The sequence below is a fragment of the Reyranella sp. GW821-FHT14A01 genome (genome assembly GCF_058803965.1).
Genome location: NZ_JBXAPM010000023.1, coordinates 1 through 53437 on the forward strand (window position 1 = coordinate 1; position 53437 = coordinate 53437).

Here is a 53437-nt window from a genome sequence, read left to right on the forward strand (position 1 = left end):
TGCTTCGCACCCCACGAATGCGCCGCCTACATCAAAAACGCCGGCTACGCTTCGATATGAGACGGAAAGACTCTAGCAGCCCCATGGGGCGGCGCTGCCGTTGCTTTCGAAGTCGGCGTGCAGATACACCGAATGGACAATAAGTGCCGACGGCCAAAGGAAATGGCCGGAAGGACGGCTGGACCGACATCCAGCCATCTGTGGCCTGCTATTCAGACGGTTCGCGCAGGAGGAGCAAGTCGCAAAGGCGTCCGGCTGTCCAGGATTCGCCATTGCGCGGCCCGTTCAAAGAACCGGTCGAGGAGTTTCAGCTTATGCGGAGCAAGGTCAATCGGCCGAGGCGCCCAATCCACAGCATCGAGATTTGCGAAGTCGTGGATTCGGACCAGCTTCGACAAGCTGGAAAAGCGCTCTACATCCGATTGATGAGCTGCGCCGGTGTTGTGCGGATAGAAGATAATGGTTGGGATGCCCATCGCAATTGCCGGCAACGCACAGTGTAAAAGCGTCGTTACGATCAGTGCTGCACGTGTTTCATACAGTTTGAGAAGCTCTTCGGCGCGGCGGACGTTCGCGTCGAAATCTGTCTCACCGGTATAGTGATTGACGTAGGTGACGGGCTTGAGCTCGCTTGGAATCGCGTCGAGTATCCGCTCGTCACGGGATACGGCAAATCGTTCCACCTGCACGCTGGGCCGGCACGTTCGTCGGGGAAAGAGAGTGGTGAGGCAGTTGCTTTCGAAGGCCGGTACTCCACGGGCAGAGAGGAGGTTTGTCGTAAAGCTATCTCGACCCCCGACCTCGCCTGTGTCTTTCAGGAATTGAAGCGATTGATCGGACAGTAAAACGGGCGCCCTTAGCGGCCTGAAATGCAATCCAATCGGAAGGGCGGAATAGGCGGCATGCGGCGGCCAGCCTCCTGTACCTCGCTTGAACCATCCATTGAGAATGAGGCCGATGCTTGCAGGGCCAGATGCGTTGGGCGGTTCTTGGGCTAATCCATTGTCCCGATCAACCCGTTGTGTCGGGACCGCGCCCAATCGACCGAGAAGCCGATCGGCCGAGATAACCTGGATGTGGTCACCGACATTGTCCGTTCCCACTGAAAGAGATGCAAAGGTAGAAACCGGACCAGCCATCCCGGCCTCCTGAGCGGACGCCCTGACCAGCGGGACCGGCTTGCTCAGTAGATGATCGATGAAGTTTCCTTTCTCGCGGTCGGGCTTGAGGCGATAGGAAAGCTTAAAAAGAGGCGCCTCCCAATCCACCGCAGCCTGAACGTCTGCAAGACGGCGATACATGCGTTGCTCAGTCTGGAGAGAGTGCGGCCCGTTGGCACTGAGTCGGGGAACGCGATTCCATGCAGCGGCGAACTCGGCGTCGATCGCCAAGCACTTCCGGAATAGATGGTGGAACCAGAAGTAGTCTTCACTACTCTGGCGCTCGCGCCAGTAGTCCACCGTCTCCTGGAACCAACGCTGCAGAATTGGAGTCCCGGGTTTCGCCGCCAGGAACCACGAAGCGATCGGACGCTTTTTTTTTGCTTTGTCGAATGCGAAGAATCCTTCAGGCTGCATCATCGCCGGAAGCCATTCGTCAAGCGCGCGGTTGCACAGGGTGGTCGCGTCCGACCACACACCTCCGAATTCGTGAAGTAACGTGATTCTGAGCACGTCGGACAAGGAGGCCGCGGTGATGCTTTGCTTCGAAGTATCGATGATCCCGTCCAGGTCAATCAACCGACGTGCTGCGTGCCCATCTAGGCACCGTACGGACCAGCCAGGGTTGTGGTGTTCCCAGCTTGAAATGCACCGCTGGACAAGTGGCGGCGCGTGATCTCGACCCTGAAACCAGCAGGTCCAAACGATCTTATTCATTAGGACTGCAGCCGCTCCCCTGGGCGTAGGACTCGCCCTTGGGGCGCATTGATCAAGCACGACTTCCTTGCGGCGGCGATCGATGCATCGTCGGTGCCGATCTCGACCATTGGAAAGCGACGCACCTTTCGTTCGATCGAATCGCGAATCTGGTCGAAAGGCGCTTCTTCCGGCTGCTGCTTACGGGCTGTGCGCCACGATGCAAACTCCTTCGTGTGAACGTAGAACATGACAAGCACATCCCGATCGCATGTCGAGTCGAAGCCATGGTATGAATTGAAGTGTGGCGCAAAAATGCATACCGAGTTGGGGCGGAAGCGGGCGGCGCGATGGGGCTGCAGCGCGCGATCGTAAAGGATGGTGCCGTTGTGCCCTTCGTCTTCGGGCGCCAGCGGACTCTCAGGGATGTAGAAGACAAACGATAGTACTTTGGGCGGTATATCGACGTGGATCTGCTGGTACCGCCCGGCCTTGGTAAAGAAGTATTCGAACTCGGTGTGGATCTCCATGTCGGAGACAAGTTTCTCGAGTGGTGCCTCATAGAAATGCCGAGCGACCGCGACCTTCACCTGCGGATGCGAAAACACCTCGCGAATGCAAGATGCGACAGGGTGGTCCGACTTGAACAGATTGTAGCGCTTGGTCACGAAAAGCGGGTTGTCCTGATGCCGGTCCTGCACGTTGCTGCCGTATTTGCACGAAAGCATGTGCTCCCGGACTGACGCGTAGAACTCGGCAGGAAAGAAGCGCTCGATATACAAGTGACGAAACGGCTCTTTGCCCGGAACAGCCTCTTGGATGCGGAGCAGCACCTCGTCCTGGCAGGCGTTGACCAAGTGCGCCGCCGACCCGCTACTTTCTCCCGGGTGCCCTGTGCTCCTCTTAGCCATATGCTTTTGATCTTTCTTGGCAGCGATGCCAATGGAAGGGCGGTGCCGGTGAATTCAGCACGGGTGGTACCTCAAAGTACAGTCCTGAGGGTCCACCACTAAAGTCAGCGTGGTGCTGGTACTCGACAGCGTCCCCGGGACTTGAATGATCTGCCGATCGCTTGGTTGCTTTTCCTGCCAACTGTCAACAGATTAGGGTAATTCTGTGGATGGCTTGACTGGACATCGGCAAAGTCCGACTAAGAATAAAGCGATGGGAAGGGTTTGTGGTTCGCACTCTCTTCCGCCATTCTTGTTTGTTTCCCTGGAGTTCAGCCCCCCCGATGCGTACATTGATCGTCGTCGCCATGCTGTCGCTGGCGGCCTGTTCGGTGAACTCTCAGTATTCGGCGCCGTGGACCGTGAAAGCGGTCGACAAGACCTACGAGGCGCGTGACGCTTGCCTCCAGAGGCAGGTCGCCCCCTATGTCGGCGACACGGCGGATGCGTCGAGCATTGGACGGACCATCAGTGCGAACTGCCAGGCCGAGACGAATGCCCTGATCGCCAGCAGTAACCCGCACAACGACCCGGTCGTGACGGCGGCCATCCGCCAGGATTCGGATTTCAGAGCGACCGGCTACGTCCTGAAGGCCCGCGGTCAGAACAACTAGGACGGATAACCAGGACGGGGCCGGAAGAATACAGAGGACGACGTGACGAACGAGGACGCAAAGATCGCACTGGCCAATCTCATGATCCGGAAGGCGGGACTCATCCGCACGATCCGGCATGAGATGAACAAGCAGGGGGTCGTCTATTCGGTTGGCCTCACGGAGATACTCGAGGCGATCGAGCGGGCGAAGAAGAAAGACCAACTCTCGGATCAGTAAGGAGATTGAGACATGCTTCGATCCATTCTGACGACGGCCGCTTCCGTGGCACTCATGATCGGCACGGCCCAGGCCCAGACCCCGGCCGCTCCGGGTACTCCGCAGGCGGCCGGCAAGTCCGGTGCGAATGTCGGCTCGCTCACCTGCAAGGTGGCGGGCGGCATGGGCTTCATCTTCGGCTCGTCGAAGGATCTCGACTGTATCTTCGCGCGCACCGACGGTGTCGGCGAGAAGTACACGGGCGCGATCAAGCGCTACGGCGTCGACATCGGCTTCACCAAGGAATCGCAGATCGTCTGGCTGGTCTTCGCGCCGGGTAACATCGCGCCGGGCGCCCTGCAGGGCGGCTATGCCGGCGCGACGGCGCAGGCCACGGTGGGCGGCGGCGTCGGCGCCAACGTCCTGATCGGCGGCGGCAGCGGCCAGGTCACCCTGCAGCCGGTCAGCGTCGAGGGCAGCGTCGGGCTGAACGTCGCCGCGGGCGTCGCCGAGGTCGAGCTGAAGTACGCCAAGTAGAGAGGCTTGCCGCGGCCCCGCCGGTCGGGTCAACTCTTGGAATGCCGTCTGCCGTAGACTCCCTGATCGCCCGCCTCCAGGCGGATTGCACCGCGGCCGAAGCGGCCGAGCGCAAGGTACGGGCGTCGGTCGACGCCCAGATCAGGGAGGCCGAGCGGGCGCGCACTTTTGCGTGGCGCAGGCTGAGCGCGCTGTCCGACATGGCGAGGGTCGCGGCCCTCGAGCCCGATCACGACGTCGCGGTGGAACGCCAGCTCGTGGCGCTGTTCCGCGACATCGGCTGGATCGAGAACGGGCTTTCGGAACTGGGCGAGGGCGCACGGCCCTTGCTCGACTGGCTGAGGCCGATCGCCGAGGCGCTGCACGCCGAGGCGCATCCACCGGAACCCCAGGACGGCCAGCCGCCCGAACCGCCGGTGATCGCCGATCCGATCGCGGCGTTCCGCGCCTTCGAGGCCTGGTACGAGGCCGAGCGCGGCGAGCCCTTCCTGCAGGTCTTCGATCGCTACATGCCGCCGACGCCCGTGGTCGAATTCTAGGGCGCGCGATGAAGACCGATTTCGAGCACTGGCTTGCGGCGCAGTTCGCCGATACCGGCCCGTTCACGATCTTCATCCTGCTGGTGCGGATCACCGCCGCCAACGCGATCCCGCTGAGGTCGAGCTACGCCCATCTGATCGGCGACGAGATGACGTGGACCGAGATGCGGACCTTGCTCGACGGGGCGCGCACGCCGTGGGACGGCGTCGCTTTCTTCGTCGGCCTCGGCCCCGAGGGCGGGCCGCTGCCCGACCCGGTGGCCGCCCGCAAGTTGAAGGAGGTCGAGGCCGATGTGAAGGCCGATCCCCTGACCCTGAACCGCGGCCTGTTCTTCGACCGCGAGGGACGGCACCTCAGGATCGACGAGACCGCGGCATGAGCGGCGACGGCTCGGTCCGCCGGCCGGCCCGCCGCCTGACCGTCGGCGGCAGCGAGACGCTCGAGGAAACCGTTGCCGAGGAGGTCGCCGTCGCGCTGGTCTACAACGGCGTCAGCCATGCGGTGATGATGGCGACGCCCTGCGATCTCGAGGATTTTGCGCGCGGCTTTTCCCTCACCGAACGGATCGTCGAGCGGCCCTCCGAAATCTACGACATCGAGGTCGAGCCGATCGGGCGCGGCATCGAGGTCAGGCTCGAGATCGCGGCGCAGCGCATGGCGGGTCTCCAGGAACGGCGGCGCAGTCTGGCCGGCCGCACCGGTTGCGGCCTGTGCGGCGTCGACAGCCTGGACGCGGCCTTGCGTGCCGTCGCTTCGGTGTCGAATCCGCAGCCGGTTGCACGGCAATCGATCGAACGGGCGATGGCGGGGCTGCCGGCGCACCAGGAGATCAACCGGATGAACGGCGCCACGCATGCGGCGGGCTGGGCGTCGGCCGATGGCACGCTCGTCGCCGTGCGCGAGGATGTCGGCCGCCACAATGCGCTCGACAAGCTGGCCGGTGCATTGGCGCGAAGCGGCGGCGCCGCGCCGGGCGGCTTCGTGGTCGTGACCAGCCGCTGCTCCTACGAGATGGTCCAGAAGGCGGCTGCGATCGGGGCATCGGCCATCGCGGCGGTTTCCGCTCCGACCTCGCTCGCCATCGAGACGGCGGAGCAGGCGGGGGTCGCGCTGGCGGCCTTCGTGCGCGACGGCCGGCTGACCGCCTACGCTCATGCCGATCGGATCACGGCGTGACTACACCGCGTGTTTTTGGAATCACCGGCTGGAAGAACGCCGGCAAGACGACCTTGACGGAGCGGCTGGTGGCGGAGTTCGTGCGCCGCGGTTGGCGGGTGGCAACCATCAAGCACGCCCATCACGACATCGACATCGACCAGCCGGGCACCGACTCGTATCGCCATCGCGTCGCCGGCGCGGGTGAGGTGGCCGTCGTCGGCGGGCGGCGCTACGCCATCATGTGCGAGACGCCGGAGCCGTCGATTTCGGAGGTGCTGGCGCGGCTCTCGCCCGCGGATCTCGTTCTGATCGAAGGCTACAAGCGCGAGGCGCACCTCAAGATCGAGGTGCGGGCTTCAAGTGAATCCAAGCCCATGGCATCGGAGGATTCCGCCATCGTCGCGATCGCGGTCGATGTCCGGCCGACCGACGGCAAGTTGCCGTGGTTCCATCGCGATGACATTGCTGCCATCGCCGACTTCATCGCCGAGAAAACCGGTTGACGGGAACTCGCCAGTTAGAAGGCGGGGCCGGCGCCGGTGCCCGCCTTCTGACCGGCAAAGGCGCCATCGGCCCGATAGTTCGGCCCCCTGACTCCGAAAGTGCCGACCTGGGTTGAAGGATATCCCTGGCCGACGAACAAACCGTTCATGGTCATCGTGCGGCCGGGGTTGGTGGTCGACGGCATCGTCGCATTGAAGCCGTAGTTGCCGGTGCGGGTCGTGGTACCGCTGTAGGTGCTGTTGTTGAAATTCGCGGTGGTGTTGCCGGTGCCGGTGCTCATCGACCAGGCCTGCGTATAGGTGCCGGTGCCGTATGAAGGGCGGCCGTTGTTTATCACGAGGCCATCCATCCGGCCGGTATAGGTGATCGTCTGCGTCATCTGGCCGGAGTTGGAGAGCACCTTCTCCGGGGTCGGCGCATTCGAAGGCGACGTCTCGAAGGCATTGGTCAGGGCGTTGGTCAGGGTGTTGTTGGGATTCGAATTGCGAGGTCCCGGACCGCTGCCGAAGCGGTCGCCCAGCGTCTTCCCGCTGCCCTGGCCGGAATTGGCGCTCGAGAAACCCGAATTCTGCGCCGATTGATCGGCATTGCCGGACTGACCGCCGCCGCCCTTGCTGCCTTCGAGCTGGCTGAGAAGGGCGGCCAGGCCGCCCGGCGGTACGGCGCCTGCTTTGCCCGGCAGGCCGCCGAACAACGTCGCCACCTGGAAGCCGGGGCGGGTCACGATCTCGAACTTGCCGCCCGCGCCGATCGTCATGCTGATGCCGAAGACGAAGATCGACAGCGTCTCCTTCTGGTCGACATTGAGGATGCTGATGCCGCCGCGGATGCCGATGGTGCTCGACGGCGTCGTGACGGTGATGGCGTTGGTCTTGCTGATCTTGCCGCCGACCAGGCGGAACACGCCCTTGCTGGCATTGATGGCGAGGTCGCCGGTCTTGGTCGAGGGATCGTAGACGAATTTGTCGATGGTGAGCTGGGCGTTCGGGCCCACCGACAGCGAGGTGCCGTCGAGGAACATCAGGTGGGCGCGGTCGTTGGCCGCCGTCGTGATCAGCTCGTTGGCCTGCACGTCGACGCCGACGCGCAGCACGCGCTCGGCTTCGGCGGGCGGCTTGCCGCGCGGATCGCCGTCGGCCGCCGAGGTGACGCCGACCTTGGCACCGGCGGCGACCGGAACGAGGGAGGTGCCGGCGGCGAGAAGCGCGGCGGTCAGCAGGGACAGGCTTGCGGTGGGAAGTCTGGTGGCCACTGTGATCTCCTGAGCGGCGCTAGAAGCGCCAGGTTACTCCGATGAGCGCACTGTTATTCGTGAACGAGTAGTTCGGGATGTCCGCCGACCGAACGAACCGTCCGGCCGAAACCGTAAACATCGTCCGCTGATCGAAGGGGACGGACAGGGTTATATTCAGAATCGTGTCTGTTTGTTGTCTGGTAATGGACGGATCCACGACAGCATCGGGTTGGTCATAGTACCACCACTGCACATTGCCAAACAGGCTGATGCTCCAGGGCAGCTGGCTCTTGAACAGCGGATCGGTGAAGGAGAAGGACATGCCGCCGCCGGCGCCGTAAAGCACGTAGTTCTGCCAGGGCGTGCTGTCGGTCTGGTAACGCTGGAGATTGCCGTTGGCGTACAGCATCAGGGCGTCGTTGACCTGGTACTGGAAGGTCGTGTTGGCGGTATATTCGACACCGGTGAACTGGTTGTTGGTCGGTATATACCAGCTGTTCTGGTACATCTGGCGCCGCCAGGTGAAGTTCGTGGTGTTGCGCAGCTTGTCCGATAGCAGCGAGCCCACTTCGAGGCCCGAGCCGAAGCTGCCGTAATACGGCACGTCGTTGACCCAGATGTAACCCACCGTACCGAACGGCTTCAGGCTGACATCCTCGAAGATGCCCTGGAACGCCTGGAAACGCGGTCCCGAGGTCAGGTCGAGGATGGAGACGTTGGCGGCCTGGATCTGGAACTGCCGGTTGAGGTAGCCCGAGAGCTGGGTCTCGAGCTGGGCGCGGTTGTTCTGCCCGAGATCGTAAGTATGGCGCACGAAGCCCGAGGTGACGGCGCCCCAATCGGCGGTGCCCAACGCCGTCTGATTGAGGTTGGCGGCCTGGCCGAACAGGCGGACGCTCGAGGTCGGCGGGCCGAGATTTGCGTTCGACTGATAACGCATGCCGGCGAAGATCTCGCCGCTGAACCGCGACTTCGTCAGCCGCTTCTCCGACTCCGCCAGGAACTGTTCGGCGCGGCTCTTCACGTCCGGCGGCAGCGAGGCCGACTTCAGCGTCATCTCGAAGTAGCTGCGGGCCACTTCGAAGGAACCCAGCCTGTAATAGAGCACGCCGAGTTCGAGCCGGACGCGCGGCAGGTCCGGATCGACCACGAGCATGCGCTCGAGTGCCGAGATGGCGCCTTCGAGATCGCCGGTCTTGGACGCGATCATCGCAAACTTGAACAGGGTGTCGAGGTCGGAAGGCTTCTGCAGCATCTCCTGGAAGGCCGCGTCGTACTCGGCCTCGTCGGCCGCCGAAACAGTCGACGTCTGCGCCTGGGCTGGGCGTGAGTCCGCCAGGACAGCCCCAACGCTGCCGGCCAGCAGCAGAGCGACTACGCTCACGCACCGTCCGAACTTGCTCACGATGACTTTCTCCCCCGATTCCCGTGGGTTCCGGGAACGTCTCGTCCTGAATCATGAAGCAGGAAGCGTGCTAGATCAACCAACTCCGGATTGTAAGTGCCAAGCCGACCACCGGGTTTGCCTGGGCTGCACGCATCCGCAGGACCATGCGGCGGTACTGGCGATCGCCCAGGGCCGTCATGAAACGTTCCTTGTCCTTGACCATTGCAGACAGCATGCGATCCAGCATGCGGGCATAGGTATCGCCCCAGTTCCGGCTCGACAGGTGAAGGCGGCCGCCCAGCACGGGGTTGTCGGCGGCGCCGTTGCGGCCATGGAGGCGGTAGGAATAGAGCGCCTCGTCGATCAGCAGGGAGCCCGCCACCATCTGCGCCATGACCACGACGTAGAAGTCCATGTGCAGGCGGAAGACCTCGTCATCCTCGGGAAAGACGAGGTTGATCAGCGAGCGCCGGAACATCATCGACGAGGTGCTGACCCAGACCCAGTGCACCACCCGCTTGGTGTAGAGGCGATAAGGCGAGCCGCCTTGCCATTTTGCCGTGCCCTGCGCGACATCGAGTGTCGGCACGCGGGCGGCATCGATCGGCATGAAGGCCTGGTCGCGGTCGGCCCGGGCGCGGTCCTTGCCGAACCAGTACATACCGCCGGCGATCAGTTCGTCCTGTCCGTTGATCAGGCGCGCATTGCAGGCCGTGAAGCCGACCGCATAGGTCTCGTTCAGGTGCGCGGCGAGATGGCGTTCGAGGAAGTCCGGGTTCCACAGATCGTCGGAATCGAGGAAGCAGACGAACATCGCGTTCGTCTCCGCGAGCCCTCGGCGCGTGGCGCCGGTTTGCCCGATGTTCCTGTCGAGGCGGATGTGGCGAAAGCGGGAGTCGCCAAGCTCCTCAAGCGTCTGCTGGACGACCGCGACCGAATCGTCGGTCGAGGCGTCGTCGACGATGACGCACTCGAAGTCGCGCAATGTCTGATGCGCGACCGAACGGATGGCGTCGGCAATGTAGTCTCGGCAATTGTAGCAGGTGACGACGACCGAGATGCGCGGGAGCTTGGCTTCGATCACTTTTCCGGTCCGAGGAAGTCGAAATCGACGCCTTCGTCGGCCTGCAGCACGGTCTTGAAGAAGAGACCCGTGTAGCCGCGTCCGCTGCCGGGATGCGGCGGCGGCGGCGTCCAGGCCTTCTTGCGGGCCGCCAGCGTCTTGGCGTCGACATGCAGTTCCAGCCGGCGCTTCGGGACATCGAGCGTGATCTGGTCGCCGGTCTTCACCAGCGCCAGCGGTCCGCCGACCGCGGCCTCGGGCGCGACATGCAGCACGATGGTGCCGAACGCCGTGCCGCTCATGCGCGCGTCGGAGATGCGGATCATGTCCTTCACGCCGGCGCGCGCGAGCTTCATCGGGATGGGGAAGGAGCCGGCCTCGGGCATGCCGGGCGCCCCCTTGGGGCCGGCATTGCGCAGCACCAGGATGTCGTCGGTTTTCACGTCGAGGTTGGGATCGTCACCGCGCGCGGCGAGATCCTCCAGCGATTCGAACACCACGGCGCGGCCGGTATGGGTCATCAGCGCCGGCGAGGCCGCCGCATGCTTGATGACGGCGCCGCGCGGCGCGAGGTTGCCGCGCAGCACGGCCATGCCGCCGGTCGGCTTGATCGGATTGGCCGGGGTGCGGATCACGGTCTGGCCCGGCACCATCTCGGCGGCATCGATCACCTGCTTGATCGTCTTGCCGGCGACCGTCTTGCACTTCTCGTCGAGATTCTTGCGGATCTCCTTCATCAGGCGCGAATTGCCGCCCGCCCAATGGAAATGCTCCATGTAGTGATCGCCCGACGGCTTCAGGTCGACCAGCACCGGCACGTTGCGGCCGATCTCGTCGAACTCCTCCAGCTCGATCTCGATACCGAGGCGGCGTGCCACGGCAGTGAGATGCACCAGCGCGTTGGTCGAGCCACCGATCGCCTGCAGCACGGTGAGCGCGTTGCGGAAGGCTGATTTGGTCATGATCTCACTGGGCTTCGGCCCCTGCTTGACCGCCATCTCGGCGGCGAGCCGGCCGGTCTGCTCGGCAATACGCAGCCGGTCCGAATGTGTCGCCGGGATCGAGCCGCTGGTCGGCAGGCCCATGCCCAGGGTCTCGACGATACAGCCCATGGTGCTGGCGGTGCCCATGACCATGCAGGTGCCCTTGGTCGGCGCGAGGCGCTCGCTCACCTGCTCGATGTCGGTTTCGGAGAAGGTGCCGGCGCGATACTGGCCCCACAGGCGGCGGCAATCGGTGCAGGCGCCCAGCACCTCGCCCTTGAAATGGCCGACCAGCATCGGTCCCACCGGCAGCACGACGGCCGGCCGGTCGGCGCTGGCCGCGGCCATGAGCTGGGCCGGCAGGGTCTTGTCGCAACCGCCGATCAGCACGACCGAGTCCATCGGCTGGGCACGGATCATCTCCTCGGTGTCCATCGACATGAGGTTGCGCAGGAACATGCTGGTCGGATGGGAGAAGCTCTCGTGGATCGACACGGTCGGGAAGACCATCGGGAGCGCGCCGGCCAGCATGACGCCGCGCTTCACCGCCTCGATCAGGTCCGGCACGTTGCCGTGGCAGGGATTGTAGTCGGAGAAGGTATTGGTGATGCCGACGATCGGCCGGTCGAGCGCGTCGTCGGAATAGCCGCCGGCCTTGATGAAGGCCTTGCGCAGGAACAGCGAGAAGCCGGCGTCGCCGTAGGTGGCGAGGCCCTGGCGTAATCCGGTCTCCTTCTTCGGTGCGGTCTTCGACGTGCGGCGGCGTTTGGCGGATGCCATGTCGGTCTCTCTCCCAGAATCACTGTATTTTGTCAGGCCGACCCATCGTCGACCAGACCGGCGGTGCAGTCTGTCTGCGCCGTGGAGTCGCGACCCGGATCATGACTCCGACCTTGCCTCTGAGGGGCATTAAGACCTCCTCTTGAAGGTGTTGCAAATCCGCACGGCATGAGCGTTGATGGCAACGAGGCTTACACAACCGCGAAATAGTCGAAGGAATGAACATGGCAATGACCATGCTGCAGATGGCCGGCGCGCAACCGACGCCCGCCACCATGGCCGACGGGATCCTGCTGATCGTCGATGCGCAGAGGGAATACACGGATGGACTGCTGCCGCTGACTGGCGTGCAGCCTGCAGTCGATGCGCTGGCCGTGCTGCTGCAGAAGGCGCGCACCGCGGGTGCCCCGATCGTCCATGTGCGCCACCAGTCCAAGGGCAAGGCCTTCAATCCTTCGTCGAGCGGCTACGAGATCGTCAAGGAACTGACGCCGCGCGACGGCGAGACGATCATCGACAAGGGCTTGCCCAATGCCTTCGCGGGAACGGATCTGGCCACCAAGCTCGCCGCGCTTGGCCGCAAGAACCTGATCGTCGGTGGCTTCATGACCCACATGTGCGTTTCGGCGACCGTGCGGGCGGCCACGGATCAGGGCTACATGAGCACCATTGCGGCCGACACCGTGGCAACGCGAGACCTGCCGGACGCCACGGGCGCCGAGACGATCGGCGCGGCGGCCATCAACAAGATCACGCTCGCGGCTCTCTCCGATCGCTTTGCCTGGATCGTGCCCTCAGCTAAGCAGATCGCCTGATCCGCAGATGCCGATCCCCCCAGACAATCAATCCCGCCGGCGTGCAGATGACCGCCGGCGTTCGAAGGGAACGAAGAGCCTAGAGGCTCTTGCCGCTGACGGTGCTGATGGCGGTGATCGCCGCAACGGCGATCAGGGAGGCGATCAGCGTATATTCGATCGCGGTCGCGGCCCTGTCGTCCGCCATCAGGCGGCGAAAAAAAGACAGCATCGAAATCTCCAAAACGAAGAAATGCTGGGGGCCGATCAGGGGCCCGTCTGAATAATTAGTTTAGAAAACAGCCCCAAGATATTGGACCGGCGGCCTGATTCAATGTGAGAATTGTATCAAGTCGATCGTGTCTTAGCCTCGTGTTATCGTCAGGCAAAAGGGAGGCGTGCCATGAAGTCCATCCTGACAATGGCCTGGACGTCGGAAGATCCGTCCGCATTCGATCTGGCGGCAAAGATCGCGCGAAAGTTCGGGGCGCGCCTGATCGGCCTCGAGCCGCCGTCCTACGGCGTCATGAGCATGGCCTGGGCCGACGCCGGCATGGGCGCGCCGATCGGCGGCGGGCTGGCCGAGGATGCCGAGGAGCGCCAGCGGGTGTCGGCGGTCAAGCAGGCCTTCGACGAACGTGCGACCGGCCTTGCCGCCGAATGGCGCTCGGCCGACGACAGCGGCCCGACGGCGATCGGCACGATCGGCCGGGCCTACGATCTCATCGTGCTGCCGCAGCCCGGCGCCCTGCCCAAGATGCCGGAAAGCGTCTTCGAGACGGCGCTGTTCGATTCGGGCCGGCCGGTCCTCGTCGTGCCGCCCGGTTTCAGCGGCATGGTCGGCAATCGCATCCTGTTCGCCTGGAACGGCTCGACCGAGAGTGCGCGCGCGATCTCGCTCGCGATGCCGGTATTGGCCGGCGCCGAGGCGATCGAGGTGCTGAGCGTCGAAGGCGCGATGGTGCCGGGGCCGACGGCCCTGGAGATCGCCGACTCGCTGAAGAGCCATGGCCTGAACGTCACCGGCCAGCATGTGAAGCCGGGCGCGAAGACGGCGGGCCAGACCATCGTCGATCGGGCCCAGGCGCTGGGCGCCGATCTGATCGTGAAGGGTGCCTATACGCAGAGCCGGCTGCGCCAGATGATCTTCGGCGGCGTGACGCGCGATCTCATCCTGACGTCGCCGCTGCCGGTGCTCTTCTCCTACTGATCCAGACAATCCGTCGCCGGTGATCGACCGGCGACCGTGCTAGAAACCGCCGCATGACGGCTGGCTCGCCCGCACACGAAGAATCGCTCTGGGGCCGCACGCTTGTGCTGGTGCTGGCCGTGGTCGTCCTGGTCGCGGGCGCCGCGCTGGCATATGCCCAGCTGCAGGAAGAGCGAAGCGTCCTGGCGCCGCCGACCATCGCGGAGAAGCTCGTCATCCTGCATGCGGAGCGCGCCGAACTGCAGGCGCGTGCCGACAGCCTGGCGCGTCTCGAGCTGCTGTCGTCCTTCCGGGCCGCGAGCCTGCTGTTCGATGCGCTGGCCGCGCGCTACGAGCCCGAACGCGAGCAGTCCTTCGACCGCTTGCCGGCCGCGCGACGGGAGATGTTCGAGAGGCTCGATGCGGTGAATGCCGCGTTGCGCGCCGTGGTCGATCGCCCCGGCGCGGCCGGGTTGGCCGCTGCCGTATCGCAGGCGGCAAGCGGCATTCCGGCGGACCTCGAGCGGCTGGCGTCCGTCGATCTCTCGCCGGTCATTCTCTCCTACACGCCGCTGTTCCTGGCGCCCCCGCGGACACTGCCGGGCGACGATCCCGCGATCGAGATCGAGATTGTGGGCCTGCGCCTGACGGCGGACCGGACGCCGCCGGTGCTGACGGTCGGCTCATGGCGGGGCGAAGCCACGGTTACGCCCGAACGCCTGAGGTTCGCCGTGCCGCGCAGCGCCTTCCCGTCGGACGCCCGGCACGCGCGGTTCGCCGCCGGATCGCTTTTCCTGCGCCATGCGTCGCGCACCGTGGCGTTCCAGCTGCTTTTCACCGCAATTCCGGAGAGGCCGGGGGCGTTTGCGCTCGACCAGAAAGTGCGGTCCTCCGAGCCGGAATCCAACACGCTGGTGTCGCCGGAGATCCTGGCGCGCGCCCCGGCCGGCGAGACGCGGACCGTGCGGCGCTGCTTCGATCCGCCGCCGGGCTGGCGCTTCGACAAGAGCAAGCGGCGCGTCGTCGTCGTCGAGCGACTGGGCTGGATCGACGACATTCCCGACGAGACGATGAACAGCGGCTCGGTCGCCTTCGTCCGCGAGGACAAGCCCAGCCAGATCTGCGTCGCCGTCGTCGCCAAGGCGGCGACGAAGACGGCGAGCACCGCCACGGTCGGCCGCTTCGAGGCGACGCTCGTGCGGGACGTGGCGACGGATCGCGTCGTGCAGAGCGGGGTTCGCGCCCTCGACTGGAGCGAACCGGTACGGGTGCCGCTCGAGTCGGGAATGATCGAGTGGAAGCTCTACATCCGCCTGTTCGACGAGATCGATCGCGAGTTCGAAGGCAAGTTCGACGACGGTCCCCCTTCCTCCGGCTTCGCCTTCCTCCACATCACGATCGACGGCGACAACATGCTGACGCTGCAGGCCGATCTGGAAGCGTTCCGTTAACGTCCGCGCGCCTCGAGGCGCATGCGGCGTTTGCCGGTCTCGTCATTGAGGTCGAGTGTCGTGCCAGCGATCTGAGCCGTTCGGACCGCCGCCAATGCTGCGATGAAGCTCTTCTCGATCGCCGTTTCCGGCGGCGGGCAGGCCATGAGAGTCATGGGACCGGCGACGAAGCGCAGCCCGTCGGGATCGAGAACATAGTCGCCGCCCAATGTGTTGCAGCCGCTCGCGGCGGTGAACTTGCCGTTGTCCTCGAGGCGGAGCATGGGCTGCCGCCGCCATTCCGTGAACGAGGGGCGCGCGCCGTCGAGCTCGACCAGGCGCCATTCCGTGTCGCGCAGCGCCGAGCCGCGCGTCGACAGAGACGGGCAGGCGCCATCACGTTTCACACTGATGAAGCGATCGACCGAGACGGAGTTGTTGCCGTCGAAGCTGCCGATGATCTCGACGTAGAGGCTGGCCTCTCGCGAGGGTGTCATGTTGACCCACGCCTTTTCGAGATCGGGCTCGGCACCGCCCGGCGCCACGCCATAGGTGCGGCCGACCAGGCAGGCGGCGAACAGGCCGCCATCCTGTGCGTCGCGATACATGCCGGAGAGCCGGAATCGTCCGTCGATCGGATCTGGCTTTTCGGCGAGGAGAAGCTCGGTGCCGTTGTCGTCAAGCAGCTTGCCGATGCCAATCTCGCGGAACGCCCGGCGGCTGTTGTCGGCGCCGCGCAGCACCAGCCGCACCCCGCCTTCGACTTCCTGGGCCCACTGGCCGAGATCGAGCAGGGGCTCGGCAGATCCGTCGCGTTTCTCACGGAGCCGGAACGTCCCATCCGGGAACAGGGTGACGGTGAGGTTGCCGCCCGCGAAGGTGCGTGGCGGTTCGCCCGGCCGTCCGACAGCGTGGCAACGCATCGAGCGCCCGGCTGCAGTGAGCGTCGCCTCGCGACCACGGCCGCGCAGCTCGTAGTAGGAATCCGAATAGGCGAAGCCGAGGCCCGATACCTGGCGCCCCAGCTCGATGTCCGGCTGGCCGGGCATGCGCAATGTCGCGAGTTCGCCGTCGTCCGAGTAATGGGCCGCGAAGTCCATGCCGCCGGGGCAGGAGTAGAGGACGTTGCCTTGTGGGACCGGCATGGGAGAGGGCAGGGGTGACGTCGTCGTCGTCGTCGGCCGGTCCGGCGAGGAGACCTGGGCGGCTGCCGGGGCCGCGGCGAGGAGGAGCAAGAGCAGGGCGAGCCGTTTCATGGCGTCGACTCCGGAATGCGTCCGTCGGCGGACAGCAGCACGGCGACCGGTCGGGTCGTCTCGAATTGCGCGAGCACGATCAGCGCCACCACCATGATGGGCACGCAGAGGAACATGCCGACCACGCCCCAGAGCGTACCCCACACGATCAGGGAGACGATGACCACCAGCGGCGAGAGGTTGAGTGAGCGTCCCATGATGGCCGGCTCGATGACATTGGCCGTCACGACCTGGATCGAGCCGAACACCAGCAGCACGATCAGGAACGGCGTGAGATTGTCGAACTGAATCAGGGTGAGCAGGGCCGGCGCGATGATCGCCAGGATCGAGCCCACCGTGGGGATGTAATAGAGGAAAAACACCATGACGGCCCAGAAGCCCGCGAAGTCGACGCCGACCGAGGCCATGACGGCATAGGCCAGCGCCGAGGTGACTGTCGCGAGGGTGGTCTTGATGCGGATGTAGATGCGGATCTCGCGATCGATGCGATCGAGCACGGCGAGCACGCGCGCCTCCTGGCCGTCGCCGTGGAAGATCGCGCCGAGCTTGCGCTTGAAGTGCACCTGCTCGACGAACAGGAAGAGGGTGTAGATCAGGATCAGGCCGGCCACGCTCACCACCGAGGCGGCGGCGGTCGCCACGCTGCCCAGCGTGTCGGCGAGGCTCACGCGGGCGACCAGCTCGGACAAGGTGGGCGCCTGCTCGATACCGGCCATCTGCGCACCCTGCTCGATCAGATGGGTGAGGCGGGCTTCGTAGCTGGGCACCGCCGCCACGACGGCCTGCACGTTGCGTCCGATCGTGCGCCCGACGATCCAGAACAGGCCGCCGATCACCAGGACTGCCAGGACCAGCGCCAGCGGCTGCGGCAGGCGCAGCCTGCCCAGCCGCGGCTGGGCGAAGGTGTCGGCCAGGGAATCGACCATGTACCAAAGGACGATGCCCAGGATGAACGGGAGCAGCAGGCCGCGTCCGGCGACGAGCAGGAAGATCGTCGCGGCGATAACGACGGCCCATAGGGCGGCGCGTTGCAGCGTCATGTCGTCAGTATAGGGGCTGTCGCTTACCGTTGGGAGGCGGCCTGAGCGGCGATGCCGATCTCGGGGCCGATCTCAGGCGCGACCGAGCATCGCGCGGCCGCGCTCGGTCAGCTCGACCCGGCGTTCGCCGGCCTCGCTGCCGCATTGGCGCACCAGCCCGTCGGCGCGTGCGTCTTCCCAAACCGGGAAACGCGGGCAGGAACTCTGCCAGGCGTCCAGCACGTCCTCGCGGCGGCGCGGCCGGGCCGCCACCCACTCGAGGAACTGGATCATGATCAGGTCGGGACTGGCGGACATGACGCCTCCTACTGGAAGCCGCAGGCTTGCGCCGTCACGCCGACGGTCGCCCAGCGCTCGTTCTGACGGAAGCAGCCGTTGGTCCAGATGCCGGTGAAGACCTGGCCGCCAGGGCCGCCGGACTTGGTGCCCCAGCCGCTCGCCTTGTCGTCCAGCCATTCGCCTTCGTAGCGCGCACCGTTGGCCCAGACACGCACGCCGCGCCCCTGCATCTTGCCGTTGACGAAGTCGCCCTCGTAGCGGCCGCCGTCGGCGAACAGGATCGTGCCGCGGCCGGTCCGCTGGTTGTCGCGGAAGTCGCCGATATAGCGGTTGCCGTTGGTCCAGACGTACATGCCGTGTCCCTGGGGCCTGCCCTCGCGGAACTCGGCGATCAGCTTGGCGCCGCTCGGGAAGGTGTAGGTGCCCTTGCCGTCGCGTTCGCCGGCCTTGAACTCGCCTTCGTAGCGGGCCTTGTTGGCATAGGTCAGCTTGCCCTGGCCTTCATAGAGGCCGTCCTTCATCTCGCCTTCATAGCGATCCGTGGGAACGCCGCCCTTCATCCACTGCAGGACGCCCTTGCCCTGCGCCAGATCGTACTCGCAGGCGCCGGACCAACTGATGCCGATATTGGGTTCGGCATTCATCATCACCACGCCGCAGCCGGTCTTCGGGTCCTTGACCTCGTCGCTGGCGGCGGGAGGCTGGCCGGGCGTGGGGGCGGTGGGAAGCTGGCGTGGCTCGGGCACGGTGCCGAGTTCGGGCACCGGCCGCGACGTCTGGGCCGCGACCGGCAGGGCGATCGTTGCGGCCATGAACAGCAGGAAGGGAAAAACCGGACGCCTCATCGGGCGGTGACTCTAGCACCGGCCGCCGGCATCGTCCTTTCCCTCGTCCCGCGTGCTTTTCTGTCCGCCTTTCCTGTCATCCTTGCCGGCATGCTCCTTCTTGTCCGCGGCAATGCCGAGCTGCACCTCGAATGTATGGAGCAGGCCCATCACGACCAGGATCAGGAACGTACCGAGCCCCGCGATCTGCCACAGGCCGAAGCCCGAGGAGAGGCCGACAGCGCCAGCCAGCCACATGCCGGCGCCGGTGGTCAGGCCCTGGACCTCGCCGCGCGTGAACAGGATCGAGCCTGCGGCCAGGAAGGCCACGCCGGCCGTGACCGCCTCGACGGCACGCACCGGATCCACGACCACCTCGCGGCCGTCAAACGCGGTCGAATGGGAAATCTCGACGGTAAGGATTCCGAACGTCGCGGCCGCGACGCAGATCAGGATATGGGTGCGCAACCCGGCCGGCCGTGCCCGCCATTCGCGCTCGAAGCCGATGAGCGCGCCAAGCAGCGCGGCGAACAGGAGCCGCGCTGCAATGACCGGAAACGACAGGAACGTGGGGTGCGCGATCTCTTCGACGAGCGCGCCCATCTTTACGAGGCGTACTTGAACTCGGGCAGGGCCTTCAGCGAGTCCTTGGTCGCGCCCGGCAGCACGATCTTCTTGCCGTTGGTCCTCATCTGCTCGTAGGGGAGGGCGACCAGCTTGTCGCCGACGCCGAGGAAGCCGCCGACCGAGAGGACGACGAACGGGGCCTTGCCGTCGGGGCCGACGATGATCTCGTCGATCTTGCCGACCGTGTCGCCGGCCTCGTTGACGACCGAGGAGCCCAGCACCTTGCTGGCGCGGTAGCCGGTCGAGAGCTTGATCACGTCGACCTTCACGAGCTGGACGGTCTGCGGGGTGCCCTGAGCCAGCACGAGGGCCGGGGCGGCAAGGGCGGTGGCCGCAGCAATTGCGGCCGTAGCGAGAAGCGTGCGCATTGGGAGAAACTCCGTCGAGGGAAGGGACCTCTCAACGGGACGCGTTCGAGAGCGTTCCCTCGTCGACGTCTATGGCGACGTGTGATGCAGCGTCTGATGGGGCGCCGACAGCGAGCGACGCCACAAGATGACGGCGCGACCGCTCAGGTATCCGGCACAAGCCGCGACGGCAGTGGTCGCGCCGACTTCGAGCGTGGGATCGCTCAAGCCAGCCAATGCCGCGGCGAACGCCACGATGACACAGAAGGCCAGCAGGCATGCCGCCAGCAGCCCGTCACGTCCTTGGGGCAGGCGTAGACGGGTATACATGCGGTCGAGTTGCAACGTCAGGTAGGAGGCACGCAGCACGCCGATCGCGATGCCGGCGGCCAGCCCGGTCAGCCACAGGCGCGGCTGGCGGGTCTCGAGGTGTCCCATCGCAAGCAAGAGGACGGCCGTGGCGAGAGCGAACGGTACCGACGCAAACAGCTGGCTTGGCGGCAGGGAGCGGCCGCGCGCCTCGCGCAGCAGGGTGAAGATCGTGGCGCCCGCAAGAGAGGCGACGAGCAGGTGGAGGATATTGAGCTTCAGCACGATATCGAACATAGGCGGCCGAGGCTTACGAACCGCTGACTCGGATGTGACTTTTTGCGCACACCGAGAAATTCAGGGGGTGAAATTGTGGGTCCAGCCGTCCTGGCGTCTGGTATCGACGTTCGTGAACAGGCGTCGTTGATATTGCGAACCGCAGTTGCTCGCGCGAATCGTGAACGCCTGCGGGCTGACACAGACCGGAACGGTCCCCGTCCACTCGCGCCCGCTCGACTTATCCTGTGCATAGACCAGATAGCGGTCGTATTGCAGCGGCCCGGTCCAAAGGAACGTGCAGGCGTTCGGCGGAAGCTTGTACCAGCCTTCGGAAATGACAATGCGGCTGGTGCCGTCGCTTACACCGGTGTCGAGGGCCTTTGCGACCTCGATCTCGCGCCCTGTGAGGTTGCACGCCCGGAAACCCGCTTGGGGCCGCTGCTGTGCGGCGGAACTGCCTGCGCACACCATCAATGCGAGAATTATTGCCGCGAACTTCATGGGCCTCCTGCCGATGGGCGAGTCTGCCTCGCTTGGAGGGAAGTCGCAATCGAGGCGCCGAAGTGAAATATTTCACATGTCGTGAATAAAGATGTTTTCTTAAAGGATTGAAAAATATCGATATTTAGTAAGTCTTATAAAGAAACCTTTATTTGCCGGAGAGCTCACTGTGGCTGGGGCGCCACAGTGGGGGCAACAATGAGTCGAGAGGTGTCTTAGTTTGTGGCGCTGGAGGGGGGCGCTCGGGTACATTGCGCCCCGTTATCGCATCGAATTCTCGCCTCCCCCGTGTGGGCGACGAGGCTGTGTCAAGTTAAGGGAGATATCTGATGAAGAAGGCTCTTCTGGCGGCTGCCGCCATTGTTGCGCTGCCGGTGGCTGCGCAGGCGCAGGCTCCGCAGCCGGGCATCTACATTGGTGCCGAGGGCGGCATCAACTGGCTGACGAACTTCACGGCGAACACGAACATCCCGGCGTTCCCGACGGTGAGCGTGACCCCGCAGCTGGGCTGGATGGCCGGTGGCGTGATCGGCTACGACTTCGTTGGTCCGCGCGTTGAGTTGGAAGGCATCTATCGCTGGAACCCGACGAACGTCGGCGTCCCGGGCACGGCCGTGAACAACCAGGTCGGCCAGCTGGGCATCATGGCGAACCTGCTGTACGACTTCATGCCGGGTTCGGTGATCACCCCGTACATCGGCGCCGGCGCCGGTCTCGGCCTGGTCGACGGCAACACGTCGCTGTCGAGCACGGTGTTCGCCTACCAGGGCATCATCGGTCTCGGCTGGAACGCCGACACGAACTTCCGCGTGAACCTGGACGGCCGCTACTACGGCACGTCGAACCCGACCGTGAACGGCGTGGGTTGGACGAACAACAACTTCAGCATCATGCTGGGCCTGCAGTACAAGTTCGTGGCCGCTCCGGCCGCCCCGCCGCCGCCGCCGCCGGTCGTTGCCCCGCCGTCGTTCATGGTGTTCTTCGACTGGGATCGCTCGAACCTGTCGGCTCAGGCCCTGAACACGATCAAGCAGGCCGCTGGCGCCTACAAGTCGAAGGGTAACGCCCGCATCACGGCGACCGGCCACACCGACACGTCGGGCACCCCGGCCTACAACATGGCGCTGTCGCTGCGTCGTGCGAACGCCGTCAAGGACGCCCTGGTTCGCGAAGGCGTGCCGGCGACCGCGATCGCGGTGGTTGGCCGTGGCGAGCAGGGCCTGCTGGTCCAGACCGGCCCGAACGTCCGCGAGCCGCAGAACCGCCGCGTCGAGATCGTCATCCAGTAAGCTGCCAACGCGCGCTGGAATATCCGAGACAAGGAAGAGGCGGCCCTCACGGGCCGCCTTTTTCTTTGCCGCCCTCGAGGCCGTGGGGCAATCCAGGGCATGCGGCATTGCGTGCCGTTTCGAGATCGAGACTGGCGGCGGCCGGCGCGGGCCTGTAAGGGGCATCGCCCGGACGCATTTTGAATTTTTGCTGTCGGGATGCGATAAACCGGTGGGGAAACTCCGGTAGACGAAAAGGCGGATTCGCTCGGCCATGGCCTCGACGCTCGTTTCTTCCATCCAGATCGCTCCGCGTCTCGACTATTCGATGCTGCGGCGGGTCTCATTCGCCTTCGGGCTGTTCTTCCTCTTCATTTCGCCGGCCTGTCCCGATCCTCTTGCCCTGACCGCCGGCGCCTTCACACCCTGGGTCATCTTGCGGCTGGTGGGCACGCCGACCATGCCCGCGGCACTTGCCTACTATCTTCTGTCCCAATGGCTACAGGTCTTCGCGCGTGCGTGCCTCGCGCTGGTCGACGGCGAGCCCATGGCACAAAGCATCTTCGGACCCTGGGTGCTCAATGCCTACTGGTACATGCTGGCATCGACGGTAGTGCTCGCTTTCGCGTGCAAGGTGATGCTGGGGGGCATCCAACCGCCGACCGAGGAGAACTGGTCCGCCCATCTGTACTGGCGGCCGGTCGACGTATTCATGGTCTATCTCGGATCTCACCTGATCGCTCAGATGGCTGGCCTCACTTTCGGAGGTGTACTCTTCCAGTTCTTCGACGCCATTGCGCGCTTCAAGATCGTGGCGGCGTTCCTCCTGTTCACGTCAGTCATGTCGGTGGGGCGCGGATGGCCCTTCCTGTTCGCCGTGCTCGGGATCGAAATCCTTTCCGGTATGACGGGCTTGCTGGGCGACTTCCGCGGCGTCTTCGTATTCCTCGGTACCGCGGCGCTCGCCGCCCAGATCCGGTGGACACCCAGGACCACCGGCTATGCGTGCCTCACAGTATTCAGTCTGGTGGCATTGGCTCTGTTCTGGACGTCGGTGAAGTTCGAATACCGCGAGATGGCAACGGGCGGTGGGGACTCGCAAGCCCTCCAGGTCTCGCTGTCCGACCGCGTCGGATATATGCTCGGGCGCGTCGCCGACATTGCAAGCATCGATTGGGGATCGGCCTCGAAAGCCCTCCTTGAACGTCTGGCCTATGTCGACATCACCGGACTAGTGATCAATGTCGACCTAGCGAGCGCCGAACAGCAGAATGTGCGTCAGTGGAGCGATGCCTTCAGTCACGTCTTCCAGCCCCGCTTCCTGTTTCCCGAGAAGCAGTCGCTTTCGGACACCGAGGTCTTCATTCGCCTGACCAAGTCCGACGTCATGGAGAACATGCGCGGCGGCACCTCTATCAGCGTCGGCTACATGGCCGAAAACTACGTCGATTTCGGATTCCCGGGCATGCTGGCCGGCGTCTTTGCAATCGGCGTGATCGTGTCGCTGGTGATCCGGTTTTTCTTCTCGTTCGAAGTTCCCTGGATGGTGCGTCAGGGGACGGCTCTCGCTTACGTCTATTCGATTTGTGCCAGCGGCCTCGAAGTCTCGATGCCGAAGCTTCTGGGAAGCTCCATAACCTTCGCCATCGCTTACGGGCTTGCGATGAAGTTCGCCTTTCCGGTGGGCCAGAGATGGCTCGAGAACCGGGCGCGGAGTGCTGCCGACCGCGAAGCCACAATTCGCCGGGTCAAGAACCTGCTCCGCGGCGGAGGGCCTCTCTAGACCCCCCGTACCCGGCAACAGCAGCCATCAACAGCGACTGGCCGCCGGGGTCGCGCGCAACATGGCCCGCGTCATCTCGTTCACGATGCTGGGATGCAGACGCAGGCCGACGACCTTGCCGTCGTCGCCCGTCAAGGCTCCCATCATGCATTCATCCTGCATGTGAAACGCGGCCGAGGTTACGGTGATCTCGGGCGCGCTGCCGGTGCGCGCAGGCAGTTCAGCGCCATTGCGACGCCGCATCTCGGCGACGGTCTTCATGAGCGACGCGATGAAGGCGTTCAATTCTTCGACGCTTGCCACGCAGCTCATCGCGTGGCCGCCATCGTCGATGAACAGCAGCAGGCAGTTCGTGCCATCGACGCTGATGCCGAGATGAAGCTTCTCAAGGGTGCCGGGTGCGGCGGTCGTGTCTTCCATGACGGCCTCCTCTGGATGAAGAGGAAACGTCGCCTGAGGAATGTTGTTCCAGCGATCCGTGGATCAGCGGTGGCGGGCGACGACGCGGGCAAGCGCCTGTGCGGTTCCTTCGAGGGTGCGACCGGCTGCGGCCGGCAAGCCGCCTTCCTCGAAGGCGGCGATGACCGCTTCGTGGACATAGCTCTTGCGGCAAACAGTCGGCGTGTTGGCGAGGTCCTCGGCCGCCGCCGCGATGGCGTCGCGAAGGAGGGTCTTGCGGGCGCGCTCGGTCTCGGCGGGAGGTGCGTCAGACAGGGCCTTCATGACGCCCGCGGAGGCGACGAGGGTGCGGAAGTCCTTGAGCGACACCGTCACGCCGGACACTTCCCGAAGGAAGGCGTTCACGTCGGCGGCCCTCACGGCGTGCAACGTGCCGTCGCGCCCGCGATACTGGAACAGGCGCCGGCCCGGTAGGGTCATGAGGCTTCTGCAGGTGGTGACGAGGGTGCGATCCCGGATCTCGCGCGTCACCATCTTGGCGCCCTTGCCGCGAAAATGGAGTCGCACGATGCCGCCGTCGATCTGCACGTTCGATTTGAGGAGAGTCGTCGCGCCGCGTGTTCCCCGTTCGCGGGCATAGGAGTCGCTGCCGGCCCGCAGCGCCGTCTTCGACACGAGATATACGACGGCCGCCGCTGTCGCCTGGCGCGCATCCGTGTCCTCGGCGCGCAGGAAGCGGCGGACCGCCCGGCTGATCGCAGGCAGCGTCCTGGCGATGTTCTGCAGCTTGCGCGCCTTGAGGCCTTCGCGAACCTGAAGCCAGTTCGGATGGTAGCGATACTGCAGCCGGCCGGCGGCGTCTTCGCCCACCGCCTGGAGGTGCAGCGCACAGTCCGCCGCATAGCGCACGTTCGCATAGGCGGGCGGCATCGCGAGCGATTTCAGGCGCGCAATCGTGGCAGCATCCTTGATCGTCGAGCCTTCGGCATCGACGAAGCGGAAGCCCTTGCCACAGCGTTGGCGACGCAGGACCAGCGTCTCCTGCGTCCCACGCTTCAACCCATTCTCACGCATCAGTCGTTCAGTCGGTGAAATCCGGGACATGCGGCGCCAACGAACGACGGAGAGGATTCGTTGCAGGCAACCCCACGGCCCTCCTGGCCGTTGCAGTTCTGCTGCGGCGCATCGGTCTCGCCGCGGGGAGGAAGTAAGTGGATAGCATCAGCCTGCCAGACAATGCGGCACCCCCGTCGGTGCTTGGCCATGGGGCGCGGGTGCTGCCTGCCGTGACCGTCGACACCTACAACGAGGAACTCCGGGACGAGGAGGGCTTCGTGGGCGACCGTGCCAGCGGACGTGCCTTCCGCGCGATCCTCGACGATTGGCGCGAACGCGTCGGGGCGTCGCTGGACGAGGATCCTTTCGGCGATACGCCGACGGGCGAGATCCCGAAGTCAAAGCTAGACAAGGTGCTGGCCGGAACCGACACGGTCGCGGCAGGACTGGTTCATACCGCCATCGAAGAATTCGCCCATGAACTGGCCACCGTGGTGCGGCGCTTCCTGCGACTCGAAGGCTGGCGAGGAACCGAGCGTATCGTGATCGGTGGCGGCTTGAGTTCCAGCCATCTCGGTCGACTCGCGATGGGACGCGCCCAGGTCCTGCTTGCCGGCGAAGGGACCGCCATAGAGCTGATCCCCATCGGCAATCATCCGGATGAAGCCGGCCTCATCGGCGCGGTACAGCTCGCACCGACCTGGGTGCTGGCGGGCCATGACGCGATCATTGCCGCCGATATCGGCGGAACGAACCTGAGGGTCGGCATCGTCGAGCTCAGGATGAAGAAGGGCGATGTTTCCAATGCTGCCGTCTGGAAGATGCAGCATTGGCATCATCGCGATGACAAGCCGACCCGCGACCAGGCCGTCGCGCGGCTGGCCGAAATGACGGCAAGCCTGATCGAGCGCGCAGCCGCGGCAAAACTCAAGCTGGCCCCGTTCATGGGCATCGGCTGTCCCGGTCTCATCGACGAGCAGGGCGCAATCCTGAATGGCGGGCAGAACCTTCCCGGCAACTGGCAGGAGGACGGGTTCAATCTCATCTCCGCCCTGGCGGGGCGCCTGCCGCGCGTGGACGGTCATGAGCCGGCGCTTATGATCCACAACGATGCCGTGGTGCAGGGGCTGAGCGAAGTTCCCCAAATGAAGGACGTGGAACGCTGGGGCGTGCTGACGATCGGGACCGGCCTGGGCAACGCGCGCTTCACCAATCGCCCGCCAGAATGAAGCGCTTCAGGTGATTTCGGCAATCACGCGCTGCGTCTTCTCGCGCAAGGCGCCGACGCATTCGCAGGCGCCGCGCTCGAGCCCCGCGCGGTCGAGAATCGCGATCTTGCCGCGCTGGTAGCGGATCAGGCCGGCCTGCTGAAGCCCGTAGGCGATCAGGCTCACGGTTGGACGTCTCACGGCGAGCATCTGGGCGAGGAAATCGTGGGTCAGGCGAATCACGTCGTCATCGATGCGATCGCGAACCTGGACGATCCAGCGGCACAACCGCCGATCCGCCGTGTGCAGGGCGTTGCAGGCCGCCGTCTGCTGCATTTGAGCCATCATCAGCTCGCTGCTCAGCAGGGCCACCTTGCGCAGGAGAGGGCTCTGGCCGACGGCGGTCCGGAAATCGGCCGCCGGCATGCGCCACGCCGTCCCGTCGATCTGGACGATGGCCCGGGTACCGGCCTTGTGTGCACCCAGTGCGGATAGCGCTCCGAGGATGGCCTCACGACCCAGAGTTGCCGTTTCGATCGCCGCCCCGTCCTGCATCATGGCCACCAGCGAAACCATGCCGCTTTCGAGGAAGTAGACATGTTCGATCCGCTGTTCCGGCTCCTGCAGAACCAACCCCTGGGGCAGCCGCTGGAAGGAGAGATACGGCCTCAACCGCGCTTGCTCGGCGGCCGGCAGGGCTGACAGGAAAAGATTCTTCGGCTCGAAGACAGACGTCACTACAGTCGTTTCCTCGTTCGCCGGGGCACTGCGGTGACTGTCACGAGCAGCCTGTTGATCGGCCTTGGAACGTTCTCGACTGTACGCACGTGTCGGTTTGCCGGTCTGTTCCGTAACGAACGAAGAAAGAGGCGCGGACCGTGTCGACATAAAACGATCCCGGCTCAGAACGGCAAAGCCCGGCCATGAGGCATGCGCCGCCCCAACCGGTCACGCTTCACGGGGCCCTCGCTTTCGGCGGTTCGCAACTTGGTCTCTTCCTCGGTCACCGCGGCCTCTGCATGGCGGCGGCCCAAAGGGGTCAGGCGCGGACCGTTGGGACCATCATGCAAAAGCCCCAGCAATTCGAGACGCAATCGGTGCGCCGACGGAAGCTTTACGGTTTGGCCGACGGAGAGCGCTCTCAGAAGGCGTTGTTCCTCGGCGCTGATCCGCACCTGTGCGGTCGGCATATCTCGCGGCTCCCTGATCCCAGTGGACACGACCGGCCATCTTAAAGCCGGCAGGTCGTGCAACGGGGTCCTGGAACAGGGGTTCCGGCTGGGGGCCTTTTTGTAGATTTCTGCTTGCGATCGGTCCACGACAGCAGCGACAAGACAGCCTGAAGCGAGGAGGTGTCTGGCGAACCCACCGTAGTGCCTGGGGGGAGGGGCGCCGGAAGTCCTTGAGCCGGTAGACGGCGGGAACGGCGGCTCTGGTGTCGGGTTCACGGAATCGCTAGCGAGCTGTGGTTACCGTTCGTAAGTACGACGATCCCGAGCAGTGCCAGATCGATCAGTCGGCCGGATCGGCAGGCCGCCAAGCGGATCATGGCTAACGGGAACCACGTGAAGCTTTGCCCGGTGCTGGGAAGCTCGAGTAGGCGAGCGCGTTGGGTTCGGCATGGTCCATCAGGAGAGCAAGCTTTGGCAGCTTGGGCCGGAGCTAGTCGCGACAGGACGCCCTTGCACGCTCCTTGTCAGCACAGAATCGCTAAGTCACTCTTCCCCTATATACGCAGCGGGCTTGAGCCCTAGTTGTTGGTAGTCTTGAAGCGTCACATGGCATCATACGCTTGTCTAGAAGTGCGCGTTCGATCGTAGTGACGGGTTGTCTCATCGTTTGGCGACTACGTGTTGATCTGAAGGTCCGGATACTGATGAAGCTTTTCGTTGATACGATTCATGAATCGGATTGGGCTCGCGCACGATGGCTGGACATTGCCGAAAACTGGCAGCGTGCAGGCCATTTCCAGCTGGTTGGCGGGGGCCGTGAGGCAGATGCAGTATTGATCACGTTGGCCGACTGTAGGTCGAGCTATCCCGAGATCATTGAAAACATCGCTCGTTCCGGAGCCTATGCGGAATATCCGGAGAAGTGCTTCGTGTTCGACACCCAGGATTCGCCGATCGGGCTTTATCCAGGCCTGTATTCCTCCTTGAGGCGATACCTTTTCAGCGCCCGCCGCCATCGTACCGGCTGCTACATGCAGTCGTTCAACGAGTATATCTGCGCCGACGGCGACCTTAAGACCAATATTCGCTGGCTCTTCAGTTTTCAGGGAAATCTGACATCTGCTGTCCGAGGTCGACTTTTTGCAGCGAACTATGGTCGCGACGACGTGCTCATTGAGAGGACGGAGCCCTTTTGGGAGAACACCGGCGCCGCGCAGCAGATCGGGTTCAAGCAGCAATATGCGTTGAACGTCAGGCAAAGCCGGTTCGTTCTCTGCCCGCGTGGAGTCGGCGTATCATCCTATCGCTTGTTCGAAGTTATGCAGAGTGGACGCGTTCCGGTAATTCTTTCAGATCAATGGGTGCCATCGTCCTGGGTTGACTGGGAAAGCTGCTCGCTTCGTGTGCATGAGCGACACATCGCTTCCTTGCCTGAAATTTGTCTCGAGGCGCTGCCGCGTTGGGAAACCATGGCGCATCGAGCCCAACAACAGTGGGAATGCTGGTTTAGTCCCAGCGGCATGGGCGCTCTCGTGCATAGGTCGATCGACGATATACGGCGGGCTCGGCGGCTACCGGAGGTGGCGTACCGGCTTGGCTGGCCAGTGCGGCGGAGCGCGGTTGCCGTTCGGCAAACGGCAATAAGCACGATTTCAAGGTTACGTTCGCGCTGAGGCTGAAGCCATTCCGCAAGTCGCTGAGGAGAGGAAGGAAGTCTCGGCGACACAGCCACTCGTGTGTATTTATTGACTGGCGGCACTTTGCTGCAAAGGGAGCAAGATGCTGTGCCGACGCCATGCACTTTAACTCCCTTAGATGTTCGCGCTAGAAATTGCCAGCTCGATATGTCCTAGTACTCCAGTTGGTTCAATTGCCCATTCTAACCTACCAGAAACTGTGCGTTCTTCTTCTCTTCGCCGCATTGTTGTTGCTTGGCGTCGCTATTCATCGCGACTATGGATTTTCGTTCGACGAAGGCGCCCAGCGTATAATTGGCGCGGTGACGATAAGGTATTTGATAGAGCAATTCGCGCCGTCACAACTCACTCCCGCCCTGGCGGCCTTGCCACCGCTCGATCAGTTTAGGGACAAGGATTACGGGGTTGCCTTCGAGGTGCCTGCGTTAATTCTTGAGGCGGTGCTGGGGCTAACCGACAAAAGGGACGTTTTTTTTCTCCGCCACTTGCTCACTTTCCTGGTCAGCCTGGGTGGAGCTTTTGCCGTCTATAGTCTCGCGTACCGCCGTTTCGCCAGCCGCGGCCTTGGGGCATTGGCCGTCGCGTTCCTCATACTATCACCACGGCTCTTTGCTGACTCCTTCTACAATTCCAAAGATGCAGTGTTCATGGCTGCAGTCGCCATCGCCATGAACACGATGATTGCGTTTGTGTTGAGGCCGCGACCAGTGACCGCGATACTTCATGCATTCGCAACGGCCTTTGCCATTGATATTCGGATCGCGGGTATTTTGCTTCTTGCAGTGACGTTTATCCTCCTCACTGCACGAGCGGTTAAGCGAGAAGAAACTTGGCGAGGTTGTGTCTCCGGCTTGGCCATCTACACGCTTGCTGCGGCGCTGTTCACTATCCTGATGTGGCCTTGGCTTTGGGCGGATCCGCTCGGTCGCTTCGCGCAAGCGGTCGCTTCGATGTCAAAGTTCTCTAGATGGGATGGTCCCGTCCTGTACAGGGGCGACTTCGTTCGCAGCACCGAGCTTCCTTGGCACTATGCTCCAGTATGGATACTGATCACGACGCCGCTGCTTTATCTCGTCGCGTTTATTGTCGGCGTAGTAGCAACCTGCCGGCGACTCGTGAAGGCGCGGCTCGGTCTCTGGAGGAGCGACGCAGAGCTTCAGGATCTGGTGTTTCTGGGCTTGGCCGTGGCACCCGTAGCGGGCGCCATACTTTCACGCGCAGTATTGTATGATGGCTGGCGACACCTCTACTTCATCTATCCGGCATTTTTGTTGGTCGCGGTTAGAGGATGGCAGGTGTTGGCAAACGGCGCCGTGCTGCCGCATTTTCAACGAGGGGCTGTCGTCTTGGGGACTGCCGCATCCCTCACGCTGACGGCAGCATGGATGTGGCGAGCGCATCCTTATCAAAACGTCTACTTCAACTTGCTTGCTGGATCTAATCTGCGCACCCAGTACGAACTCGACTATTGGGGATTGAGCACGCGGCGTGGTCTAGAATATGTGCTGAGCCGAGATCAGTGCGATCCGATCTATGTCAAGGCAGGCAGCTTCCTGACACTCGACACAAGCACATATCTGCTGTCGCCGAGGGATCGTGAGCGGGTGCGAATAACAACCGACAACTCGGTGCCGCATTATCTGTTCACCAACTATCGTATGGAAAAGGATAAGGACGACCACAAGTACTTGGCCCAATATGAGCCCTACTATCAGATCAAGGTCGACGGTGAGGTGATCCTCTCGGTGTTCAAGAGCAAGGCGGCCGTCAACGAGACGGGGCACCAGCGAGGATGTCCAAAATGACAAAGGGGGTGGTTCGTGCCCAAGTTCATTTTCCATCGACTGGTCGAGAAAAAAGGTAGCTCCTCGCTGGGCGTACTTGCAGATCCTCACGAAGTCGGCGAGATGGCCGCGAGCGGATCGTGGGTTTGGTAGAAGAAGCGTTTGGCCGCTTCCTGTCAGGCAACTGTCCACACGCCTAGGACGGGCCGACCTCCGCCGCTTTGATCTGTAGGGCCAGATACTTCGAGTACATCCGGCACTGGGCGAAGGAGCCGCCCTGAAACCACAATCCGGGCTGCGCCGTCGGTATCCACATGTTGCGCAATTCCTGAGTGCGGTCGTCGAAGCCCCAGACGGGCCCGACCTTGCGGGCGATCTCCGGCCCGAAAAGCTGCTCGACCAGATGATCCTGGCCCTTGTAGCCGGTCGCCAACACGATGAGATCGGAGAGGCGTTCGCTCCCGTCCTTCATCGCAAGCCCGGTCGCGGTGAACGCGGCGATGTCGGCATACTGGATCAAGCCGATCTCGCCCTTCGCCACGAGGTCGGAGGCGCCGACGTTGAAATAATAGCCGCCGCCGCGGCCCCGGTATTTGAGGGGCCAGCCCGTGCCGTCCTCGCCGAACTCCAGCCGGAAACCCACGCGCTCCAGGGCTTCGAGCAGCGGCGCGTCATGCGCCCGCGCCTGGTCGGTGAGAATACGATGGGCCTTCTTCATCACCCGCAGCGGCGCCGACACGTTGATCAGGTCGCGGTCCTCGAGCGTCGGGCCCTTGCCGTAGTAGATGCCGTCATAAAGCTGTGCGCCGGGCTCGACGTTGACGATCAGCGTGGGACTGCGCTGCACGAGGGTGACGCGGGCGCCGTTGCCGTGCAGGTCCTGCGCGATGTCGTGCGCGCTGGTGCCGGTGCCGAAGACATGGACGGGCCGGTCCTTCCATTCCGCGCCGCTTGCGAACTTGCTCGAATGGACGACCGTGCCCTTGAAGCGATCGAGGGTGGGAATGTCGGGAATGTTCGGCGTGCCGCTCACGCTGGTCGCCATCACGATGTGGCGCGGATGCAGCGTGCGATGGACGCCGTCGGCCACGTTCATGTCGAGTTCGGCCGTCCACCGCCTCGCGCCGGGATCCCAGGTCGCCCCCTTGAAGTTCGTGCCGGTCCAGAAGTCGATTTCCATGGTCTCGACATAGGCTTCGAGCCAGTTCGCGATCTTGTCCTTGGGAATGTATTTCGGCCAGGTCTTGGGAAAGGGCAGGTAGGGGAAGTGATTGGAATGCTTCTGGTTGTGCAGCTTCAGCCCGTGATAGCGCTTGCGCCAGTTGTCGCCGACCCGCGCCATGCGATCGACGACCAGTGCCTCGACGCCCAGGGCCTTGAGGCGCGCCGCCGCCGTGATGCCGGCATGGCCGCCGCCCACGATCAGGACCGCGGGGTCGCGATCGGCATAGCGTGAGGCCTCTCGCCGGCGATCGAGCCAGTTGGGCCCATGGAAGTCGCGCTCGAACGCCGGCTCCTCGGCCTTCTCCAGGATCGTCTCTTCCTCGTGGCCGCGCAGCGATTCCAGCGAGGTCATCAGCGTCCATGCCATGGCGAGGCCGGCGCGGCAGTCGCTGCGCTTCAGCCGCACGATGCCCGCGCCGGTGCCCATCGCGGTCGTGAAGACCAGGATGGCCTCGACGCAGGCCTCGCCGGCACGCTCCACGTCGCGGGGCGGATAACGCTCGGGGTCGATCGCGAAGCCTTGGGCGCCGCTGGCAGCCGCTCCTTCGATCAGCCGCCGGGCGACTTCCGTGCGATCGCTCACGGTTTCGATGGTGTCGGTCAGCGCAACGATATCGCGCCAGTCGGCGTCCGGCCGAAACAGCGCTCCAAGTCTGTCGGCGTCGCGGGCCTCGAGGGCTGATTTCAGGTCGGCGAGCCAGTCGCTGACGATGTGTTTCGCATCACGGTTCAATTCGGCATCCATGCATCGACCCTGTCGAATCGGGTCCGCCAAGACAACAGAGAAGGAAGCGTATTCGTTTGGAACGGAATCGAATGGAAGGGCGTTCATCCAGTCGAGAATGGCCTTTTGCCTTTGGGCCATTCCTCTCCCCAAAGGACTGGCGCCCCGTTTCCGCAAGGAAACGGGGCTTTTTTGCACCCGCCGACCGATCGTGTGAAAATGGCCGCAGCTCTGGGGAGAGCGGGGGACGTCATGTCACTATCACGGGTCGCGCGCGCCTTTTGCGTCGTGCTGGCAAGCCTTGCTCTGATCGCGGGTGTGATCTCGCCTGCCGTCGCGCAGCAATGGACGGAGGTGAAGGAGGGCGGCTTCAAGATCGATATGCCCGGGCCGCCCGAATTCTCCGTTCAGGAGGTGACGGTCAACGGCACCGGCGAGGTCGTCGACCAGACCGAGCGGACCGTCACCCTGGGCGCCACCGAATACTTCTTCTCCCACACGGCCTACCGGAAGATGCCCCCGGATCTCACGCCGGCGCAGATGCTGCTGAACAGCCGGGACGGCCGGCCGGGCCACCTGCTCTCCGACCGCCCGCTCACCGTTTCCGGTGCCCCGGCCCGCGACTATGTCCATGAGGAGGAGGGCTGGATCCTGGCGACCCGCGCGGTCTATGCCGGCGATACGCTCTATCAGCTCATCGTCGTCGGAAGGGCCGGCGTCCAGACGGCGCCGGCCACGCGCCGCTTCTTCGAGTCCTTCAGCCTGTCGCCGCGCCAGCCCTGAACGGGCGAGCTTTCCCCGCTCTCCACCGATTCATCCCCTGTTTCGCGCGGACGGCGTGCAACCTTTTCAGGCGCCACCGCGGTTGGCACGGTGCAGGCGGATCGTGAGGAGCAGGGCCCGGCCCAGTATGGCGCCCGCGCAGAGCATGGCGACGAGGGCCGCTCCCAGGCGTAAAATTTCCAGGCCGGGGCTGTTGAAGAAGGCACCCACCCATTCGATGGCCACGGCAACACCCACGACGACGGCCACCCAGAGGAGCAGGAGCTTGGCGGCGTGCGAGAGATTGACCTGCGGCCGATACATGTCGTGCTGGATACCGATCGTCATGCCGCGCGCGGAGCCGACCACGAACCCGGCAGCAAGTGCTGCACCGAATATCCACGGCGGTTGGCGTTCGGCGAACTGGAGGAGCGAGAGGACGCAGCCCACGAACAGGGCGAGGAAGGCAGGAGCGAAGAGGCGCCAGATGGAAATGTAGCGCCGGCGCACCTCGCGAAGGGAAAGATAGATGCAACCTCCGGCCGCGGCCGCCAGCAACAGATGGACGAGGGTGAGATTGTGAATCACGCGATAAGCTTACACGACGTTTATTTCGTTAAAATGCGCTCGGCCGGCCTTGGGCTGGCGTAACGCCTGTCCCGCCATTCTGTTCCTCAATGGGGCGGTATCGGGGCGCCCGCGTCCCGGTTACAAAGGTGTGCAGGCATTGCGGCGACATCATCGATAAATGACATCCCGTCCGGATCATTCATCCACAGGCGTCTGGCCGGCCGCGATCCATCTCGCGCTGCTCGCCTCGATCATTGCCCTGCCGCTGCTGGCTTTGCTGGGCGTGCTGCTGTACCGGACCGTCAGCGCCGAACGTCAGCAGATCGAGCAGCGGCTGGTCCAGGTGGCGGAGGATCTGGTCGCCGATCTCGATCGCGACATAGACCGCCATTTCACGATTTTGCAGACGCTTATCAGTTCACGCTCGCTGGCCGGCGAGGACTATGCCGGCTTCCATGCCCGCGCGACGCTCAGCCTCCGCGACAAGGGAGGCGTCGTCCTGATCGATCCGCAGGGACACCAGCTCGTGAACACGTACCTGCCGTTTGGACAGGCGCCGCGTCTCACCGGCAACCCGGACATGCTCGACACGATCCGGCGTACGCATCAGCCCGTCGTCTCCAACCTCTTCACCAGCCTCGCCTCACGTGAAGTCGTCTTCGGCATCGCCATCCCGATCCTCGAAGGCGACCAGCTGCGGTATGTGCTGAGCCTCAGCCTGCGGCCGTCGGCGCTGCAGCCGTTGCTTGCGGGGCAGGGGTTGCCGCCGCAATGGAACACCACGATCTGGGACGGCAACGGCCTCGTCATCGCTCATTCAAAGGATGATGGCCGCCTGATCGGCACGCGGATCCCCTTGCGATTGCGCGACGAGGCTCGTGTGCTCAAGGCCTACGAAACGACGAGCCTCGATGGCACCGAGGTCCTGCACGCCTTTGCTCGCAGCAGGTTCTCCGGCTGGGGGGTGGGCGTGAACGCGCCCGTGGGAACCATTCAGGCGCAGATCCTGCAATCGCTCTGGCTGTGGGGCGGCACCATCGTGGCTGTCGCCCTCCTCGTGCTGGGGCTTGCGATCCTGTTCGGCCGGCAGCTCACCCGGCCGCTAGCGGCGGCAACGGCGGCGGCGCGCGCGCTCGGCCGCGAGGAGCCGTTCGAGGTCCGCCCGTCGCGGGTGGTGGAGATCAACGCGGTGAACGAGGCGCTGGGCGTGGCGCGCGATGAACTGGCCTCGCGAACGGCGGCCCTGCGCCGAAGCGAACAGCAGCTCCGCTCGGCCGCCGACGCCGCGCAGTTCGGTGCCCATGAATATGACGTGGCGGCTGATCGCGTGATCCGCTCGCCGCAGCTTCGGCGCATCCTCGGCGCGGACGAATCGGACACGGCTCCGCCTTTCGAATCGGGTCTCGCCTTCGTCCATCCCGAGGACCGCGAGGATGTCGGCCGGCGCAAGCGGCTCATCATTACCGGCGAGCAGGGCCCGTATCAGCTCGAATACCGTATTCGCCGGCCTGACGGCGCCGTGCGCTGGGTCATGGACCGGGGGCAGGCCACGGCCGATCCCGCAACCGGCAAGATCGTGCGTGTCGTGGGCGTCCTGCTCGACATCACGGATCTCAAGGACGCCGAGCAGCGCCAGCGCCTGCTGTTCGACGAGCTGAACCATCGCGTCAAGAACACGCTGGCGATCGTGCAGTCGCTGGCGCAGCAGACGCTGCGCACGCGCAGCGACCCCAAGGAATTCGCGCGCGCCTTCGAGGACCGGTTGGGATCGCTCGCGCGGGCCCACAATCTCCTGACGCGCGAATCCTGGACCGGCGCGTCGCTGCGCGACATCGTCGACGCCGCCATGGCGCCCTTCGCCGACGGCGGGCGGGTCATCGAGGTCACGGGCGACCCGGTGATCATTCCCGCCGGCGCCACCATCACGCTCAGCATGATGCTGCACGAGCTCGCCGCCAACTCCGCCAAGTACGGTGCCCTGGCGGCGGCCGACGGCCGGCTGTCGATCGGCTGGCGGGTCGGCAACGATCTTGTGGCGGCCGAGATCGATCTCGTGTGGGAGGAGAGCGGGGGCGCCACCGTCGTCGCTCCGGCGAGCACGGGTTTCGGCTCGAGGCTCCTGAAGGCGAGTGCGCGGCAGCTCGACGCCCGGCTCGAGATGGACTTCGCACCGTCGGGGCTGCGCTGCCGGCTGCAATTCACAGTGCCGCGTGCGGGAGCGTGATTCCGGCAAGCGGAGTCGAAGTTCCGAAAAACCGCCATTTTGTGCGTGTTGCCTCGCTGCGGGAGACGTGGTTTCTTCCGCGCAGTTCGGGGAGTGAAACGAACGAAAATGGGAGCTTCATTATGAATCGACGTCAGTTTCTTGCCGCCGGCTCGGCCGCGGGCGCCTTCGGTCTGGTCGGCGGGTCGCTGCCGGCCTTGGCCCAGACCCAGTTCTCGATCGCCACGGGCACCACGGGCGCCGTCTACTATCCGCTGGGCGGCGCCATGGCGAACATCCTGAGCAAGAAGGTCCCGGGCTGGGCGGTCACCGCCGAGGCGACGGCCGGCTCGGTCGCCAACATGCACATGATTCGCGACGGCAAGGCGCAGATGGCGCTGACCCAGTGCGATACCGCCTATGACGGCATCAAGGGTCTCGACAAGTTCGTCGGCAAGCCGGTCGAGTCGCGCACCCTGGCCGTGGTCTACCCGAACCTGGTGCACTTCGTGACCATGGAAGGCACGGGCATCAACAAGCTGTCCGACATCAAGGGCAAGCGCATCTCGACCAGCGCCCCGGTCAGCGGCTCGGAAGTCACCGCGCTGCGCATCATCGAGGAGCTCGGCCTCAAGCTCAGCGACATCAAGCGCGAGCGCCTGTCGCCGGCCGAGAGCACGAACGCCATGAAGGACGGCAAGCTCGACGGCTACTTCTTCAACGGTGGCCCGCCGGTCGCGGCGATCACCGATCTTGCCGCCACCCAGGGCATCAAGATCAAGCTGATCTCGACGGCCGAGCTCGTGCCGGCGCTGAACAAGAAGTACGGTCCCGTCTTCGCCGCCAGCCAGATTCCGGCCAAGGCCTATCCGAACCAAGACGCGGCGGTGCCCGTGATCGCCATCTGGAACATCCTCGTCGTGCCGGCGTCGATGACGGACGATCAGGCCTACACCATTACCAAGACCCTGTGGGACAATCAGGCCGACCTGGTCGCCACGCACAAGGCCGCGATCGACATGACGCCGGAGAACCAGAAGGCAGCCAATTCGTCGGTGCCGTTCCATCCCGGCGCTGTGAAGTTCTTCACTGAAAAGGGCATCAAGCTCTCGTAATCGACAAGAAGCCGAGCGGGGCCCTCCCACCAGGAGGGCCCCGTTTCCATTGGAAGTGGGAAATACGATGACGGTCCAGGCCGAACTGCTGAGCGACGAGGAAAAGCGCAAGATCGAGGAGCTCGTCGAGCAGGAAGAGGGCGGCGTCCACAAGTTCGTGGGCTGGTGGGGCAAGGTCCTCACCTTCATTGCCTTCACCATGACCATCTTCCACCTCTACGCCGCGGCCTCGACCGTCGACACGCAGTCGCTGCGCGAGATCCATGTCGCCTACGCGCTGGCGCTGGTCTTCCTGCTGTTCCCGGCGGCGAAGAGCTGGCGCAACCGGGTCGCCCCCTGGGACATTGCGGCTGCCGTCCTGTCGGTCGCCGTCATCTGGTACATGATGACGGGCGGCAGCTGGACGGACTTTGCCGAGTCCGACAACTTCCTCGACCGCTACGTTTCGCCGACCCAGACCGACCTGGTGATCGGCGGTCTCCTGATCCTGCTGGTGCTGGAATCGACGCGCCGCGCGACCGGCTGGATCATGCCGATCCTGTCGATGGTGTTCTTCGCCTATGCGCTGTGGGGCAACTACCTGCCGTCACCGTGGAAGCACAAGGGCTATCCGCTGTCCGACATGATCGCCGAAGAATACATGACCCTGAACGGCATCTTCGGCTCGGCCATCGACGTGTCGGCCACGCTGATCATCCTGTTCACGATCTTCGGCGCCATCCTGCAGGCCTCGGGCGCCGGTCAGTTCTTCATCGATTTCTCGCTGCGTGCCATGAAGGGCCAGCCCAATGCGGCCGGCCGCGCGGTCGTGCTGTCGTCGTTCCTGCTGGGCGGCCCGTCGGGCTCCGGCGTTGCCACCACCGTGACCATCGGCACCGTTGCCTGGCCGATCATGAAGGAGGCGGGATACGGCAAGTCGGCGGCCGGCGGCCTGTTGGCGGCGGGCGGCCTGGGCGCCATCCTGTCGCCGCCGGTGCTGGGCGCCGCGGCCTTCCTGATCGCCGAGTACCTGAAGATGTCGTACCTCGACATCGTCCGGATGGCGCTGATCCCGACCTGCCTCTACTACTTCGGCCTGCTGATGATGACCGAGATCGACTCGCGCAAGTACGGGCTGCGCGCCGTCGATCCCACCGTCGATCTCACCATGTCCCAGCTGCTGACGCGCTACGGCTTCCACTTCACGTCGCTGATCTCGGTCGTCGTGCTGATGGTGTGGGGCTTCTCGGCGACCTATGCCGTCTTCTGGTCGATCCTGCTCGCCATCCTGGTGAGCTACCTGCGCGCCGACACGGCGTTGTGGCCCAGCCGGCTCTTCAAGGCCCTGGCGGACGGCTCGATCCAGGCGTTGGGCGTCGCCGCCACCTGCGCCTGCGCCGGCTTGATCGTCGGCGTCATCACCAAGACCGGCCTCGCACTCAAGTTCTCGTCGATCGTGATCGACCTGGCCGGCGGCTCGGTCTTCTGGACGGCGATGTACACGGCGCTGATCGTCTGGGTGGTCGGCCTCGCTGTGCCGGTGACCGCGTCCTACATCATGTGCGCCGTCATCGCGGCGCCGGCGCTGATCAAGCTCGGCATCCCGGACTATGCCGCGCACATGTTCATCTTCTACTACGCGGTGCTCTCGGAAGTGTCGCCGCCGACCGCACTGGCGCCGTTCGCCGCCGCCACGATCACGCGCGCCGATCCCTACGTGACGACGTTGCAGAGCTGGAAGTACGCGCTGCCGGCCTTCCTGGTGCCGTTCATCTTCGTGCTCGACCCGATCGGCATCGGCCTGCTGCTCGAGACGCCGAAGAACATGAGCTGGCTCTGGATCCCCTGGGTCACCCTGGGCGCGACGGGCGGCATCGTGGCGCTGGCGGTGGCGGCGCAGGGCCATCTATGGCGGCCCCTCAACGTCGGCACCCGCGTGATCTGCGGCCTGGCCGGCATCGCGCTCACTTTCCCGGGGGTGATCGACGACTGGGTGGGCGGCCTTGTCGCCGCGCGCCTGATCGGGCTGGCGATCCTGGTGGCGGTCATCACCTACGAATACAAACAGCCCAGGCGGGCGGCGGCGGCGACGGGCTGAGCTTCGCTCAGCCCTACTGGAAGATGACGCGGGCTTCGCGGCCCAGCATCTGGGGAATGGTCTGCGGGTCGTCGGGCTTGATCTCGACCTCGACCAGGCGTGCATTGGATTCGCCGAGGTCGGCCTCCGACCGCTTGGTGCGCTTCACCGTCAACGGCGTGCGCGTGATCGTGCCGACATGGATGGTCCGGCTGCCCTGGAAGGTGAACTCGACCTTGCCGCCCGGCTTCACGGCGCGCAGATGGATCTCGTCGACGTCGGCGAAGATGCGGATCTGGTTGAGATCGACGATCTTGGTGATGCCACGGAACGAGATGCGCTCGCCCTGGCGGGTGTAGATATCGACCACCACGCCGTCGAGCGGCGAGCGCACCAGGGCCAGCTCGCGCTCCATCTTGGCTTCGTCGAGCTTGGCTTCGAAGATGGCGATGTTGGCCTCGGTCTGCGCGAGGTCGGCCCTGAGCACTTCCTTCTGGAATTTGAGCTTGGCTTCCTCGCGCTCCAGCGTCTGCTGGGCAAGGTTGGACTGGAGCTGCTTCTGGTCGGGCGGCACGCTCGACCGGGAGAGTTCGAGGTCCTTCAGCCGGTTCTCTTCCGATGCCGACTTCACCGATATTTCCTGCAGGGCGATTTCGGCCGTCCGATAGCCCGAGACCATCGACTCGCGCTGCCGGCGCGCCTTGGCGATCTCCGATTCGATCCGGCGCACTTCGACATCCGCCGCGGCGTAGTTGTTCAGAACCGCGATCACCTCGTCGCGCTTGACCGCCTGGCCGTTCTTGACGCGCAGCTCGGTCAGGACGGAGCCGCCGGCCGGGTCGCCGGCGATGACGGCCGTGCCCGCCGGCGCCTCGGTGTAGCCGCGCGAAATCAGCGGCCCGTTCACCTCAGACCGGTTCTGGGCGCTGCCGATCTGTAAGTCGGGCAAGCCGAAAACCACGGTCAGGGCGACAACGGCAACTGCCGCCGCGACCCATGCAACTTTATTGCTTTGCGCCATTTCGGACCGTTTTCATCACCTATGGAGAAGGGCCCGTATCCCCATGGACGTCAAGGAGTAAGCGCTGGTGCTGCCGGACAGGATTGAACTGTCGACCTCCCCCTTACCAAGGGCAGCGCGGGGCGTGTCATATCAAAGACTTACGGGTTTGCCCACTCATTTGCCCACCTAAATGGGCCAAAAATCCGGCATGTCCCTGTGGTCACCGGATTCGACCACCCACACATAGTATTCCCGCCCCAGGAGCCGACGGGCTTCACCGTCCATGATGAAAATTCCTTCGATATCGCTCTCGCCTCTGGCCGGGCGGCTCAGCATGAAGCGGGACACGCCGACTTGGAGGGAGGTGAAGCCGACGAGCTGGCGAGGGATCGGTGATCCGAGATAGACGGGCGACCATCCACTCGGATGCCATAGCTGTTCGTCATCGTCGTCAGAACCGGTCAGGTCCATCATGACAGTCGTTCTCCCGCCTGGCGCCGGTGAAGCTCCATGAGAGCGTCGTAGAATTCCCGTCGGCCGAATTGTCGCATCCGGTCCAGTTCCGGAAGCGAGAATTGGCGGCCGAGCGGATAGTCTTTCATGAGTTCCGGCCGGTTCAATTCGAACCACTTCAGGAAGATGTTGGCTTCGACACCGATCGGAGCGCCCATCCTGTTCAGCCCGACCAGGGTGAAGAGGATGTGAAGCTCGTTGATCTCGGGATTGAACTCGGCCGAGGCATCGGGATCCCGATTGGCATGCTTGAAAAAATTGGCCTTCTCTCTCAGCTTGGCGCGCCAGAGAGGCAAACCTTCCTCCGTGATGTTGTCGCTGTCGAACAGGAGATCGCTGAGCCCCGCATTCTTGTAGAGGGTGTGGACGATTTCATGGGCCGCCGCGATCAGCGTGTGCACGGCGACCGGGTTGTCTTGCCGCGACCACAGGAAGATGGCGGCACGAACCTGATCGAGAGCTGCCTGGAGCTTGGAGACGGTTATCTTTCCGTCCGGTGTGAACACCGCTGCAGGTCGACCTGTCATGCGCTTCTCTTGAGGGGGAGTACGTTGGCCGGCAGTTCGGCCGTCGCTGAAATCTCGAAATCCCTAGCCACCATCTCGCGATGGTCGCCGCCCCGGGCTTCCCTGGCCCGCCGCTGATCGAGCTCGGTCAGCTTCTTCCGGCTCGGCCGGACATAGCGCCGCACGCTGTTCACGCTGGCCGACCCCATGGCGCCCATGAGGTTCAACAGGCCTGCCTCCGATTCATTCATTTCCGTGCCGAGCGCGTGCCGGAACTGGTGCGGCGTCGTCCCGAGGCCGAGGCTCCGGGTCAGCGGCGTGAACCACTTGTAGACCCCCGATCGCGACCGCCACGGGAACACATGGTCGCCCTCGCAGGGCGCCAGATTGGCGAACAGCGCCACGACGGTGGGCGACAAAGGCAGCCAGATCACCTTGTTCCGGCGCTTGCCGATCGTCAGGCGCACGCGACATCCTGGCAGGTCGAGGTCGCGGGCCCGCTTCAGGGCGAGTGCGTCGGAAATCCGCGAGCCGCGCAGGCGCAGGAACTCGATCAGGGCGACCTTGTAGGGCGCATTGCGGTCGACCAGGGCATGCGCCCCGGCACGATAGGTGCCGGTGCGGTCGACGTTGGCGACGAGCAGGTCGACCTGCAGGGGCGTCACCGCGACGTTCTCGTCTTCCTCTTCCTGGAAGCGCCGGATCAGCGGGTCGCCGCACCACTTGATCTCGTAGGCGTAGTGCAGCACCGCCGAGTAGGGCGTGATGACCTCCCGATTCCAGGTGTCGGGCTTGCAGCCGGGTTTGCTGGCGGCCGCGAAGGTCGCCGCCTGGTCGGTGGTCAGCTTGGCCACATCGATGGGCCCGATCTGCGGGCAGGCGATCAGCTTCTCGATCCTCTCCCATTCCACCGGCTTCGGCAGGCGGATGCGCCGGTAGGCCTTCGCCGCGGCTTCGAACGAATGGTCCGGCCTGTCGTCTACCGGCGGGGATTCGGGTTCGGGATCAGGGGCACGACGGTTGGCGTCGTCAAGAAGTCGGCGGGCAACGCGGTCAGCAGCTCGCTCAGTAGCGACGGCCGGCGGGAGCCGGCCCTCGATCGTCCGGCCATGGAGGTCCCGGCCGCGGACGTGCCAGCCGTCCCGGCCCCGGTATTCGCCGGGGTGGTAGACCTTGATCCAGCCTTGCCCTGACTTCCTTGGCACCCGATCCCCCCTCGATACAGCGCCCAGATATCGGCGCCGGTGAATTGCTGCCCCCGCCGGTTCCCGCTCGGCCGGACCTGCGGCAGCCTGGCCAGCCGCCGGCGCAGCTTCTCGTCCGACCATCCCAAGGATGCCCGGACCTCCGCCCGCGAGTAAAGCCGTGTCAGCTCCTCGCGGGAAGGGAGGCGGGTGACGGCCTCGCTCACAGCAACCTCTTCATCCCGCCGGCCGGCCCGCGCTCCGACTCCGGGATCTCGACCGGCGCAGCGTTGCGCGGCGAGGCTTCGAACTCGGCGGCGGCCGGGCTGTTGGCGAGGGCGACGATCAGCTTCGCGTCGGCCAGCGCCTGCTCGAGGCCGCGGCCGCCGACGATGGCGTTGACCGACAGGGCGGCGACCTTGTTGCCGTGCGCGTCGTTGATGCGGACGTAATAAACGTTCTCGGTCAGCGGCTGGCGCACGACCTGCAGTGTCCAGGGACGGGGCGACGCCTTCATGCGGCGCCCCATCCACGGTGCAGAACGGATGGCGGTGGTGAAACGCGGTCACTCATGCGTCGATGTTCCCGCGCTCGACAGTGAAGGTGAGGGCGACGATCCAGGGATTGCGCTCCCACGCGCCGGGGCCGTTGATGACGTCCCAGAGAGAGGCGTAGCTGCCGATGGCGCTGCGGAACCACTCAGCGGGATCCCAAACGTCACCCAGCGAATAGTCCCGATATGCCGGGCCATTGCCGAAAGCGTTGTCGACGCGGTCGATGCCCTCGGCGATGGCATCCGTCGAGCTACAGGCCTGAAGCCGCTCGACCCGCACGTCCGTCACGGTGAGCGTCAGTCTCGACGCCCAGCGCGGCATGTGGATGCCGGGCTTCGGCTTCGTCCAGTCACCGTCGCTAGGATTGCCGTCGGCCCAGTACCAGATCGGCTCGCCGGCGCTCCACTCGCCCGGCGACATGGTGGCCTGGTCGGCAGGGCCGCTGAATGTCTCGCGGACGTAGAGCCGATCGCCCTTGCGGAAGCGCACCGGCGCCTTCTGACGGCCGCCGCATTCCGGATTGTCCGACACGAAGTGCCAGACGCCATCGATCTCCTTCGCCTCCCACACGTCCGGCATGGGATCGAGCATCGTGCCGAGCTTCAGGATGCGCCGCGTCTGCCGTTTCCCGGTGCCGGGCCGCTCGACTTCGCGGATCAGGGCTTTGATCATGGACGCGCTGAAGAGGATGGGGAGGTCAGCCATTCGGGAACTCCCGCCACTCTCGGCCGTCGAGCTCCGCGCCTGCGGCCTTCTTGCCGACACGGTAGGTCGTGCAGGGGTGCTTCTTGTCGAAGTCCGCCCGGATCGCATCGCCGCGCCGGGCGCCGTCGGGCCAGGCGAGGTCGGACATGAGGTGGTGCGTGCCGTCGTTACCGATCGCGTGGCATTCCGCCTTTCGCGTCGAATCGACCGGGCCCCACTCGCCCCACTGCTTGAAGAAGAACGGCACGCCGGCCGTCTGGCACTGGTCGCGCAGCGCGCGGAACCAGTCGGGATGGGACGGGCGGGCAGAGCGGCCGCTCTCGCCGCCGGCGATGACCCAGTCGAGTTTCGGTTTGCCGGTGACGGTTTGAGAGTTGATCGACCCGGCGCCCTGGTACCAGGTCTCGCCAGCGAGAGCGTCGTGCACCGGTCCGAAATCTTCCTTGATGTAGAACAGCTTGATATCGCCCAGCATCGGCTCGATCGAGACGAAGCGCTTCGCCGCCGGCGTCGCCAGCAGGTCCGGGATGCGCTCGTCGGCGCGGATCTGGTCCTCGGCCGAGACGCCGAGCCAGACATTCGGGAGGGCCACTTCACCAGCTTGGCGCGATACAGCGCGCGATGCTCTTCCGTCGTGATTGGCAGAAGCCAGGCTCATGTGCGGCGGCCAAGGCCTCGAGGTGGTGATCTGGATGTCGGGCGCTGAAATACGCCCGCATCCGCGCTGCCCGCTTCGTCAGCACCTGGAACGTGTGCTGCGGCGCCAGCGCCATGACGGCGAAGACCTTGTCGATCCACGCGTCGGGCACGCCCTCGTGGAACAGGTCGCCATGAGCGCAGACGAAGATCCGGCGCGGCCGCTTCCACTGCAGCGGCTGGCTCAGCCACTCCGCGTTGAGGCGGGTCTTGCCGTTCCACACGGGGCCGGCCTTGCCGGGCTTGGTCAGGCCCTCCCGGCTGGGCAGGTGCCGCAGCCGCGTGCCGGCGAGCTTCATCGCGTAGCAGTTCTTGCACCCCGGCGACACGACGCTGCATCCCGTGACCGGATTCCAGGTGGCGTCCGTCCATTCTATGGTCGAGTGCTCAGCCATGTGAGCACTCGACCATGGTGGGCGGCAGGGCCTGCAGCAGACGCGCCTGTGAAGGCGCGGGAGCGAAGGCCCGGGAGCCCACACGGTGCAGAACGGATGGCGGTGGTGCGGTGCGCACGTCAGAACGCCTTGCCGCCCGCGGCCTTACGGGCCTCGATCTTGTGATCGGCCCGCGTCGCGTTGAACGCCATCTTCTCGACGAGAGCGCCGGCCAGGTCGAGGTTGAGTGCGCCGGCGAGATCGAAGATGCGAATCATCGCATCGGCCAGTTCCACCTCGAGGCCCTTGCGGTGAGGCAACTTGTCGTCGTTGAGGTTCTTCCGATGGGCTTCAAGGCCCTCGGAGATCTCGCTGTGGATCAGGCAGAGCAGCTCGCCGACATTACGATCCTTGCGCTCGCCCGTGGTGAGATCGGTCCACCATCCAGCTTCGACCTGCGCGCCGTGACACCATGCGGTGGCCGCCTTGATGCCGTTGCGCGTGAACACTTCGAGTTCTGACGGGTTATTGTTGAAGTCCATCTATCGTCCCTCCTGAAGTCCCTGATCCGCCGCCGCGACGGCCCCGTCCCCGACCGACCACGTATCCGCCTGGCCGCGCGTGGCGATCCGCTCGATGCCCGTGGTCGCCACGTCGGCCGGGCGCCAGATGCAGCCGCAGCCGCCGCAGCGATGGCTGCGGTGCGGCGGGTTGGTCCAGTCGTTCTCCGGTTCCGGCCTGTCGACGTGCTGCCGCCCGCAGGCGGGGCAGAACAGCAGCATTGGCAACGGCTCCCGCGCCTCGGCGATCGTCTGCCAGTGGCGTTTTTCGAGGAGCACGCTGGTGTGAACGCGCTCGTCGATCATCGATCGCGCGGTGCGGGAGCCGTTGTCCGACATGGTCGTTACCGCGCCGCCGGCGCGACGCCGCGCAGGGGCGTCAAATCGGTCTTCTCGCCGACCTCCTTCAGCGCCTGCTCGAACACATGCTCGAACACGCGCTCCGGCTGGTGCATCTGCACCATCCAGAGGATCTTGCCGCCCGAGGCGCGATAGCGCAGGTGCACGGCGATCAGGATGGGCTCGCTGTGGGCGATCACCGGGATGGCGATCAGGAAGGCATTGTGCGGCTTGACCCGGTCGACTCCCTCGCCGTTGGTCTCGGCGAACTCGACCAGGTGCTCGCCGGTGTCGCGGTCGACCTTCACGGCGGCGCGGGCATCGACGTGGATCTCGATGCCCCGCGTCAGTTTCACGATCTCCTGCGGGGTGGCCAACCGCTTGCCGAGCATCATCACCAGCTTGCGGATCTCGGGATCCTCGCTGTTGAACCGCTCCGTCCCGTCGCCGTCGATCGAGTAGGGCGGCGGCATCACGTCGGCGATGCGCTCCTCGAAGAAGGCGGCGAACTCGGCCGCACCCATCGGCTCGGTGCCGGCCTCGAGCCAGGCCTTCCATTCGCGCGACAGCGGGAAGGCGTATTCACTGCGGTGACGGCCGAAGCGCGCCTTCTTATCCGGCGCCTCCGCACCGGCCTCGTCGTGGTCGATGACGGCCACCAGCTTCGGCGCGGTCATGTCGTCCTGGGCGAACACGACGGAATGCTCGTCCTTGTGGCGGTTGGTCCATGCGATGAAGGAGGCGAGGTCGGTGAGCTGGGTGGTGCCGGCGCGCAGCTCGGGACGCTGGCGATAGGTGTCGAGCATCGACTTCAGGTTCTGCAGGGACAGGCCCTTCGGGACGGCAACGATCTTGCCGTCGATGACGGCGCGGGGCGTGGCGGTGTCCTGGAGTTTGTCGACGAAGGCGGAGAGATCCATGAGACGGTCTTTCGTTGGGAGAGAGGGAGGGGGTACGCGGTGACGACTAGTCGACGATCGGCTGGCCGGTATCGACGACCTGGCCGCGGATCGGCTTCACCACTTCGGTGAAGGGGAACTTCTGCTGGCGCGGATTCTCCTGCACCAGGCCGTTGCCGGCGGTGGCCCACATGATGTCGGTGCCGGCCGGCGCCTTCGGCTTCTTGATCTCGTGGTTGATCGTGACCTCGTAGACGCCCTTCGCGCGCTTGAGGTCGATGGTGATCTTGAGCTGGCCCTTCGAGGTGCGGATGCTGTGATCCTGCTCGAGCTGCTCCATGGCGGCGACGATGTCCTGCAGCGCGTCGCGCAGGGACTCGGAGGTCTCGCCGTTGTTGTGGCGGCCGATGAACTGCAGGAAGGTCGGCCGCTCGCGCGCGGCGATGCTGGTGTCGGACAAGGGTTGCTCCTGATGGATGAGGGACACGGGGACTCCTGGGGTGAAGCGGTGGTGGGCGCACGCGATGCGTGAGCGGGCGGGTGGGCCTATGCGTCCGCCTGCGCCTGTGAAGGCGCAATCTCGGCGCGCAGCCTGTCGAGCACCGCGTGCGGGAACATCGCCTGCATGACGGTGAGGATGAGGCGGCGCAGGCGCGGATTGCGGGTGCCGTCCCAGATCGTGTTGAGCCGCACGGCGCCGGCCACGGGATCGAGCGCCTGGCCTTCGAACAGGTGGCGCAGGTGCCAGACCTCCTCGGTCGCCTGCTGCAGGTCGAGGACACGGGGATAGAAGCTCATGCGCTCACCTTTCGGTCGGGGAACATCTGGCCGCTGGCCTGGGCGAGCGGGTCGGGGCCGCTGCCGCGCCACGGCAGCCGGTTGAATTCCTCGGTGTCGAACTCGCGACGCCCGTCCTCGGTGCGCAGCAGGAACCGGTGCGCTGCGCGATAGGTGCCGTCCGGCCGCTGGACCGTGATCTTGTCCCGGGTGGTGCGGTTGACGAGGGTCACGGCCAGTTCCCTGGCGTGCGGGCCGCTGCGGAGAGGGAGGAGGAGGGCTCTCATGTCGAACCGTCCGACGGGTCGGCAGGGGCGGCGCCGCTTTCAGGCGGTGGTGAAGCCACACCCTTCGGCGCATCCGGCATCTCGATCCGCGTCCAGTGCGTGTGATAGCCCGGCCAACCGCCGACCATGATCTGCATCACGTTGTCGGCGCCGAACGTGGCGGCGGTGATCTCCACGGTGTGACCGAGGTGGAGCGGCGACCCGACATAGGGCGGCTCGTCGATCGGGAACTTCCACCACAGGACGGGCCCGTCCTCTTCGGACCATTCGCTGAGCGGCCGCGCGAGGCGCTTCAGCTGGCCGGCTTCGACCAGGCGCTGCGTCTGGTCGCGCAGCTCGCAGACCATCTCGGCCAGCGATTCCTTCGTCTCGCCTTCCAGCAAGGCGGTGTAGAGCGCGCTCACAGCTGACCCCCGGTGAGCTGCACGAAATACGCCTCCGGCAGGGTCGGCGGCGTGGGCTTCGATCCCGGCGTCGGCGCGCTCGGCCGGCCGACGAAGAACGCCAGGTCGGCGTCCTTCTCGAAGCGGGCGACGACCTTGCCGCGCTCGGTCTCGACGACGTGCGGCAGCTCGTGCGTGGGATCGAAGCGCAGGAAGAACTGGCCCATCGTGGCGTGCAGGGCGATGCGGCGCGGCTCGGCGTCGGCGGCGACGGGCACGCTGCTCAACCTTTGGGCGCCCGCGCGCTCGCTGTGCTGTGCGCTCATCAGGCCACCATCTTCGCGACGGCGGAGACGCGCAGCGCTTCGCGGAACAGGTCGGCGATCTCGGCCTCGGAGAAGCCGCCGCCGATGAGATCGTCGCGGGTGACCTGGCCGGCGGCGGCGTAGGTCTCGCTGATCAGCTTGGCCATCCGCGCGCGGGTGCGGGTGCGCGGCTCGGGCTTCGGCAGGGTCATGAAGGGCTGCAGCGCGCTGGCGATGCCGGGCGTGACCAGCACGGCCTGGTGGCCGAGGCCGGCGATGAAGGCCTGCAACTTGGCCGGCCGGTCGCGCAGCCGTTCGGCGTGGCTGCGAATGCGAGCGGCGAAGACGTCGTCCCGCTCCGAGGGGCGGGACGGGGTGTCGGGGGTGACGTTGCTGTCGTTGCCGATGAGTTCGTCGAGCATGGCGGCTCCGAGGTTTGCCGCCCGTCGCACGGGGGATCATGCGACGGGCGGCGCCTAGAACCGGGAGGCGGTATCCGGCCAAGGCCCGATCTCCCGGCGTCCCCTCACTACGAGCGGACGACGCGACTATGACGAAACGTCACGACACGGTCAATACAAAATGTCACGCATGGGATCGCGCGCCGGTCCGTGCCTGTCCCAATTTTCAAGAAGTGGGTTCGTTAACGACGCTGTGCTGCGCGCCATTCCCATGCTGGGAGGCACTTGTAGCGATGGACTCCCAAGTCCTGAAGCTTAGCGAGTGCTTCATCGTCTACGTAGTCGCGGCTGTATCGAGTAAAGGAATGCGCCATGCCGAGCCGCACCATCGCTTTGCCAAGATCGCGGCCGTCCACCGAGCAAATTGCAACGATGCGGCCGTAGCGGTCGGTCGTCTTCGCCAAGCAAGATACGGTGCCGCTGTCGACGAGCGTCTGCAGGGTGCGCGTCGCTGCCTTTCCTGCAGAAAACTCGCCGCAGGTTTGCTTGCCTTCGGGCGCGTCGATGCCCCACAGGCGGTAAGTTGTGCCGTTCACCTTCAGGGTGTCGCCATCAGAGACGATGGTCTGGGCTGACGCCGATTGGATCACGAAGAAAAAGAGGAGGAGGGCAGCGCCCCTCATCATCAAGAGCGTCGCTGATCCAGCGCTCTCTCGGTTTCGTCGATTTTGTTCCAGTGCATGGGGGCGCTTGCGACCGAATAACTCTCGATCGGCTGGATCTCGCCACAGTGCTTGCACTTCCTAGCCTCGCTCAATATCCATTCAGCGCATGCCGCGCATTTCTTTTGTCCTGTATGCGGGTCAGGTTTGCCTGCGCTGCAGTGCGGGCAAGTGATTGAATCGACTCTTCGAGGTCGGTTGCACGAATGGCAGAGGATGAAGTCACCACCAGATCGTGCAGGGGTGCTTGACGTTGCGGGTAAGGCAACAGCCAGCAGCAGGCCGATGAGGGGGCTTAGTAGAAGGGAAACAAAGAAGAAGCCGATGCCGCTGCGGCCTCTCTGACTGGCAACCCAACCGACAAGCGCGGACAGTGGGATCCAAAGAAACAGCAACTCGATCACGGCTTTTTCTCCTAAAACCGCGTGAAGCCAAGGATGACGCGGCCGTTGATGTGCGCCTCGTCGACCGTGCGCTCATAGGTGTCGTATTTCGGGTTGTCGCTTTTGATGCGCAGTGTCGGTGGATTGCTGCCGGGTATCAGTTCGATGCGCTTGATGACAAGGCCCATGCCGTCCCAGACATAGAAGATGCCAGGGGGCGTGGGTGTTCGGTCCTGGATGTGCACCATGACCTTCTGGCCGGGATACAGCGTGGGGAACATGGAATCACCGCGGACCTCGGCGATGATCACCTCTCCGGCATTGGCGCCGAAGGCCTGACGGAAGCCTGAGGCAGGGAAACTGTACTGGCCCGTCATGGCGTGCGACGCGCCTTCCTGTGTGATCAGGAATTGGCCGTCGGCACCTTGGCCGGCGAGAGCATGCACTTCGAGCTCCGGCACCGTTACTGAACTGGTGTCATCAAAACTTAGCTGCCTGGACTTGAGCGGTCGGTCCTCAGGCTCCACACCCTTCGGCGGCGTCCCGCTCCCGTCTAGGAGCCATTCGAGCGAAGCGCCCGTTTTCTTTCCGGCCTTCCAGTAGAGAAGCCCCGCGGCCTTGGGGATGGAATCGCGCGCGACGTGCTGGCGCATCGATGTCTCGGAGACGCCGGCGTGGCGCGCGAACTCCGAAAGAGACTCATAGCCTGCGGCTTCCTGGAGGGCGCGAAGGCGATCTGCTGGTCCGTGCATGTCACAAAGTGTAACGGATTGTGTGTGACAAAAGGTGTTGACGATACCTATGACAAAAAGTAACGTCGGCACCTATGCAGAGCTGTTCCGAACTCATCGACCGTTTCGGTGGCGCGGCGAAGATGTCGCCCGAAATCGACGTGCCGGCGAACACGATCCGGCAATGGGCCGCGCGCGAAAGCATTCCATCGTGGAGCTGGGCGGCCATTGTTGAGGCTGGTCGGAAGCATTCGATCGAGGGTGTGACCCTCGAAGCGTTGGCGGAGATGGCGGCGCGATCTCGACCGATGAAAGCGAGCGCGGCATGAACAGGAGCGCGTACCTTCTGGCTGCCGCGGTTGCCGTGGTCGGCGCGGGTGCCGGCACGGTCATCGTGCCGTCTCGTCGCATCGCCGATGCATTGCCGCCCGGTTCGCAGGAGAAGCTCGACGCCCGGCGCCGCGAGGCCGAGCGTTGGCGCGAGGAAGAGCGGCGTCGCGAACGGGCGCGGGTGAACCTTCTCCCGCACGGCAGCGCGCGGGAGGCTCGTCGCCGTCGACGGCAGATCGAGCGCGGCCAGTTGAAGGCCGAGAACGGGTTGGCGCGATGAATGCCGCCGTCCTCATCGAAGCCGGTCGCCCGCGCCGGAGTTGGGAAGGCTCCGGCGCGAGCAGCACCCAGAGGGCGGTGCCCTCCGGGTCCGGCGTGCACGCAACGCAACGCGACAACAAGCTCAACAAGTCCATGGGTCGGGACGCTACGCGGTCGCCCGTTGCCGGTCTTGTCCGACGTGCGGCGCGGTGGCGGACAGCAGGCGGGGTGTCGTCATGATGAAGCCGCGCGCGCTGGGCTCGCTCGAGGATGCGGTGTCGCTGGCGATCGGCCTGCTGACCTCCGACGGCATCTCGAAGGCGCTGGGTGTCAGCTCGTCGATGGTGGTGAAGTGGTCGGATCCCGACAACCAGGCCAACCGCATCGGCCTGCACCAGGCGATCGCCCTCGAGGCGCTGCTGATCCAGTCCGGCCACGCGCCGCTGTTCGGCGAGCTGTTCACGCGGATGCTGCCGTCGCCGCCGGCCCCGGTCGAGGAGGCGCCCGATCCCCTGCGCGAGGCGATGCGCGCCACCAAGGCGGCGGCCGACCTGATGGAGCGGGTCGACCGGTCGATGATCGACGGCATCGTCGACCGCCACGAGCTCGGCAAGATCGAACAGGCGACGCACGCGCTGCAGCGCCAGCTCGCGCGCCTGCGCCGGGTCGTGCGCAAGGCGATGGAAACGCCGTCGCGAGGGCGCGGCGCATGACGATCACGAGATGCACAGAGGGGCGCGAGCCGCACGAGCCATGGGTAGCCGGACACGGTCTGCAAGCCGTCCGGCGTTTCGAAGCCCCGCTTGCAGGTGTGAGCCCCACCATGACGAGACATGACCCTGGCCGGGATACCGGGGGCGCAAGCCCTCGGCGTGCTCGCCGTCGCGCAAGCGATGTGCCGGTCGGGGTCGTGGTCTCGTCGCTGCGGACGGCGACAGCGGGCGGCAGGGCCTGCAGCAAACGCGCCTGTGAAGGCGCGGCAGCGAAGGCCCGGTAGCCCGCACGGTTGCCGGGAAGACACGAACCACAAGAGCGGGGGCTCTTCATGTCTGGACTGGATGACGTCGGCGTCGAGCGGCGCCGGCAGGTTGCCGACGAAGGTTTCAGCGCGACGCGCGACGATGGCTACACCAACGGCCAGCTCGCGCGGGCCGCGGCGGCCTATGCCGGATTCGCCGGCCTGTCCGACGAGCGGCGGGCCAGCTATCCAGGCGCGCCATCGCCCTGGCCGTGGGCGCTCGAATGGTGGAAACCCAAGGACCGGCGCGCCGATCTCGTGCGGGCCGGGGCATTGATCGTCGCCGACATCGACCGGCTCGATCGGGTGGCAGCCTTCGCGAAGACCCGGCCACGCCTCGTCATTCTCGAAAGTCCGTATGCCGGCGAGGTGGCGGCGAACACCCTCTATGCCCGCCGTTGCCTGCGCGATTCGCTCACGCGCGGCGAGGCGCCGATCGCGTCGCATCTGCTCTACACACAGCACGGGGTGCTGAACGATGGCGACCCGGCGGAGCGTCGGCTCGGCATCGAGGCCGGTCTGGCCTGGCGCTACGTCGCCGAGGCAAGCGTCGTCTATGTCGACCGCGGCATCTCGGCGGGCATGAATCAGGGCATCGCGGCGGCTACGGCGGCCGGCCTGCCGGTCGAGTTCCGCGAGATCGGAGCGGCGGACCCGTTGGTTGCGGAGCGATTGGCGAGGATCTCGTGAGCATCGCCGCCAGTCGCCGAGGAATGTCCTACGCGGTGAAGAGCCGTGAAGTCGCGGGCGGTGAGTTCCGCCCGTTCGCCGTGGCCAATTGCGCGCGCTGCAATGTCGAGCATGCC

65 protein-coding genes (1 of these 65 cut by a window edge) are annotated in these 53437 nt (G+C 64.9%); 24 read left to right on the plus strand and 41 right to left on the minus strand.

The annotated features are described in order from the left end of the window. Positions 1-212 precede the first annotated feature (212 nt). Positions 213-1877, minus strand: coding sequence for a capsular polysaccharide synthesis protein (locus tag AC1ROX_RS28875; protein WP_493131872.1), 1665 nt, complete (start codon positions 1875-1877; stop codon positions 213-215). Then, positions 1877-2713 (minus strand): hypothetical protein, encoded by an 837-nt coding sequence (locus AC1ROX_RS28880; RefSeq protein ID WP_493131874.1) that lies wholly within the window; start codon positions 2711-2713, stop codon positions 1877-1879. The genes AC1ROX_RS28875 and AC1ROX_RS28880 overlap by 1 nt, the downstream gene beginning before the upstream one ends. A gap of 377 nt (positions 2714-3090) precedes the next feature. Here AC1ROX_RS28880 and AC1ROX_RS28885 point away from each other — a divergent pair, with 377 nt between their 5' ends. From AC1ROX_RS28885 to mobB, 7 genes are read left to right on the plus strand one after another with little or no spacing between them, the layout of a single operon-like run. After that, positions 3091-3420 (plus strand): hypothetical protein, encoded by a 330-nt coding sequence (locus AC1ROX_RS28885; protein ID WP_493131876.1) that lies wholly within the window; start codon positions 3091-3093, stop codon positions 3418-3420. Positions 3421-3462: 42 nt separating this feature from the next. After that, positions 3463-3639, plus strand: coding sequence for a hypothetical protein (locus tag AC1ROX_RS28890; RefSeq protein ID WP_493131878.1), 177 nt, complete (start codon positions 3463-3465; stop codon positions 3637-3639). A gap of 12 nt (positions 3640-3651) precedes the next feature. Next, entirely contained in the window at positions 3652-4155 is a 504-nt protein-coding gene (locus AC1ROX_RS28895; protein ID WP_493131880.1) for a DUF992 domain-containing protein, read from the plus strand. A gap of 41 nt (positions 4156-4196) precedes the next feature. Continuing rightward, a complete protein-coding gene (locus AC1ROX_RS28900; RefSeq protein ID WP_493131882.1) occupies positions 4197-4694 on the plus strand; it encodes a hypothetical protein in 498 nt (165 codons plus the stop codon). An 8-nt stretch (positions 4695-4702) separates the two neighbouring features. After that, on the plus strand, positions 4703-5074 hold the full coding sequence (locus AC1ROX_RS28905; RefSeq protein WP_493131884.1) for a hypothetical protein: 372 nt from the start codon (positions 4703-4705) through the stop codon (positions 5072-5074). Further along, complete coding sequence (gene fdhD / locus AC1ROX_RS28910) at positions 5071-5871, plus strand: formate dehydrogenase accessory sulfurtransferase FdhD (RefSeq protein ID WP_493131886.1); 801 nt, start codon at positions 5071-5073, stop codon at positions 5869-5871. Before AC1ROX_RS28905 ends, fdhD begins: the two co-directional genes overlap by 4 nt. Next, complete coding sequence (gene mobB, locus AC1ROX_RS28915) at positions 5868-6356, plus strand: molybdopterin-guanine dinucleotide biosynthesis protein B (RefSeq protein ID WP_493131888.1); 489 nt, start codon at positions 5868-5870, stop codon at positions 6354-6356. Before fdhD ends, mobB begins: the two co-directional genes overlap by 4 nt. 14 nt (positions 6357-6370) lie before the next feature. Here the strand turns inward: mobB and AC1ROX_RS28920 are convergent, their stop codons facing one another. From AC1ROX_RS28920 to AC1ROX_RS28935, 4 genes are all read right to left on the minus strand, one after another. After that, on the minus strand, positions 6371-7609 hold the full coding sequence (locus AC1ROX_RS28920) for a FecR family protein (protein ID WP_493131890.1): 1239 nt from the start codon (positions 7607-7609) through the stop codon (positions 6371-6373). A gap of 19 nt (positions 7610-7628) precedes the next feature. Next, a complete protein-coding gene (locus tag AC1ROX_RS28925) occupies positions 7629-8975 on the minus strand; it encodes a tetratricopeptide repeat protein (RefSeq protein WP_493131892.1) in 1347 nt (448 codons plus the stop codon). A gap of 91 nt (positions 8976-9066) precedes the next feature. Then, complete coding sequence (locus AC1ROX_RS28930; protein WP_493131894.1) at positions 9067-10062, minus strand: glycosyltransferase family 2 protein; 996 nt, start codon at positions 10060-10062, stop codon at positions 9067-9069. Further along, entirely contained in the window at positions 10059-11804 is a 1746-nt protein-coding gene (locus tag AC1ROX_RS28935) for an IlvD/Edd family dehydratase (protein ID WP_493131896.1), read from the minus strand. Before AC1ROX_RS28935 ends, AC1ROX_RS28930 begins: the two co-directional genes overlap by 4 nt. 224 nt (positions 11805-12028) lie before the next feature. On the opposite strand from AC1ROX_RS28935, the gene AC1ROX_RS28940 reads away from it, so the two are divergent. Next, the gene (locus AC1ROX_RS28940; protein ID WP_493131898.1) at positions 12029-12619 is read left to right on the plus strand and encodes a cysteine hydrolase family protein; all 591 of its coding nucleotides are present in this window, start codon (positions 12029-12031) and stop codon (positions 12617-12619) included. A 79-nt stretch (positions 12620-12698) separates the two neighbouring features. Here the strand turns inward: AC1ROX_RS28940 and AC1ROX_RS28945 are convergent, their stop codons facing one another. Continuing rightward, the gene (locus AC1ROX_RS28945; RefSeq protein WP_493131900.1) at positions 12699-12830 is read right to left on the minus strand and encodes a Flp family type IVb pilin; all 132 of its coding nucleotides are present in this window, start codon (positions 12828-12830) and stop codon (positions 12699-12701) included. A gap of 171 nt (positions 12831-13001) precedes the next feature. Here AC1ROX_RS28945 and AC1ROX_RS28950 point away from each other — a divergent pair, with 171 nt between their 5' ends. Both AC1ROX_RS28950 and AC1ROX_RS28955 read left to right on the plus strand, forming a co-directional pair. Further along, a complete protein-coding gene (locus AC1ROX_RS28950) occupies positions 13002-13808 on the plus strand; it encodes a universal stress protein (protein ID WP_493131902.1) in 807 nt (268 codons plus the stop codon). 53 nt (positions 13809-13861) lie between these two features. Then, complete coding sequence (locus tag AC1ROX_RS28955; RefSeq protein WP_493131904.1) at positions 13862-15238, plus strand: hypothetical protein; 1377 nt, start codon at positions 13862-13864, stop codon at positions 15236-15238. On the opposite strand, the gene AC1ROX_RS28960 is transcribed toward AC1ROX_RS28955, so the two are convergent. From AC1ROX_RS28960 to AC1ROX_RS28995, 8 genes are all read right to left on the minus strand, one after another. Beyond that, entirely contained in the window at positions 15235-16473 is a 1239-nt protein-coding gene (locus tag AC1ROX_RS28960; protein ID WP_493131905.1) for an META domain-containing protein, read from the minus strand. The two genes, AC1ROX_RS28955 and AC1ROX_RS28960, sit on opposite strands and share 4 nt — an antisense overlap. Further along, a complete protein-coding gene (locus tag AC1ROX_RS28965; protein ID WP_493131907.1) occupies positions 16470-17513 on the minus strand; it encodes an AI-2E family transporter in 1044 nt (347 codons plus the stop codon). The genes AC1ROX_RS28960 and AC1ROX_RS28965 overlap by 4 nt, the downstream gene beginning before the upstream one ends. A 72-nt stretch (positions 17514-17585) precedes the next feature. Further along, entirely contained in the window at positions 17586-17810 is a 225-nt protein-coding gene (locus AC1ROX_RS28970) for a hypothetical protein (RefSeq protein WP_493131909.1), read from the minus strand. An 8-nt stretch (positions 17811-17818) separates the two neighbouring features. After that, positions 17819-18637, minus strand: coding sequence for an MORN repeat-containing protein (locus AC1ROX_RS28975; RefSeq protein WP_493131911.1), 819 nt, complete (start codon positions 18635-18637; stop codon positions 17819-17821). A 12-nt stretch (positions 18638-18649) separates the two neighbouring features. Next, on the minus strand, positions 18650-19219 hold the full coding sequence (locus tag AC1ROX_RS28980) for an MgtC/SapB family protein (protein WP_493131913.1): 570 nt from the start codon (positions 19217-19219) through the stop codon (positions 18650-18652). A 2-nt stretch (positions 19220-19221) separates the two neighbouring features. Next, positions 19222-19611 (minus strand): PRC-barrel domain-containing protein, encoded by a 390-nt coding sequence (locus tag AC1ROX_RS28985; protein ID WP_493131915.1) that lies wholly within the window; start codon positions 19609-19611, stop codon positions 19222-19224. A gap of 69 nt (positions 19612-19680) precedes the next feature. Further along, positions 19681-20196 carry a hypothetical protein gene (locus tag AC1ROX_RS28990; RefSeq protein ID WP_493131917.1) on the minus strand — a complete coding sequence of 172 codons (516 nt, stop codon included), beginning with the start codon at positions 20194-20196 and terminating at the stop codon, positions 19681-19683. Positions 20197-20256: 60 nt separating this feature from the next. After that, positions 20257-20679 (minus strand): DUF1036 domain-containing protein, encoded by a 423-nt coding sequence (locus AC1ROX_RS28995; RefSeq protein ID WP_493131919.1) that lies wholly within the window; start codon positions 20677-20679, stop codon positions 20257-20259. 329 nt (positions 20680-21008) lie between these two features. On the opposite strand from AC1ROX_RS28995, the gene AC1ROX_RS29000 reads away from it, so the two are divergent. Both AC1ROX_RS29000 and AC1ROX_RS29005 read left to right on the plus strand, forming a co-directional pair. Further along, positions 21009-21968, plus strand: a complete 960-nt coding sequence (locus AC1ROX_RS29000) for an OmpA family protein (protein ID WP_493131921.1) — start codon at positions 21009-21011, stop codon at positions 21966-21968. Positions 21969-22221: 253 nt separating this feature from the next. Beyond that, on the plus strand, positions 22222-23730 hold the full coding sequence (locus tag AC1ROX_RS29005; protein WP_493131923.1) for a hypothetical protein: 1509 nt from the start codon (positions 22222-22224) through the stop codon (positions 23728-23730). A gap of 27 nt (positions 23731-23757) precedes the next feature. Here AC1ROX_RS29005 and AC1ROX_RS29010 read toward each other — a convergent pair whose 3' ends face one another. Both AC1ROX_RS29010 and AC1ROX_RS29015 read right to left on the minus strand, forming a co-directional pair. Beyond that, positions 23758-24150, minus strand: coding sequence for a hypothetical protein (locus AC1ROX_RS29010; RefSeq protein WP_493131925.1), 393 nt, complete (start codon positions 24148-24150; stop codon positions 23758-23760). A 63-nt stretch (positions 24151-24213) separates the two neighbouring features. After that, a complete protein-coding gene (locus AC1ROX_RS29015; protein ID WP_493131927.1) occupies positions 24214-25188 on the minus strand; it encodes a DNA topoisomerase IB in 975 nt (324 codons plus the stop codon). Between the two features lie 152 nt (positions 25189-25340). Between AC1ROX_RS29015 and AC1ROX_RS29020 the strand changes: the two genes are divergently transcribed. Continuing rightward, positions 25341-26414, plus strand: coding sequence for an ROK family protein (locus AC1ROX_RS29020; protein ID WP_493131929.1), 1074 nt, complete (start codon positions 25341-25343; stop codon positions 26412-26414). Positions 26415-26420: 6 nt separating this feature from the next. Here AC1ROX_RS29020 and AC1ROX_RS29025 read toward each other — a convergent pair whose 3' ends face one another. Together AC1ROX_RS29025 and AC1ROX_RS29030 are read right to left on the minus strand one after the other, a co-directional pair. Then, complete coding sequence (locus tag AC1ROX_RS29025; RefSeq protein ID WP_493131931.1) at positions 26421-27131, minus strand: Crp/Fnr family transcriptional regulator; 711 nt, start codon at positions 27129-27131, stop codon at positions 26421-26423. A gap of 164 nt (positions 27132-27295) precedes the next feature. Then, positions 27296-27583 carry a hypothetical protein gene (locus tag AC1ROX_RS29030; RefSeq protein WP_493131933.1) on the minus strand — a complete coding sequence of 96 codons (288 nt, stop codon included), beginning with the start codon at positions 27581-27583 and terminating at the stop codon, positions 27296-27298. A gap of 686 nt (positions 27584-28269) precedes the next feature. Here AC1ROX_RS29030 and AC1ROX_RS29035 point away from each other — a divergent pair. Together AC1ROX_RS29035 and AC1ROX_RS29040 are read left to right on the plus strand one after the other, a co-directional pair. Next, complete coding sequence (locus tag AC1ROX_RS29035) at positions 28270-29238, plus strand: exostosin domain-containing protein (RefSeq protein ID WP_493131936.1); 969 nt, start codon at positions 28270-28272, stop codon at positions 29236-29238. 197 nt (positions 29239-29435) lie between these two features. Beyond that, positions 29436-31067 carry a hypothetical protein gene (locus AC1ROX_RS29040; protein WP_493131938.1) on the plus strand — a complete coding sequence of 544 codons (1632 nt, stop codon included), beginning with the start codon at positions 29436-29438 and terminating at the stop codon, positions 31065-31067. A gap of 175 nt (positions 31068-31242) precedes the next feature. Here AC1ROX_RS29040 and AC1ROX_RS29045 read toward each other — a convergent pair whose 3' ends face one another. Continuing rightward, positions 31243-33015 (minus strand): flavin-containing monooxygenase, encoded by a 1773-nt coding sequence (locus AC1ROX_RS29045; protein WP_493131940.1) that lies wholly within the window; start codon positions 33013-33015, stop codon positions 31243-31245. A 231-nt stretch (positions 33016-33246) separates the two neighbouring features. On the opposite strand from AC1ROX_RS29045, the gene AC1ROX_RS29050 reads away from it, so the two are divergent. Beyond that, a complete protein-coding gene (locus AC1ROX_RS29050) occupies positions 33247-33777 on the plus strand; it encodes a hypothetical protein (protein ID WP_493131942.1) in 531 nt (176 codons plus the stop codon). Positions 33778-33843: 66 nt separating this feature from the next. On the opposite strand, the gene AC1ROX_RS29055 is transcribed toward AC1ROX_RS29050, so the two are convergent. Continuing rightward, a complete protein-coding gene (locus tag AC1ROX_RS29055; protein WP_493131944.1) occupies positions 33844-34344 on the minus strand; it encodes a hypothetical protein in 501 nt (166 codons plus the stop codon). A 160-nt stretch (positions 34345-34504) separates the two neighbouring features. Here AC1ROX_RS29055 and AC1ROX_RS29060 point away from each other — a divergent pair, with 160 nt between their 5' ends. The 3 genes from AC1ROX_RS29060 to AC1ROX_RS29070 all read left to right on the plus strand — a co-directional run bounded on the left by AC1ROX_RS29060 (position 34505) and on the right by AC1ROX_RS29070 (position 39721). Further along, positions 34505-36550 carry a sensor histidine kinase gene (locus AC1ROX_RS29060; protein ID WP_493131946.1) on the plus strand — a complete coding sequence of 682 codons (2046 nt, stop codon included), beginning with the start codon at positions 34505-34507 and terminating at the stop codon, positions 36548-36550. 122 nt (positions 36551-36672) lie between these two features. Beyond that, entirely contained in the window at positions 36673-37644 is a 972-nt protein-coding gene (locus AC1ROX_RS29065) for a TAXI family TRAP transporter solute-binding subunit (protein ID WP_493131949.1), read from the plus strand. Positions 37645-37711: 67 nt separating this feature from the next. Continuing rightward, complete coding sequence (locus AC1ROX_RS29070; protein WP_493131951.1) at positions 37712-39721, plus strand: TRAP transporter permease; 2010 nt, start codon at positions 37712-37714, stop codon at positions 39719-39721. A 13-nt stretch (positions 39722-39734) separates the two neighbouring features. Here AC1ROX_RS29070 and AC1ROX_RS29075 read toward each other — a convergent pair whose 3' ends face one another. The 20 genes from AC1ROX_RS29075 to AC1ROX_RS29170 form a co-directional block, all read right to left on the minus strand. Next, the gene (locus tag AC1ROX_RS29075; protein WP_493131953.1) at positions 39735-40649 is read right to left on the minus strand and encodes an HlyD family secretion protein; all 915 of its coding nucleotides are present in this window, start codon (positions 40647-40649) and stop codon (positions 39735-39737) included. A 240-nt stretch (positions 40650-40889) separates the two neighbouring features. After that, a complete protein-coding gene (locus tag AC1ROX_RS29080; RefSeq protein ID WP_493131955.1) occupies positions 40890-41177 on the minus strand; it encodes a hypothetical protein in 288 nt (95 codons plus the stop codon). Further along, positions 41174-41722, minus strand: coding sequence for a hypothetical protein (locus AC1ROX_RS29085; RefSeq protein ID WP_493131956.1), 549 nt, complete (start codon positions 41720-41722; stop codon positions 41174-41176). Before AC1ROX_RS29085 ends, AC1ROX_RS29080 begins: the two co-directional genes overlap by 4 nt. Before the next feature lie 17 nt (positions 41723-41739). After that, positions 41740-42927 carry a tyrosine-type recombinase/integrase gene (locus AC1ROX_RS29090; RefSeq protein WP_493131957.1) on the minus strand — a complete coding sequence of 396 codons (1188 nt, stop codon included), beginning with the start codon at positions 42925-42927 and terminating at the stop codon, positions 41740-41742. A gap of 202 nt (positions 42928-43129) precedes the next feature. Further along, positions 43130-43423, minus strand: coding sequence for a hypothetical protein (locus tag AC1ROX_RS29095; RefSeq protein WP_493131958.1), 294 nt, complete (start codon positions 43421-43423; stop codon positions 43130-43132). A gap of 52 nt (positions 43424-43475) precedes the next feature. Continuing rightward, positions 43476-44165 carry a hypothetical protein gene (locus AC1ROX_RS29100; RefSeq protein ID WP_493131959.1) on the minus strand — a complete coding sequence of 230 codons (690 nt, stop codon included), beginning with the start codon at positions 44163-44165 and terminating at the stop codon, positions 43476-43478. Beyond that, positions 44158-44757 (minus strand): DUF5131 family protein, encoded by a 600-nt coding sequence (locus tag AC1ROX_RS29105; protein ID WP_493131961.1) that lies wholly within the window; start codon positions 44755-44757, stop codon positions 44158-44160. Before AC1ROX_RS29105 ends, AC1ROX_RS29100 begins: the two co-directional genes overlap by 8 nt. A gap of 1 nt (position 44758) precedes the next feature. Continuing rightward, the gene (locus AC1ROX_RS29110; protein WP_493131963.1) at positions 44759-45256 is read right to left on the minus strand and encodes a DUF5131 family protein; all 498 of its coding nucleotides are present in this window, start codon (positions 45254-45256) and stop codon (positions 44759-44761) included. 119 nt (positions 45257-45375) lie between these two features. Then, positions 45376-45777, minus strand: a complete 402-nt coding sequence (locus tag AC1ROX_RS29115; protein ID WP_493131965.1) for a hypothetical protein — start codon at positions 45775-45777, stop codon at positions 45376-45378. Then, positions 45778-46134, minus strand: a complete 357-nt coding sequence (locus tag AC1ROX_RS29120) for a hypothetical protein (protein WP_493131967.1) — start codon at positions 46132-46134, stop codon at positions 45778-45780. It abuts the gene before it with no gap. 5 nt (positions 46135-46139) lie between these two features. Then, entirely contained in the window at positions 46140-47054 is a 915-nt protein-coding gene (locus tag AC1ROX_RS29125) for a DUF2303 family protein (RefSeq protein ID WP_493131969.1), read from the minus strand. Positions 47055-47100: 46 nt separating this feature from the next. Beyond that, a complete protein-coding gene (locus tag AC1ROX_RS29130) occupies positions 47101-47493 on the minus strand; it encodes a YfdP family phage-associated protein (RefSeq protein WP_493131971.1) in 393 nt (130 codons plus the stop codon). Between the two features lie 86 nt (positions 47494-47579). Further along, positions 47580-47831: a hypothetical protein gene (locus tag AC1ROX_RS29135; RefSeq protein WP_493131973.1), complete on the minus strand. Its 252-nt coding sequence runs from the start codon at positions 47829-47831 to the stop codon at positions 47580-47582. Further along, complete coding sequence (locus AC1ROX_RS29140; RefSeq protein ID WP_493131975.1) at positions 47828-48043, minus strand: hypothetical protein; 216 nt, start codon at positions 48041-48043, stop codon at positions 47828-47830. The genes AC1ROX_RS29135 and AC1ROX_RS29140 overlap by 4 nt, the downstream gene beginning before the upstream one ends. A gap of 50 nt (positions 48044-48093) precedes the next feature. Further along, on the minus strand, positions 48094-48501 hold the full coding sequence (locus AC1ROX_RS29145; RefSeq protein ID WP_493131977.1) for a hypothetical protein: 408 nt from the start codon (positions 48499-48501) through the stop codon (positions 48094-48096). Continuing rightward, on the minus strand, positions 48498-48806 hold the full coding sequence (locus tag AC1ROX_RS29150) for a hypothetical protein (protein ID WP_493131978.1): 309 nt from the start codon (positions 48804-48806) through the stop codon (positions 48498-48500). The genes AC1ROX_RS29145 and AC1ROX_RS29150 overlap by 4 nt, the downstream gene beginning before the upstream one ends. Beyond that, positions 48806-49207, minus strand: coding sequence for a hypothetical protein (locus AC1ROX_RS29155; RefSeq protein WP_493131980.1), 402 nt, complete (start codon positions 49205-49207; stop codon positions 48806-48808). The genes AC1ROX_RS29150 and AC1ROX_RS29155 overlap by 1 nt, the downstream gene beginning before the upstream one ends. Positions 49208-49428: 221 nt before the next feature. Further along, positions 49429-49872 (minus strand): thermonuclease family protein, encoded by a 444-nt coding sequence (locus AC1ROX_RS29160; RefSeq protein ID WP_493131982.1) that lies wholly within the window; start codon positions 49870-49872, stop codon positions 49429-49431. Further along, a complete protein-coding gene (locus AC1ROX_RS29165; protein WP_493131984.1) occupies positions 49872-50312 on the minus strand; it encodes a hypothetical protein in 441 nt (146 codons plus the stop codon). The genes AC1ROX_RS29160 and AC1ROX_RS29165 overlap by 1 nt, the downstream gene beginning before the upstream one ends. Positions 50313-50323: 11 nt before the next feature. Then, complete coding sequence (locus tag AC1ROX_RS29170; protein ID WP_493132031.1) at positions 50324-51043, minus strand: LexA family transcriptional regulator; 720 nt, start codon at positions 51041-51043, stop codon at positions 50324-50326. A 74-nt stretch (positions 51044-51117) separates the two neighbouring features. On the opposite strand from AC1ROX_RS29170, the gene AC1ROX_RS29175 reads away from it, so the two are divergent. The 5 genes from AC1ROX_RS29175 to AC1ROX_RS29195 all read left to right on the plus strand — a co-directional run. After that, entirely contained in the window at positions 51118-51351 is a 234-nt protein-coding gene (locus tag AC1ROX_RS29175) for a carph-isopro domain-containing protein (protein ID WP_493131986.1), read from the plus strand. Beyond that, entirely contained in the window at positions 51348-51632 is a 285-nt protein-coding gene (locus AC1ROX_RS29180; RefSeq protein ID WP_493131988.1) for a hypothetical protein, read from the plus strand. Before AC1ROX_RS29175 ends, AC1ROX_RS29180 begins: the two co-directional genes overlap by 4 nt. A 217-nt stretch (positions 51633-51849) precedes the next feature. Further along, complete coding sequence (locus AC1ROX_RS29185; protein ID WP_493131990.1) at positions 51850-52326, plus strand: phage regulatory CII family protein; 477 nt, start codon at positions 51850-51852, stop codon at positions 52324-52326. 332 nt (positions 52327-52658) lie between these two features. Further along, a complete protein-coding gene (locus AC1ROX_RS29190) occupies positions 52659-53321 on the plus strand; it encodes a DUF7768 domain-containing protein (RefSeq protein ID WP_493131992.1) in 663 nt (220 codons plus the stop codon). Between the two features lie 35 nt (positions 53322-53356). Continuing rightward, positions 53357-53437: the beginning of a hypothetical protein gene (locus tag AC1ROX_RS29195; protein ID WP_493131994.1), read on the plus strand. Its footprint extends 558 nt past the window's final position; the window shows 81 of its 639 coding nt (coding positions 1-81); its start codon is at positions 53357-53359; its stop codon lies beyond the right edge, outside the window.

What these genes read in the sequence shown, in the direction of transcription:
- AC1ROX_RS29175 (WP_493131986.1), top strand. Translation starts at nt 51,118, where the DNA reads ATGCAGAGCTGTTCCGAACTCATCGACCGTTTCGGTGGCGCGGCGAAG.
- AC1ROX_RS29070 (WP_493131951.1), top strand. Translation starts at nt 37,712, where the DNA reads ATGACGGTCCAGGCCGAACTGCTGAGCGACGAGGAAAAGCGCAAGATC.
- AC1ROX_RS29155 (WP_493131980.1), bottom strand. Translation starts at nt 49,207, where the DNA reads ATGCTCGACGAACTCATCGGCAACGACAGCAACGTCACCCCCGACACC.
- AC1ROX_RS28875 (WP_493131872.1), bottom strand. Translation starts at nt 1,877, where the DNA reads ATGAATAAGATCGTTTGGACCTGCTGGTTTCAGGGTCGAGATCACGCG.
- AC1ROX_RS29095 (WP_493131958.1), bottom strand. Translation starts at nt 43,423, where the DNA reads ATGAAGGCGTCGCCCCGTCCCTGGACACTGCAGGTCGTGCGCCAGCCG.
- AC1ROX_RS28995 (WP_493131919.1), bottom strand. Translation starts at nt 20,679, where the DNA reads ATGAAGTTCGCGGCAATAATTCTCGCATTGATGGTGTGCGCAGGCAGT.
- AC1ROX_RS29045 (WP_493131940.1), bottom strand. Translation starts at nt 33,015, where the DNA reads ATGGATGCCGAATTGAACCGTGATGCGAAACACATCGTCAGCGACTGG.
- AC1ROX_RS29190 (WP_493131992.1), top strand. Translation starts at nt 52,659, where the DNA reads ATGTCTGGACTGGATGACGTCGGCGTCGAGCGGCGCCGGCAGGTTGCC.
- AC1ROX_RS29000 (WP_493131921.1), top strand. Translation starts at nt 21,009, where the DNA reads ATGAAGAAGGCTCTTCTGGCGGCTGCCGCCATTGTTGCGCTGCCGGTG.
- AC1ROX_RS29180 (WP_493131988.1), top strand. Translation starts at nt 51,348, where the DNA reads ATGAACAGGAGCGCGTACCTTCTGGCTGCCGCGGTTGCCGTGGTCGGC.
- AC1ROX_RS28970 (WP_493131909.1), bottom strand. Translation starts at nt 17,810, where the DNA reads ATGTCCGCCAGTCCCGACCTGATCATGATCCAGTTCCTCGAGTGGGTG.
- AC1ROX_RS28905 (WP_493131884.1), top strand. Translation starts at nt 4,703, where the DNA reads ATGAAGACCGATTTCGAGCACTGGCTTGCGGCGCAGTTCGCCGATACC.
- AC1ROX_RS28975 (WP_493131911.1), bottom strand. Translation starts at nt 18,637, where the DNA reads ATGAGGCGTCCGGTTTTTCCCTTCCTGCTGTTCATGGCCGCAACGATC.
- AC1ROX_RS28900 (WP_493131882.1), top strand. Translation starts at nt 4,197, where the DNA reads ATGCCGTCTGCCGTAGACTCCCTGATCGCCCGCCTCCAGGCGGATTGC.
- AC1ROX_RS28945 (WP_493131900.1), bottom strand. Translation starts at nt 12,830, where the DNA reads ATGCTGTCTTTTTTTCGCCGCCTGATGGCGGACGACAGGGCCGCGACC.
- AC1ROX_RS29030 (WP_493131933.1), bottom strand. Translation starts at nt 27,583, where the DNA reads ATGCCGACCGCACAGGTGCGGATCAGCGCCGAGGAACAACGCCTTCTG.
- AC1ROX_RS28940 (WP_493131898.1), top strand. Translation starts at nt 12,029, where the DNA reads ATGGCAATGACCATGCTGCAGATGGCCGGCGCGCAACCGACGCCCGCC.
- AC1ROX_RS29115 (WP_493131965.1), bottom strand. Translation starts at nt 45,777, where the DNA reads ATGGACTTCAACAATAACCCGTCAGAACTCGAAGTGTTCACGCGCAAC.
- fdhD (WP_493131886.1), top strand. Translation starts at nt 5,071, where the DNA reads ATGAGCGGCGACGGCTCGGTCCGCCGGCCGGCCCGCCGCCTGACCGTC.
- AC1ROX_RS28955 (WP_493131904.1), top strand. Translation starts at nt 13,862, where the DNA reads ATGACGGCTGGCTCGCCCGCACACGAAGAATCGCTCTGGGGCCGCACG.
- AC1ROX_RS28935 (WP_493131896.1), bottom strand. Translation starts at nt 11,804, where the DNA reads ATGGCATCCGCCAAACGCCGCCGCACGTCGAAGACCGCACCGAAGAAG.
- AC1ROX_RS29150 (WP_493131978.1), bottom strand. Translation starts at nt 48,806, where the DNA reads ATGAGCGCACAGCACAGCGAGCGCGCGGGCGCCCAAAGGTTGAGCAGC.
- AC1ROX_RS28950 (WP_493131902.1), top strand. Translation starts at nt 13,002, where the DNA reads ATGAAGTCCATCCTGACAATGGCCTGGACGTCGGAAGATCCGTCCGCA.
- AC1ROX_RS28985 (WP_493131915.1), bottom strand. Translation starts at nt 19,611, where the DNA reads ATGCGCACGCTTCTCGCTACGGCCGCAATTGCTGCGGCCACCGCCCTT.
- AC1ROX_RS29135 (WP_493131973.1), bottom strand. Translation starts at nt 47,831, where the DNA reads ATGAGCTTCTATCCCCGTGTCCTCGACCTGCAGCAGGCGACCGAGGAG.
- AC1ROX_RS28965 (WP_493131907.1), bottom strand. Translation starts at nt 17,513, where the DNA reads ATGACGCTGCAACGCGCCGCCCTATGGGCCGTCGTTATCGCCGCGACG.
- AC1ROX_RS29010 (WP_493131925.1), bottom strand. Translation starts at nt 24,150, where the DNA reads ATGGAAGACACGACCGCCGCACCCGGCACCCTTGAGAAGCTTCATCTC.
- AC1ROX_RS29185 (WP_493131990.1), top strand. Translation starts at nt 51,850, where the DNA reads ATGATGAAGCCGCGCGCGCTGGGCTCGCTCGAGGATGCGGTGTCGCTG.
- AC1ROX_RS29050 (WP_493131942.1), top strand. Translation starts at nt 33,247, where the DNA reads ATGTCACTATCACGGGTCGCGCGCGCCTTTTGCGTCGTGCTGGCAAGC.
- AC1ROX_RS28980 (WP_493131913.1), bottom strand. Translation starts at nt 19,219, where the DNA reads ATGGGCGCGCTCGTCGAAGAGATCGCGCACCCCACGTTCCTGTCGTTT.
- AC1ROX_RS28960 (WP_493131905.1), bottom strand. Translation starts at nt 16,473, where the DNA reads ATGAAACGGCTCGCCCTGCTCTTGCTCCTCCTCGCCGCGGCCCCGGCA.
- AC1ROX_RS29100 (WP_493131959.1), bottom strand. Translation starts at nt 44,165, where the DNA reads ATGGCTGACCTCCCCATCCTCTTCAGCGCGTCCATGATCAAAGCCCTG.
- AC1ROX_RS29160 (WP_493131982.1), bottom strand. Translation starts at nt 49,872, where the DNA reads ATGATGAGGGGCGCTGCCCTCCTCCTCTTTTTCTTCGTGATCCAATCG.
- AC1ROX_RS29120 (WP_493131967.1), bottom strand. Translation starts at nt 46,134, where the DNA reads ATGTCGGACAACGGCTCCCGCACCGCGCGATCGATGATCGACGAGCGC.
- AC1ROX_RS28885 (WP_493131876.1), top strand. Translation starts at nt 3,091, where the DNA reads ATGCGTACATTGATCGTCGTCGCCATGCTGTCGCTGGCGGCCTGTTCG.
- AC1ROX_RS29035 (WP_493131936.1), top strand. Translation starts at nt 28,270, where the DNA reads ATGAAGCTTTTCGTTGATACGATTCATGAATCGGATTGGGCTCGCGCA.
- AC1ROX_RS29080 (WP_493131955.1), bottom strand. Translation starts at nt 41,177, where the DNA reads ATGATGGACCTGACCGGTTCTGACGACGATGACGAACAGCTATGGCAT.
- AC1ROX_RS28990 (WP_493131917.1), bottom strand. Translation starts at nt 20,196, where the DNA reads ATGTTCGATATCGTGCTGAAGCTCAATATCCTCCACCTGCTCGTCGCC.
- AC1ROX_RS29060 (WP_493131946.1), top strand. Translation starts at nt 34,505, where the DNA reads ATGACATCCCGTCCGGATCATTCATCCACAGGCGTCTGGCCGGCCGCG.
- AC1ROX_RS29065 (WP_493131949.1), top strand. Translation starts at nt 36,673, where the DNA reads ATGAATCGACGTCAGTTTCTTGCCGCCGGCTCGGCCGCGGGCGCCTTC.
- AC1ROX_RS28895 (WP_493131880.1), top strand. Translation starts at nt 3,652, where the DNA reads ATGCTTCGATCCATTCTGACGACGGCCGCTTCCGTGGCACTCATGATC.
- AC1ROX_RS29110 (WP_493131963.1), bottom strand. Translation starts at nt 45,256, where the DNA reads ATGGCTGAGCACTCGACCATAGAATGGACGGACGCCACCTGGAATCCG.
- AC1ROX_RS29125 (WP_493131969.1), bottom strand. Translation starts at nt 47,054, where the DNA reads ATGGATCTCTCCGCCTTCGTCGACAAACTCCAGGACACCGCCACGCCC.
- AC1ROX_RS29170 (WP_493132031.1), bottom strand. Translation starts at nt 51,043, where the DNA reads ATGCACGGACCAGCAGATCGCCTTCGCGCCCTCCAGGAAGCCGCAGGC.
- AC1ROX_RS29005 (WP_493131923.1), top strand. Translation starts at nt 22,222, where the DNA reads ATGGCCTCGACGCTCGTTTCTTCCATCCAGATCGCTCCGCGTCTCGAC.